Below are 52,897 nucleotides of genomic sequence, written 5' to 3'. Positions count from 1 at the left end.
CGTGGGGGATCGCGGAGGCGCTGGCCTCGCTCAGGGCGGAGCACCGCGAGGTGCTCCTGGAGACGTACTACCGGGGGAGATCGGTGAAGGAGGCGTCGGAGATCCTCGGCATCCCGCCGGGAACGGTGAAGTCGCGGACCTACTACGCCCTCCGGGCGCTGAAGCTCGCCCTGGAGGAACGGGGGCTGGCGCCATGACCTGCGAGGAGGTGCGGATCTCGCTCGGCTCGTACGTGCTGGGGGCGCTCGACGACGCAGAGACCGCCGAGGTCGAGGCCCACCTGGACACGTGCGCGGCCTGCCGGGCGGAGCTGTCCGAGCTGTCCGGGCTGCCGCCGCTGCTGGCCCGCGTGTCGGCCGAGGACATCGAGCGCGCCGCCGCGCCGCCGCGTGCCGTGCTCGACGGCGTCTTCGCGGGTGCGACGACGAGCGCGCCCCAAGCCGCGCAGTCCGTGCCCGAAGCCGTGTCCTTGGCGCTGGACGCGGTGGACGCCCCGCCCGCGCGTCGCGGGCGCCGATCCCGGGTGCTGCTGGCGCTCGCCGCGTCCGTCGTCGTCGCGGCCGCGGGTGGTACGGCGTGGGTGTCGGCGACGCTGCGGGGGACGGAGACGACGACGGCGGCGGGGTCGGCCGCGGCGGCCCCCGCCCAGGCGGACCAGGCAGGTCAGGGAGAGATGGCCCAGGACCAGTCGGCCCAGGACCAGTCGGCGAAGGATCAGAGGGCACAGGATCAGCGGGTGCAGGCCGACAGGTCGGCGGAGGCGCTCGTGGAGCCCTTCGCCGCCAAGGAGCCCCCGACGCCCATGCACTCGGCCGCGTCGTCGTCCGTGCCCTCGGCCGAGTCCTCCGCCGGGGGGGTGGCGCGAAAGGTCCAGCCGCCGCCCGCCGAGACGCCCGTGGCCGCGTCGCCCGTGCCGTCCGAGGTGCGCGGGAGCAGCGGCGACGTACGGATCGTCGTACGGCTCGTGCCGCACGACGGCGGCACGCAGGTCGTCGCCAGGGTCGCCGGCGTCCCGGCGGGCACGGTCTGCACGTTGCGCGCGGTGTCCAAGGACGGCGAGGTATCGACCCTCGGCAGCTGGACCGTGGGCAGGGGCGAGCTCCGCGGCCAGAACATGGTCCTCGAAGGCTCGACCGCGCTGCGCCCCGGCCAGATCGACCGGATCGAGCTCACCGACTCGGCCGGCCGCGTCCTGGTGACCGTCAGTCTGTGACCCTGCCGTTATCCGGCGCGGGAATCGGCCGCACCGGGCGTACGGTTGCAGACGGTGATGGCAGGAATCGCGACCCTCGCGGCCACGCTCGTGCTGGGCGTGGTCGTCGGGCTGCTCCTGAGACGGCGCGACGGAAGGATGCGGGTCGTGGGACACGCCGCGGTGACGAGTGTAGATCTCGGTGCCGACCTCGGCGAGCGCGCCACGCTCGTGCAGTTCTCGACCGCGTTCTGCCAGCCCTGCCGCGCGACCCGCCGCGTGCTGGACGAGGTGGCCGGCATGGTCCCCGGCGTCCGGCACGTGGAGATCGACGCGGAGTCGCGCCTCGATCTGGTGAGGCGCTTCGACGTGCTGCGCACCCCGACCGTGCTCGTCCTCGACGGGGCGGGCAACGTGGTGAAGAGGGCGTCCGGCCAGCCGCGGAAGGCCGACGTCATCGCCGCGCTCGGGGCGGCCGTGGACGGCGCGTCTCACGGGCCGTCTCAGCCATCGGACAAGGTGTGACAGATGCCGAGACGGAAGGTACTGTCGTGGTCATGACTCCCACGACAGAGCTGCTCACGAAGCGGCGCGCGGTGGACTTCTGCCGCGTGGCGACATCGCTCTGTCGCATGGCCTGAGGGTGATTCCTGCGGCTTCGTGCCGCGTTCCAAGAATCCTTCAGGAGCATCCCCACGATGCAGATCGACCCTCGTGGCCCGCGTTTCGGCGCGGCCGTGACCAGTGTGGTCCTCGCGGTCGTACTGGTCACTCAGAATCCCTGGCTGCTCGCCGCGCAGGCGATCGTCTTCGCGCTCGGCGCCGCTGACGCGTCGCCGTACGGGCTGGTCTTCCGCCGGTTCGTACGGCCGAGGTTGAGGCCGCCGGCCGAGATGGAGAACGCGGCGCCACCGCGGTTCGCGCAGGCCGTCGGGCTGGGGTTCGCGGTCGTGGGACTGATCGGATTCGCGGCGGGGATCACCGCCCTGGCCTTGGGTGCGACAGCAGCGGCACTGCTGGCCGCCTTCCTCAACGCAGCGTTCGGCTTCTGCCTGGGCTGCGAAATGTACCTGCTCATTCGCCGTCTACAACCTGGGAGAATCCAATGAGCCGCTCCGCCGTTCTGGTGGACGCCGACTGGGTCGAGGCCAACCTCGACACGCCGGGTGTCGTGCTCGTCGAGGTCGACGAAGACACCAGCGCCTACGACAAGGGTCACATCCGCGGTGCCGTGAAGATCGACTGGCGGGCCGACCTGCAGGACCCGGTCCGCCGTGACTTCGTCGACAAGGCCGGTTTCGAGGCGCTGCTGTCGTCGCGCGGCATCGCCAACGACGACACCGTGATCCTCTACGGCGGCAACAACAACTGGTTCGCCGCCTACGCCTACTGGTACTTCAAGGTCTACGGCCACGAGAACGTCAAGCTGCTCGACGGCGGGCGCAAGAAGTGGGAGCTGGAGTCCCGCGAGCTGGTGACGGACGTCGTCGAGCGCCCGGCCACGCAGTACGTCGCCAAGGAGCCCAACAACGACATCCGCGCCTTCCGCGACGACGTCGTGGCGGCGATCGGCAAGCAGAACCTGGTCGACGTCCGCTCGCCCGACGAGTTCACCGGCAAGCTGCTCGCCCCGGCCCACCTGCCGCAGGAGCAGGCGCAGCGCGGCGGCCACGTGCCCACCGCCCGCAACATCCCGTGGTCGAAGGCGGCCAACGACGACGGCACCTTCCGCTCCGACGACGAACTCCGCGAGCTCTACTCCGGCGCCGGCGTGGACCTCTCCAAGGACACCATCGCCTACTGCCGCATCGGCGAGCGCTCCGCGCACACCTGGTTCGTGCTGCACGAGCTGCTCGACCAGCCCAACGTCAAGAACTACGACGGTTCGTGGACCGAGTACGGCTCGCTCGTGGGCGTGCCGATCGAGCTAGGGGAGGCCCGCTGATGACCACCATCCAGGGTTGCGCTGCTCCTGAGCAGACCGTCGCGCTGCCGGCCGGCATCGACCTGTCCAACCAGGCCGTGATCCAGGGCGTCGTCTCCGGCGCCGGCACGGCGTACGCCCGCCTGCTGGACCACAGCGGCGAGTTCACCGGCGAGGTCGTCGTCTCCGACGAGGGCATCTTCCGCTTCTTCGCCGCGCCCGGCCAGTGGACCGTCCGCATCATCGCCGGCGGTGGCGTCACCAAGGACGTCCCCGTCGAGGCCAAGCTCGGCGAGGTCGCCCAGCTCTCGGTCACCGTCTGATCCACCGCTTCACCAGAAGGCCGGTGCGTTCCCACGAACGCACCGGCCTTCTGCGTTTCCTGCCGACGACTAGTATTACGTGCTACGTGTAATACGTGATGGGGACGAGCGCGATGCGACTGAACAGCAAGGGACAGGTGACCATTCCCGCCGAGATCCGGGAGAAGTACGGCCTGCACCCCGGCGACGAGGTCGACGTGATCGAAGTGGGGAACACCCTGCAGATCGTGCGCCGGGAGAGCAGCAGCACGCGGGGCAGCCGGGCCGCGCAGCGACTTCGGGGCAGTGCGACGACGTCCATGACCACGGACGAGATCATGGGGCTGCTGCGTGACGAGTAGCCCCCTGCGCGTCGTCCGCGAGCAGGTCACCCTCGTGGATTCCTGCGTCCTGCTCGACGTCGCCACCGATGACCCCAAGTGGGGGGCCTGGTCTGCCGATGCCCTGGCCCGGACGCTGGACGAGGGACGTCTGGTTCTCAATCCGGTCGTCTACTCCGAGGTGTCGGTCGGCTTCTCGAGCATCGAGCGCCTTGACGAGGCGTTGCCGCCCGAGGACTACGAGCGTGAGGACGTGCCCTTCGAGGCGGCCTTCCTCGCGGGCAAGGCGTTTCTCGCCTATCGCAGACGCGGGGGCGAGAAGAGGTCGCCGCTGCCCGACTTCTTCATCGGCGCGCACGCCGCGGTGCGGAAATACCGGCTACTCACCCGTGACACCACCCGATATCGGACCTACTTCCCCACAGTCGAGCTCATCGCTCCGTAGGGGGGACCGAGAGCCGATAGCATGCGGCAGGTGTCCGGAACGTCCGCACTTGCCGCCCCTCGCCAGGATGCCGCGCCGCGCCGGGCCTCCTGGACGATTTCGCCGTACGCGTTGCCGCTGAACGCCCTGCGGATCCTCGCCAGATGCGCCCTGCCGCTGATCCTCTGGTTCTCGGCCGGACGGCTGGTGCGGTGGGCGCTGCTCCTGCTGGCCGCCACCATCTCGCACGGCTCGTGGTATCAGGCCCGGCTGGTCCTGACGATGTTCCTGTTCACGCTCGTCGTGATGACGTCGCTCGCCACGACCGTCGGCATGCTGTACGTCGTCCGCGAGGCGTTGATGGAGACCCAGGCCCGGCGCGCGGGTGGCGAGGCCAAGGAGAGCCTGCTCAACGCGCTGAACCGGACCGCGCTCGTCTTCGCCGGCATCTACACGACCTGGGGGTTCGTCGCCGACGACGCCCGGGAGTTCGCCGACATCGACATGATGCGGCAGCCGGACCGCTACGTGCTCGACGCGGGAAGCGGCAACGACAGCGGGGTGGCGGCCGGGCTGCTCAACCTCGATCCGAAGGTCTCCCTGGCGACGATGATCGTCGCGTACGTGGTCAAGTGGTACTTCGGCCGTCGCCACGAGGCGGGGGAGGGCCGTTTCTCCGGCATCCTCGCCACGTTCGGGGAGCTCGCGTTCGCGTTCTACGGGCTCAACGCGATCGCCGCCGCCGTCGGGGCGCGCTCCGACTGGATCGGTCAGCGGTCCGCCGTCGCCGCCTGGCACGACTTCGCGGCCAACGCCGAGGAGAGCGTCCCGGGATGGAAGCCGGCCGCGGAGTGGCTGGGCGGCGTGTGGCCGCACGTCGTCGACGCCCTCGCCATCCCGCTCACATGGCTGACGATCGGCATCCTGGTCTACGGCGCGTACGCGGAGGACACCCGCACCACGATCAGGGGGACGCGCCTGGAGCAGGCGGCGGTCCACCTGGAGCGCACCCACAACTGGACGCGTCTCGCCCTCGCGAAGCTGAGCGCCGGCTGGACCGCGCGATGGATCCCGCTGCTCAACTCACTGCGCCTGACGGTGAGCGGGGGCGCCCCGCTGTTCGGGCTGTTCGCCCTCTGCTACGTCGGCCTGGACATCGGCGGCGACTATCTCCTCAGGGCCGGCCGCTATCTCACCGCAAGCGAGCAGCCGTACCTGTGGTTCGCGACCGGTGAGCCGGTCGTCTACGTCGTGGACCTGATCGTGCCCCTGACGACGATGTGCCTGATCGCCGCCACGTTCGACCTCGCCGCGACCCGCCGCAGGCTCATCGCCGGAACCGGAGAACGTGATCGTCCCGCTCCGTCGAGCTGAAGGCGGCCTTCACGAAGTCTTCGGCGGACTGATCGGGCACGTCGCGGTAACTGCTCGGCCGTAGGACGACCTCGACCTCGTCGGCCACGGGCGGCGGCACCACGCCCATCATCTCCAGCCGATAGGGCGTGCCGATCTTGTTGTCCTTGACGTCGGGCGGCGTCTCGTCGTTCACCTTCTCCACCTGCCACGTGCGCCCGGCCCGGTCGGTGAACTTGACCTCCGCCGGTGCTCCGTGGCGAATGGCGCCCTCGGCGTCGAGCGCGGTCCTGGTGATCAGGATCTTCAGCCACTGGCGATCGGACCGCTCCGGCTTGCCGGTGGGATCCTTGATCTTCTCCACGGTGGCCCGCCATGACACGTGCTGCCAGACTCCCGCCTGGCCGGGCTGCACGGTTTGGACGATGTCGGCGGGCCGGCCGTACCTGTACGCCTGGTAGCCGAACGCCGTGGGGGCGCCGACGGCGAGCACGACGGACAGCACGGTTCCCCCCACGAGCAGGCTCGTACGCCGCTTGGGCGCGGCCGGCTCCTCCGGGGAAACCTCCGCGGGAACCTCCACGGGCGCTGCCGCGGGCGGCACCCTGGGCGGCATCCTGGGCGGCTCCGCGGGAGGCTCAGCGGACGACGGAGCGGGCGCGAGCGCCCCGGGCGGCGGCTGCCGGTTCGTCCGCAGCGCGGGGAAGGGCTGGGTGGACCTGTCCTCCCCCTCGGGCTCCTCGGGTTCAAGGGGCGGCCACACCCGCAGGTCGGTCGGCGGCTTCAGCGTGCCGGGGATGGGTATGGAGGGCGGCGCCGTCGGTACGGGCGGGGGAAGTGCCCCGCTGTAGGTGATGTCGGAGGGCTGCTCGGCCGGGGGCGCGAACCAGTCGCGGGCGTCGGGGCCGTTCCTCGGCGGGGTTCCGTCCATGGGCGTCTTGGTCATCGGCTCGCGCTCACGAGAGAGTGGTAGTCCTCCGCCTGTGAGATCAGCCGGCCGGCGGCGGCACCGGACAGCCCCAGGTCGATCTGCGCCTCGGGCGCGTAGTTGTCTCGCACCAGCGGGCTGACCGGAGGGATGAAGACGAGGTTCGCGCCCGGCACCGCGTCTTCGGGCACCTCGAAGACGAGCAGCCCGCTCGACCAGAACCCGGGCTGGATGTACTTGTTGAACAGCGTCAGGGAGTCGCTGACCTTGTCCGTCGGGTCATAGCGCCGGCCGTCCGCGGTCAGGAGGACCGGGGGGCTGAGCCTGCTCAGCTTGAAGGGCTCGCGCGCGCTCGTCGCCGAGACGTCGACCAGCAGGAACAGGTTGCTCGTGGCCACCTTGGACACCTTGTTGGAGTAGTCCGTGGTGTCCACGGCGTGAGCGGCCGTGACCGACAGGGCCTTGACGGTGAAGCGCTTGGTCTCCACCGTCTCGCCGATCCGGCCCTTGTAGGTCAGATAGGAGGTGCGCTGCTCGAAGGACACCGAGAAGTTCTGCTGTGCGTAGACCGCCGCCGCCGCGAGCACGATTCCCGCCACTCCGGCGGCGATCCGCCGCCCCACACCGCGCCGTGGCGGCTTCTTCCGCGCCGCGCGCCGTGCCGTGCGGCTCTCCACCTGGGTGATCGTCATCAGGTGCTCTCCTTCCGCACGGGAAGGGTGATCCGCGCGGCGACGTCGGGCTCGAAGTCGCCTTCGCCGTCTTCGTTCTCGCCGACGAGGAACCAGTAATGGGTCTGGTCGCGCATGCCGACCGTTTCGTACGCGAACGAGCCCACGTCGAGGCTGATCTCCGAGGGTGCGATCGCGGTGGGCTCGAGTTCGTACTTCACCACGACCGTGGTGGTGATCCCGGGTTGCAGCTGGTGGCTCTCGACGCCGAGACTGAGCACGGCGACGTCGGGGCCGTACTTGGTCTTGATCTCCGGGCGGGTCCGCAGCAGGGAGCTGGCGAAGGTCGTGCTCTGGTGGAAGCCCTTGCCGGGCTCGGGCATGACGCCGACCGAGGCGGTCTCCGTGCCCATGTTGGTGACCTTGAGGACGAGCTCCAGATAGCGCCTCTCGGTGTCGAAGTCGCCCTTCTCGGTGGTGTCGATCGCCTTGATGAACTGGGTGTGGAACTGCCCCTGGTCGATCACGTCCCCGGGCGAGACCGTGGGCGGCGGCTTCTCCGGGGCCTCCTCGAAACCGCCGAGTGCGGCGGTGACGCCGATGCCCACCACGGCCAGCGCGGTGGCGACCGGGACGAGGACCGGGCGTCGTCGGCGGGCGCCATTGGGGGATGACGTCATGGCAAGCGATCGTAGTACGACCACAGTTGCCCCATTGGTCGCATTGGTGCGGTCCCTCGCGCGGAAATACGTCCGAATGGCGAGAAGCGCGCCCTGACAGGGCTTCCAGCTCCTACGCTGAGACCGAGGCGGACATGGAGGGCCCGTGGGCGACCCGCACCCCGAGCATGCCCAGTTGCAGGCGGACCGGATCTACCTGGGCTGGCAGTACGCACTGCTGTACCCGGATCCCGGACCGCCGCCGAAGCGACCGGCGAGGGAGGACGTCACCGAGCCTCCGGTGGACACCGAGTGGGTCCACCGGGAGCGGCTGCAGAAGGATCTGCTCAACCGCCCGGTCAAGATCTTCCGTACGTTCATGGCCGTCGTGGCCGCCGGGATCCTGGTCCTCGGCGTGACCGGCCTGCTCACCTGGTCGTTCGTGCTGCTCGGCCTGGTCGCCGCCGGAGGCGTGGCCGCCATCTGCACCTACGCCATCCGGCAGGGCGACCGTACGGTCAACGAGCGGCTCGACGAGCGCCGGCGCAAGGCGCTGCGCGAGCAGGAACGCCGCCAGCGCGAGATCGTCATGGCCCAGGAGGAGCACGCCGCGAAATACCGCGACTGGGCCGAGAAGAAGAACCGCTTCGATCGGCAGATCACCTGGTATGCCGTGGCGGTGCCCGACGACATCGACCGGGTCGACGTGGCCGGGGGCACGCTGACCGGCTGGTCGGCGCTGGTCACGTTGATCGGCGCGACCCGGCTCTACAGCGGCGGCCACCTGACCGTGCTCGACCTGTCGGAGGGCGCGATCGCCAAGGACCTGATCGAGCTGGCGCGCAGGGGCGGGGACGACCCGCTCGTCTGGGTCCTCCCGGTGGACCTGCCCCGGCTCGACCTGGGCGCGACGCTCAAGCCCGAGGCGTTCGCCGACGTGCTCGCCCACGTGGTGAGCGTCAGCGAGGAGACCAGCAGGGACATCGGCTTCGACAACGCGATCCTGGAGCGCGTGCTGGAGGTCCTGGGCGAGAACGCGACGATCAGCCAGGTCACCGCCGCCCTGCGGGCGCTGGCCCAGGTGGGCGACCCGCGAGACGACATGAAGGACGGCCTGCTCACGGCGTCGCAGCTCGAACGCATCGGCACGCTGTTCGGCCGGGGCGTGGCCGACCGGGTGGTCATCGAGCGGGCCTGGGCGCTGGAGTCACAGCTGCGCAAGCTGGAGACGCTGGGCTCCCAGGCCGTACGGCTGCCGCCCGCGCGGCTGCGGGTCGTCAGCATGGACCGGCAGGCGGGGGTCTTCGGCAACCGGGTGCTCGGGACCTACGTCGCGACCGCGCTCACGCACATCCTGCGGCAGTCGCCGGCCAGCGAGCGGCCCTGGTATCACACGATCATCGTGGCGGGCGCGGACAAGCTGCGCGGCGACGTGCTCGACCGGCTCATGGACGCCTGCGAGACCTCGCGCACCGGGCTCGTGCTCACCTACCGCAGCCTCACCCCGACCGTGCGGGAACGGCTCGGCCGGGGACACGCGGCGGTCGCGTTCATGCGCCTGGGCAACGCCGAGGACGCCCGGGTGGCCAGCGAGCACGTCGGCACCGAGCACCGCCTGGAGCTCGCCCAGCTCACCGAGACGTTCAGCACGGCGGTGAACGGCCCGAGCGGCTACTACACCTCCACCGTCGGCGAGAGCCGTACGGAGGGGGAGGAGAAGGGCGAGGGCGACCTGCGCGAGGACATCACCGAGTCGACCGAGTGGGGGCGGCGCGCGCCCACGGTGGCCGACGGGGTCCTCCAGCGGTCGCGGGAGTTCCTGGTCGAGCCGCACCAGCTCCAGCAGCTCCCGACGACCTCCGTGATCGTCACCTATTCGACGGCGGAGGGACGCCAGGTGCGCCTCGCGGACGCGAACCCGGCGATACTCACCTTCCCCAAAACGACGCTGGGCGAGTTCGAGGAGATCCGGCGGGCCGCCCTCGCGCCCCCGGAGCCCGAGCCGGAGCCGGAGGAGCCCGTGCTGCCCGACGTTCCCCCGAACCTGGGCCCCCCGCCGCCTCGCCTCGACTGGCGCAAGCGGTCATGAGGGGGCCCGCGTCAGATGTCCGTGCCGCCCGTGCCGCCCGTGCTGCCCGTGCTGCCCGACGTTCCCCCGCTGCGCTTCCCCACGGTCGGGCCCCCGCCGCCCCGGCTCGACTGGCGCAAGCGGTCATGAGGGGGCCCGCGTCAGATGTCCGTGCCGCCCGTGCCGCCCGTGCTGCCCGTGCTGCCCGACGTTCCCCCGCTGCGCTTCCCCACGGTCGGGCCCCCGCCGCCTCGCCTCGACTGGCGCAAGCGGTCATGACCGCCTCCGAAACGTCGTACGCGCCCATGACACCGTCCGCTCTCGGTAAGGGCATCGTCAACAGGGGTGTGCGGCCGTGATCGTTCGAGGAGTCTCTCCCCTGTTCGTCGTCACCTGAGGGGTCTGATGCAGCCGTTTCCCCTGAGCGGGCCGTGGTACCGGATTCAGGCGATCACCGCCCCATCGCGTAGTTCGTCCGCGGAGTGGGACTTCGTCACGGTGCTCCCCGCGGTCCTGTCCGCCGCGCAGCGCAACCGGCCGTTCGTCATCGGCTGGCTGTCGCGGGGTTCGGGTGCGCCGCTGGAGCTCATCACCAACGCGGGACCGCTCACACCGCCCAAGCCGCCCAAGCGCGCGGCGACCACGCCGGAGCCGCCGGTCACCGGCCCGCAGCCGCTGCTGTTCCCCGGCGGCGCGCGCGGCGTGGAGATCGGCGACGAGTGGCTGGCCGACCTTGCCGACCTCGTCTGGACGCCGTGCCCCGGCCGGCAGGCCCCGCCGCTGTACGGCAGGCGCGAGCCGGAGCCCGACGAGACCAAGCGGCCCACGCTGTTCGAGTCGACGCTGGTCACGCTCATGTCCCGGCCGTTCGCGTGGGTGGTGGTCGCCGAGCCGACCGACCTGCTCGACGCCGAGGTGGCCCACCTGCGCACCCAGCTCAACGTGCTGCGCCAGTATGGCGACGCCTCGGAGCGGTCGCGGTTCGACGCCGAGCGGGCCGAGCGCAGGATGCAGGAGCTCGACGCCTTCCGCGAGGCCGGGCTGTGGAACGTCCGGGTGCTGGCCGGCGCGGCCGGCCCCGACGAGCTGCGCCAGATCGCGCCGGTGCTGGTCGGCTCGGTGGAGATGAGCCATCACCCCTATCGGCTGCGCAGCGCGATGTCGCTGCCCGCCCTGTCGGGCGACGGCGCCTGCGAGTCCGTGTACGGCTTCGGCGAGGCGCTGGCCGTCAACCTCCAGGACTCGGCCGACGGCGCGGCGGCGCCGTTCGCGGCGACGGCCGGGGCACTCGCCGCGCTCGCCGGGCTGCCGCGCCGCGAGGTGCCGGGGGTACGGGTGCTCGACGCGGGCTTCTTCGACGTGACGAGCGAGGCCGAGATCGAGGGGTCGGCGGAGACCGTCGATCTCGGCGCGATCGTCGACGGGCAGGACCGTGCGGTCGGGACGTTCCGGGTGCCGCTGGCCACGCTGAACCGCCACGCCTTCGTCACCGGCGCCACCGGCTCGGGCAAGTCGCAGACCGTACGCCACCTGCTGGAGCAGCTCACCAAGGCGGGCATCCCGTGGCTGGCGATCGAGCCGGCCAAGTCGGAGTACGCCGCGATGGCCGGCCGGGTGGAGCACCTGGCACCGCTGACCGTCATCAACCCCTCGGCGCCCGACAACGTGCCGATCAGCGTCAACCCGCTCGCGCCCGAGCCCGGCTATCCCGTGCAGGCCCACATCGACATGGTCAGGGCGCTGTTCATGGCGGCGTTCGACGCCGAGGAGCCGTTCCCGCAGATCATGTCGCTGGCGCTGCAGCGCGTCTACGAGGCCAACGGCTGGGACGTGGTCACCGGCGGCGGCATCCCGGGGGCCGCCGTGCAGCCGGCCGTGCCCACCCTGGAGCAGCTCCAGCAGCAGGCGCTGGAGGTCATCCAGGAGATCGGCTACGGCAACGAGGTCCAGGCCGACGTCGAGGGCTTCATCAGTCTGCGCCTGCGCAGCCTGCGCGTCGGCAGCGCGGGCCGGTTCTTCGAGGGAGGCCACCCGGCCGACATCGGCGGCCTGCTCCAGCGCAACGTCGTGCTCGCCATCGAGGACGTGGCCAACGACGAGGACAAGGCGTTCCTCATGGGCACGCTGATCATCCGCATCGTGGAGCACCTGCGCATGCGCGCCCGCTCCGAACCGCGGGGCGAGGACGGCGCGGGCGGCCTGCGGCACGTCATCGTCATCGAGGAGGCCCACCGGCTGCTGCGCGACCGGGGCTCCCAGCGGGCCTCCACCCACGCCGTCGAGCTGCTGGCCGGGATGCTCGCCGAGATCAGGGCGTACGGCGAGGGCATCATCGTGGCCGAGCAGATCCCCACCAAGCTCGTCTCCGACGTGGTGAAGAACACCGCGCTCAAGGTCGTGCACCGGCTTCCGGCCGAGGACGACCGCGCGCTCGTCGGGGCGGCGATGAACCTGAGCGAGGACCAGTCGCGTCAGGTGGTGTCGCTCCAGCCGGGCTTCGCCGCGGTGTTCGCCGACGGCATGGACCGCCCGTTGCGCGTCCAGGTGCCGCTGGGCGAGGACCGCGAACGCGAGACGCTCGGCCCGGTGCCGCCCATCTGCGGGCGCCGTTCGGCCGCCTGCGGGCGCGAGTGCCGTACGGGGAAGGCGTGCACGCTGGTCGAGCTGCGCGAGGCCGACCTGCTCGCGGTGGCCCCGGAGTGGGCGTGGCTGCGGATCTGGACCGACACGGTCGTGCTCGCGTTCGTGACGAACCGGTCGCTGCCGGGCGTGCCGCGCGTGCTCGCCGACATCTGGGCGGAGCTGCCGGCCAAGCGGCGCGAGTGCCTGCTGGCCACGCTGGTCGAGCGGTCGGTCGCGCGCCGCGCCTGGTCGCTGCGCACGTGGTTCGACCCCGCGCTGCTCACCGAGAAGGCCGCCGAGGTCGCCGCCGGGCTGCTGGCGGCGGGCCAGGCGGACGGCGGGGAGAGCGAGCCGCCGATGCGGGCGGGCGAGCGGCCGGGCGCGGCCTGGGTGATTCCCCAGGTCCGCTGGCTGCACGAGGTGGACCGGCTGTTCCCGTTCGGGCATCCGGCGCCCAACCTGCGCAGCCCGGCCCCGGCGATGGAGTATCCGCTGTTCGGCACCGACCCCGCCGGCCGGCCGTACCCGCACCAGGGGGTCAACGGCGCCGAGCCGGCCGAGGGCGGGGTCGCCGTCGGCGTGCGCACCGAGCTGCTCGGCCACCGCGCCAAGGCGCTGCGCCACCACCCGCTGTCGATGGAGGTCGACCGCAACCGGGCCCTGGCCTGGCGGGTCATCCTGGGCGACGACGAGCACGAGGGCATCCAGCGCGACGTGACGACGGTCGCCATCGGGGTGGAGCCGCGCGAACGGGTCAAATACGTGGCCCAGACGATGAGCGCGGGCTGGCTGGAGACCGTGCTGTCCTGGCCGCGCCGGTTCGTCCTGCCGTTCGACGGCGACACCCCCGCGGAGCTGTCCTTCGGATCGTGATCCCCCCAGCTCCGTAAGGAGTCCCGAGAGCCCATGCCCTCACCTCGCCTGCGGCGACTCGCGTCCCCGCTCACCTGGCACTGGGAGAACCAGCTCCGGCCACGCATGTCCGGCCTCACCGACACCGAGTGATCTTGCATGTGAACCGGGAGATCATCCACCACGGGGCCGAGATCGCGCTGCTCCGCGACCTCCTATCGGGCCACGCGGCCGGGTGACCGCGGGACGCCGTAGAGCGGCGCAGGCGTCGGGCGGGCGGCGTGCGGGCGGCGTGCGGGCGGCGTGCGGGCGTCGGGCAGGCGCCGGGCGCGGTTAGGATCTCGGCATGAGTCAGCTTCCGTTGCGGGCGCAGCTCGCCAGCGCCCTGGGCCGCACGGCCGCGACGCTGTCCAGGGCCACCGGGCGTGGCGACGGCTCGGTGATCGGCGGCAGGGTCGGCCTCATGCTGGAGCCCGACCTGCTGCGCAAGCTCGCGGCCGACCGCAAGCTCGTCCTGGTCAGCGCCACGAACGGCAAGACCACGACGACGCGTCTGATCACCTCGGCGCTGCAGGAGCTCGGCGACGTCGCGACCAACGCCTTCGGCGCCAACATGCCCGCCGGCCACGTGTCGGCGCTCGCCTCCAACAAGGACGCGCCGTACGGCGTGCTGGAGGTCGACGAGAAATACCTCCCCGAGGTCCTCGACACGACCCACGCCGGCATCGTCTGCCTCATGAACCTGAGCCGCGACCAGATGGACCGGGCGGCCGAGATCTGGCTGCTGGCCCAGAAGTGGCGCCGCGCCCTCGCCGGCAGGCCCGTGCACGTGATCGCCAACTGCGACGACCCGCTGGTCACCTGGAGCGCGTCCACCGCCGCCCGGGTCACCTGGGTGTCGGCGGGGCAGCGCTGGCGTGAGGACTCGTGGTGCTGCCCCGAGTGTGGCGGCCCGCTCGACCGCTCCGGCTTCGGTAACGGCGGCCAGGGCCTCACCGCGGCGCAGATGGCCGAGACCAACTGGGCGTGCCGTGAGTGCGCCTTCCGCCGGCCCGAGCCGAGCTGGGTGCTCGACGGGGAGTACGTGACCGATCCCCGGGGCCAGCACTGGCGCCTGGACCTCCAGCTTCCCGGCCAGGCCAACCGGGCGAACGCCGCCGTGGCGCTGGCGGTCGCCGAGACCCTCGGCCTCGACCCCGCCCGGGCGCTGCCCCGGCTGCGTACGGTCACCTCCGTCGCCGGGCGCTACACGACCGTGGAGCGGGACGGCCGTTCGCTGCGGCTGCTGCTGGCGAAGAACCCGGCCGGGTGGCTGGAGGCGTTCGACGTCGCCGACCCGGCGCTGCCGATCATCCTGTCGGTCAACGCGCAGGGGCCCGACGGCCGCGACACCTCCTGGCTGTGGGACGTCGACTACCGCATCCTGCGGGGCAGGCCCGTCCTCGTCACCGGCGAGCGCCGCCGCGACCTCGCGCTGCGGCTTGCCGTGGCCGAGGTCCCGTTCCAGCTCTGCGACTCGTTCGAGCAGGCGGTGGGCCTCCTCGCGCCCGGCAAGATCGACGTGATCGCCAACTACACCGCGTTCCAGCAGATCCGAGCGGAGTTCGGCCGTGCAGTCTGAATTGTCCATCGTCTGGATCTATCCCGACCTTCTCAGCACGTACGGGGACCAGGGCAACGTCCTGGTGCTGGAGCAGCGGGCCAGGGCCCGTGGCATCCGGACCAGGACCATCCACGTGCGGTCGTCCGACCCCGTGCCGCAGCAGGGCGACGTCTACCTGATCGGCGGCGGCGAGGACCGGCCGCAGATCCTCGGGGCCGAGCGGCTGCGCCGTGACGGCGGCCTGCACGCCGCGATCCAGCGCGGCGCCGCCCTGCTGGCGGTCTGCGCCGGTTACCAGATCATGGGCACGGTGTTCGGCGGCGAGGAAGGGCAGCCGGTGCCCGGCATCGGCCTGCTGGACATCAGCTCGGGGCGGGGAGAGCGGCGTTCCGTCGGCGAGCTGGCCGCCGAGGGGGACCCCGCGCTGGGGCTGCCCACGCTGACGGGCTTCGAGAACCACATGGGCGTGACCAGGCTCGGCCCCGGCGTGCGCCCGCTGTCGCGCACCATCGTCGGCACCGGCAACGGGGACGGCACCGAGGGCTGCTACGCGGGCCGCATCATCGGCACCTACCTGCACGGGCCGGCGCTCGCCCGCAACCCCGCGCTTGCCGACCTGCTGTTGAGCTGGGTGGCCGGGCCGCTGCCGCCGATCGACGACCGCTGGTATCAGGCGCTGCGCGACGAACGCCTGCGCGCGGTGCTGCCGAGCTGACCCGCCGGTGAACCCCGGCTCGCCGGCAGAGCCAGGTCAGTAGACCAGCGCCTGCACGCCCTCGCCCAGGGCCTCCTCGACGAACGTGGAGGCCCCTGCGATGCGCACGCCGTCGATCACATCGTCAACGGTGATGCCCCTGCGGGCCGCGCACTGGGTGCACAGCGTGACCCTGCCCGCGGCGAGCACGGCGTCGAGCAGGTCCTCCAGCGGGGCGGCCTCGGCCAGGGTGAACTCCTTGGCCCGGCCCGGCAGCGCGAACCACGCGGATTCACCGGTCAGCCACAGCGAGACCGGGACACCGCTCGCCAGCGCGGCCGCCGCGATCGTGAACGCCTGGTTGCACCGCTCCGGGGCGTCCGCCCCCGCCGTCACCTTTATCACCAGTGATCTCGCCATGGTGTTGAGCCTAGTCCGCCGGGGGTGGGTGGTGTGTCGGCGCATGCCGTACAAGTTGGGCAATCGGCGCATGCCGCGCATGGTGTGAGGGGTTGCTCGCGCGCCTCTAAGCTCGTGTCTATGGACGTACATCCCGACCTCGAGCCGATCGCCTTCCTCCTGGGCCGCTGGGAGGGGGCCGGGGTGATCGGATATCCCACCATGGAGAGCGCCAACTTCGGCCAGGAGATCGTCTTCGGGCACACCGGGAAGCCGTTCCTGACCTACGAGAGCCGCACGTGGCTGCTCGACGCCGAGGGCGACAAGGTCCGGCCCCTGTCCACCGAGACGGGGTTCTGGCGGATCCAGCCCGAGCGCCAGATCGAGGTGTGCCTCGCGCACCCGACCGGCATCGTGGAGATCTACGTGGGAGAGGTCGTCTTCCACAAGATCGAGTTGCGTACGGACGTGGTCGCGCGGACCACGACGGCCAAGGAGTACAACGCGGGTCACCGGCTCTACGGCCTGGTCAACGGCAACCTCATGTACGCCTACGACATGGCGGCGATGGGGCACCCGCTGCAGTCGCACGCCTCGGCGGAGCTCAAGCGGGTCGGCGACTTCGAGTCCGAATAGCGAAAAAAAAGAACCCCGGGCGCGCTCCGCCTCGTTTGAGGCGGGCCGGCTGGACCATGGCCGGGACGGTAGTCGTCCGCGGCCGCCGGCTGCCCGGGGTTCCGGTGTCTGTCGAGGATTCGCCAGGATGTCGTCCGACATCCAGACGGAAGGTCCAGATGGACGAGTCCTAGCGGACAGCCACCTCGCTAGCCCAAGAATGATCAACCATTGTTTGGACCACCTCCCTTCTGCGTGCCTTCACGCTATGCGATCGTCCCGCGGGCGGGCAAACAATTTATGTGGTGACGTTCCCGCCCTCCCGCCGCAGCCGAGAAGACGCCCCCCGGGGCACGACTTACACTCTGGGCATGGCCGAGACTTGGCACGAGGAGCTGCGGGCTCGCGGCTACCGGATCACCCCCCAGCGTCAGCTCGTGCTGGAAGCGGTCACCGAGCTGGGACACGCCACGCCCGAGGACATCTGCTGCCGGGTGCAGCAGACGGCCAGGGGCGTCAACATCTCGACCGTCTATCGGACCCTCGAACTCCTGGAGGAGCTCGGGCTGGTCACCCACACCCACCTCGGTCACGGCGCCCCCACCTATCACCTCGCCTCCGAGGCCGACCACGTCCACCTCGTCTGCCGGGGGTGCGGCGAGGTCACCGAGGTGGCCCCCGAGATGGTGGACGGCCTCGTCTCGGCCCTGGACAAGGAACTGGGCTTCGCGACCGACGTCCGCCATCTAACGGTTTTCGGGTATTGCAGCAAATGTCGCCTATGAGTATTCTGGTCCGTTTTGGGGGCAATGCTCGAGTGCCGGTAGCGTGACGAGTGGCGCATACGCCGATCGTCAGGAGATGAGGGTGACCGTTCCCGCGGAGGCCGCCAGGCGGCGCATAGTCGAGCTTTTTCTGTCCAGCGAGGAGTCGTTGCTCCGGCGGTGGACCCAATTGTCCGGAGCGTCTCCCGATGACCTTCGTGACCTCTACCAGGCATTGCGCACCGCTCTGAGCAGCGACGCCGGGGACTTCGCCGACGTACGCGGGCTGCTCGCCGAGCTCTCCCGCGCCCGCGTCCGGCAGGGGCACACCCCCTCCGACACCGCGCGGCTCGTCTTCTCGCTCAAGGAGGCGTTGTACGAGGCGGCCGAGGCCGACGGCGGCCCGGAGGCGCTGCGCGGGTTCGTGTGGTTCTCCCGGCTCGTCGACGACCTGGGCCTGTTCACCTTCGAGACCTACACCGCCGCCCGGGAGAGGATCATCCTCGACCAGGCCGAGCAACTGCTCGAACTCTCCACGCCCGTGGTCAAGCTGTGGGAGGGCATCGTCGCAGTGCCGCTCGTCGGCACGCTCGACTCGGCCCGCACCCAGGTCGTCATGGAGAAGCTGCTCCAGACCCTGGTCGACACCGGCTCGGAGCACGCGGTCATCGACATCACCGGCGTGCCCGCCGTCGACACGCAGGTCGCCCAGCACCTGCTCAAGACCGTCGTCGCCGCCCGCCTCATGGGCGCGGAATGCGTGATCTCCGGCATCCGCCCGCAGATCGCGCACACGATCGTCACGCTGGGCATCGAGTTCGGCGACATCGTCACCAAGGCCTCGCTGGCCGACGCGCTGTCGTACGCGCTGAAGCGGAGCGGCGTGGAGATCACGGGCGCGGCGAAGACGCGGGTCGCGGTCAGGGCGGAGCGCGCCTGATGGAACGCGTGCCGATTCTCAAGCTCGGCGACATCCTGATCGTCTCGATCCAGATCGACCTCGACGACCAGAGCGTGCTGGCCCTGCAGGAGGACCTGGCGGACACGGTGGTCTCCACGGGTGCGCGCGGGGTCATCATCGACATCACGGCCGTCGAGATCGTCGACTCGTTCATCGGCCGCATGTTCTCCACGATCGCCGCGATCACCCGCATGCTCGACGCGGAGACCGTCGTGGTCGGCATGCGTCCCGCGGTGGCGATCACACTGGTCGAGCTGGGACTGTCGCTCGGCGGCGTGCGCACGGCCCTCAACCTGGAGAAGGGCGTCGCGATGCTGGAGCACGTCAGGGACGGCGCGGGGTGAGCGCGACCCGGGAGCTGCCCATCGCCACCAACGGCGACGTCGTCGTCGTGCGTCAGCAGACCAGGATCCTGGCGGCGGAGATCGGGCTCTCCCTGGTCGACCAGACGAAGATCGTGACCGCCGCCAGCGAACTGGCCAGGAACGCCCTTGTGCACGCCGGCGGGGGCCGGGTGCTGATCGAGATGCTGGAAGGCGGGCGGCGGCCGGGCCTGCGGCTCGTCTTCACCGACGAGGGGCCGGGCATCCCGGACATCGCGCAGGCGCTGACCGAGGGCTGGAGCACCGCAGGGGGGCTGGGACTCGGGCTGAGCGGCTCGCGGCGGCTCGTGGACGAGTTCGACCTCGTCTCCGCGCCCGGTGAGGGCACCCGCGTCACGGTCACCAAGTGGGGCCGGTGACATGACGATGCCGCACCGGTATGAGGACGTCTGGGTCTCCACCGCCGATCCGAGCGTGATCGGCGCGGTGCGCCGGACGGCGGTCGCCCTGGCCACGGCCTCGGGGTTCGACCAGAACCGCACCGGCCAGGTCGCGGTGGCGGTGACCGAGGCGGTCTCGAACCTGGTCAAGCACGCGGTGGACGGCTCCGTGCTCGTACGCCCCCACCTGGAGCGGCCGGGCGCGGTCGAGCTCGTGGCCGTCGACAGGGGCCCCGGAATCGCCGACCTCGGCCGCGCCCTGCGCGACGGCTACTCCACCTCGGGCACGCTCGGCATCGGCCTCGGGGCGATCGCCCGCATGGCCACCGGCTGGGACGTCTACTCGGTGCCCGGCAGAGGCACCGTGCTGGTCATGCACTTCACCCCGGACGGGCAGCCCGGCCCGCCGCTGCGGGTGAGCGGGCTGCGCCGCCCCATCGGCGAGGAGAGCGTGTGCGGCGACGCCTTCGCCTTCGCCGACGACGGCGACACGGTCAGCGTGCTGGTCTGCGACGGCCTCGGCCACGGCGACCCCGCCGCGCACGCCTCCCGCGAGGCCGTACGGATCTTCATGGAGGAGCCGCACGCTCTTCCGGCCGCCGCCCTCGAACGCCTCCATCAGGGGCTGGGCCACACCCGGGGTGGAGCGGTCGCGGTCGTGCGGGTGGGCCGGGAGAGCGTCACGTTCGCCGGGCTGGGCAACGTCTCGGGCTGGATCGCGCACGCCGAGGGCCGTCAGGGGATGATCTCGCTGCCCGGCATCGCCGGGCACAAGGGCAGGCGTCCCCGGCAGTACGAGTACGCGCTGCCGCCGCACGCCACGGTGGTGCTGCACTCCGACGGCCTCACCGATCGCTGGGACCCCGCCTCCTTCCCCGGCTTGTTCGCCCACTCCCCGGCCGTGGTGGGCGCGACCCTGCTGCGCGACGCCGGCAGCCGCAGGGACGACGCCTGCGTCGTCACGGTCAAACAGGGGCAGTGATGGGCGAGGTACTCACCCGCGTGGAGATCCGCAGGGAGCAGGACGTCTTCGCCGTACGGCAACTCGGCCGTTGGATCGCCGAACTCGTCGGGCTGGAATCCCAGGACCAGATCCGGGTGGCGACGGCGCTCAGCGAGATCGGCCGTGAGGCGCTGACCCGGGGCGCCGGGAGCGTCGTCGTCTTCGACCTGCGCGAGGACAGGCTGGTCATCACCGTGGACTATCCCGGCGGCGCCGGCGTGGGGCAGACCGAGGGTGTGAAGCTGGCCGGTCGCATGGTCGACGAAGTCACGCTCTCGGCCGAGGAGGGACGCGTCACGCTGGTGAAGCGGGTGCCCGGGCACCACAGCCGCCGTACGCTCGACGGCATCCGCGCGGAGCTGGCCCGCCGCTCACCGTCCACGGCGGCCCTCGACGTGCTGCGGGAGCAGAACAGGGAGCTGGCCGCCACCCTGGAGGAGGTGCTCCGGCTCAACGCGGAGCTGACCGAGACCAACCAGGGCGTCCTGGCGCTCTACAACCAGCTGTCGGCCGAGCTGGAGGAGACCAACCGCGGCGTCGTGGCGCTCTATGCCGAGCTGGACGAGAAGTCGTCGCAGCTCCGGCAGGCGGCCGAGGCCAGGCAGCGGTTCTGGGCCAGCGTGAGCCACGAGCTGCGGCTGCCGCTCAACTCGATCATCGGGCTGGTGCGGCTGCTGCTCGGCTCGGGCGGCGATCCGCTCAGCGAGGAGCAGGAGCACCAGATCACGCTCATCGGCACGTCCGCGGAGACCCTGCTGGCGCTGGTGGGGGAGCTGCTCGACCTGGCCAAGGCCGAATCGGGGCGGCTGGACCCGCATCCGTCGATGGTGGACGTGGTCGCCCTGGCCGAGGAGCTGCGCATGACGCTCCAGCCCACCGGACCGGCCGACAGGGTCACGCTGTCGGTCGACGTGCCGGGCGAGATCGGCGAGATGCTCGTCGACGAGGGCATGCTGACCACCATCCTGCGCAACCTGCTGTCGAACGCGCTGAAGTTCACCGAATATGGGGAGGTGCGGCTGGCGGCCGTCGTGGACACCGCCATGGCGGAGGTCGTCTTCACCGTCACCGACACCGGCGTGGGCCTTTCCTCCGAGCACCTGGAGCGCGTCTTCGAGGAGTTCTACCAGGTGCCCGGGTCGCTGCAGCTCAGGGCGAAGGGCACCGGTCTCGGCCTGCCGTACGCGCGGAGGCTGGCGGAGGCCCTCGGCGGCACGCTGGAACTGGCGAGCACGCCGGGAGAGGGCACCACGGCCACGCTGCGGGTGCCGCACCGGACGTCCGGTCCGGAGGTGGGCCGGGTGCTCGTGGCCGACGACGACGCGGGCTTCCGCGCGGCGGCCCGGCGGATGCTCTTCGGGTTCGCGGCCGCGGTGGACGAGGCGGCCGACGGCGTCGAGGCCCTGGAGCTGATGCGTGAGCGGCCTCCGGAGGTGGTCCTGATCGACCTGCTCATGCCGCGCCTCGACGGCACGGCGCTGCTGCACCGGATGGCCGAGGACGACGCCCTGCGCGGCATTCCCGTGGTCGTCGTGTCGGTGGCGTCCGAGCAGCCGGGACCGCCGCACGTGTCGTCCGAGCAGCCGGGACCGCTCGAGCAGCGGGGGCCGCTGCATCCTGTGCTGCTGCCGAAGCACGGGCTGCGCAGGGACCGGCTTCTGGAGGCGATCCGGGAGGCCGTACGCGACAGCGCTGGGAACGTGAGCGCCGGGAACGTGAAGGGGGACGGGCATGGCACCCGAGATTGACATCGCGGCGACGGTGCTGGTCGTCGACGACGTCCCCACCAAGCGCTACATCCTGGCGAGCTGGCTGCGCCGCGGCGGGCACCGGGTCATCGAGGCCGGCGGCGGCGAGGAGGCGCTGGCCCTCGTCGGCGAGCTCAAGCCCGACCTCGTCATCCTCGACGTACGGATGCCCGACGTGGACGGCATCGAGGTGTGCGAGAAGATCAAGGCCGACCCGGAGACCTCCTCGATCCCGGTGATCCAGGTGTCCGGCAACGCCGTCACTCCGGCCGACCGCGCCGAGGGGCTGGAACGCGGAGCCGACGCGTACCTGTCGGAGCCGATCCAGCCCGACGAGTTCGCCGCGACCGTGCGGGCCACCCTGCGCTACTACCGGGCGCGGCAGCGTGCCGAGCGGATGGCGGCCAGGCTGAGCGAGCTGGCCGAGATCACGCTGGAGATGAACCAGGCGGAGGACTTCGAGTCGCTCCTGTCGGTGGCCGCCGAGGGCTGCTCCCGCCTGCTGGAGCGCTACTCGCGGGTGCTGGCGATCCCGCCGGACGGCAGGGTGCGCAGGTTCTCCGCCCGGCCGGGGGAGCACGCGGCGCCGCGGCTGGTCCATCCCGACACCCTGGAACGGCTGAGCACGATCTCCATCGGGGAGTCCCCCGGCGTGCAGACGTTCGAGGTCGACAACGCGACCTGGGCCCGCCTCGTGCCCGACAGCGACATCGTCGCCCGTGTGGCGGGCGTGCTGTGCCGTACGAAGACGGGCCGGTCACCGGTGTTCCTCGGGGTGGAGACGGACGCGCCGCTCGACGGCGAGGAGCTGAGCCTGCTGCGGCAGCTCGGCCAGGCGCTGGCACTGGCGGTCGACGCGGCACGCGCCTACGCGGAGGAGCACATGATCTCGCTCACGTTGCAGCGCAGCCTGCTGCCCGCCGCGATCCCCCGGGTGCCCGGCCTGCGGATCAGCGTGCGCTATCAGCCCGCGGTGGACAACGTGGAGGTGGGCGGCGACTTCTACGAGGTCCTGCCCCTCGGCGACCGGGTGCTGGTCGCGCTCGGCGACGTGCAGGGCCACTCGCTGCACGCCGCCACCGTGATGGCCGAGCTGCGCTACGCGCTGCGGGCGTCGGTGATCGACGCCGTCGATCCCGCCCGGTCGATGAGCCTGCTCAACGCCGTCCTGCGGCGCTATCACCCCGGCATGACGGCGACCGTCTGCCTGATGCTGATCGATCCCGCGACGGGGGAGACCGAGATCGTCAACGCCGGGCACATCCCGCCGCTGGTGGCCGGCGCGGGAGCGGCCTATCACCGGTTCGGCAACCTGCTGCTCGGCGTGGCCCACGAGCAGTATCGGGTGGACCGGGTGCGGCTGCCCGACGACGCCACCGTTCTGCTGTTCACCGACGGGCTGATCGAGGACCGCGACAAGCTGCTCGACGAGAGCCTGGAGATCGCCCGCCAGCAGGCCGAGGACGTGGGCGACGACCTGGAGGGCTTCTGCGACCGGCTGATCGCCACCTTCGGCGCCCGTGAGGACGACGTCGCGCTGGTCGCCCTCCGGCGGGTGCCGCTCTGACGGTCGTCCACAGGCAGGGGGTCGTCCACAGGCGAGCCGTCCGTCGCCGCGACCGCTGTGGGGGACCGAATAGCCTTGGACACATGCGGAGCCCTTTGCTTGACACACCCGGTGCGGTCGCCGCGCAGGCGCCGGACGAGACGGTCGCGGCCCATTACGGCGATCCCTACGCCGAGCAGCGCGCACTGGCCGCCGGGCGGGCGCTGGTCGACCGGAGCAACCGCGAGGTCGTGCGGGTCAGCGGGCCCGACCGGCTGAGCTGGCTCAACAGCCTCAGCTCGCAGAAGCTCGACACGCTCCAGCCGGGCACGCCCGCCCAGGCGCTGCTGCTCGACCCGCAGGGCCGCGTCGAGCACCACCTCACGCTCGTGGACGACGGCGAGGCAGTGTGGGCCCACGTCGAGCCGGGCACCTCGGCCGAGCTGGTCGGTTTCCTGGAGAAGATGCGGTTCATGCTGCGGGTCGAGGTCGCCGACGTCACCTCGGACTACGCGGTGGTCTCGCTCGCCCCGCCGTCTCCGGACGCGAACGCCGGAACATCCGTGGAAGGGGCCGTCGCCATCGGCGGCGACCTGCTCGTGCCGCGCGAGCGGCTGGGCGGCCTCCCCGAGGCGCTGGGCCTGCGCCCCGCCGGCCTGTGGGCCTACGAGGCGCTGCGCATCGCCGCCCACGTGCCCAGGCTCGGATTCGAGACCGACCACAAGACGATCCCCCACGAGGTCGGCTGGATCGACGTGGCCGTGCACCTGAGCAAGGGGTGCTACCGGGGTCAGGAGACGGTCGCCCGCGTGCACAACCTCGGCCACCCGCCCCGCCGTCTGGTGTTCCTGCATCTCGACGGCAGCGTGGACGAGCTGCCGCCGCACGGCGCACCGGTGACCCTCGGCGTCGGCGCGCCGGCCGAGGCCGAGCCGGATGCCGCCGTGGAGGGCTCGGCCGCGCCGGGCCAGATCGGTTTCGTGGGCTCGTCGGCCCGCCACTACGAGCTCGGCCCGATCGCCCTCGCGGTCGTGAAGCGTACGGTGCCGGTGGACGTCGACCTGCTGGCCGGCGGCGTGGCGGCGAGCCAGGAGGTCGTGGTGCCGCCGGACGCCGGGCGCAACGTGACGATCGACCCCGCCCTGCGCCGCCGGATCCGATAACCCCCGTTCAACCGGGCCTGTTTACCTGGTCCCCGTCCGGCGGGCCCACCACCGCCGGGTGCAGAGCGCGGCGAGCACCGCGCCCGCCGCGTTGAGGAGCACGTCGTCCACGGAGCTCACCCGGCCGAGCCGCAGGCCGAACTGGAGGAGCTCGACGGTGAGCGAAGCGGTGGCCGCGACGGCGGCCACCGCCGCGGGAGAGCCGAAGCGCGCGGAGCGGACCGGGAGCATCGCGCCGAGCGCGGCGAAGACCAGGAGGTTGCCGCCGATCTGCACGACCGCCGCACCCGGTGACAGGAGCGCGAGCTGGCCCGCCAGGTCCACCAGGGGGACGACGTGCACGCCCTCCTCCACCCCCGGGGTGAGGATCATCCAGATCCAGGGTGCGGTCCCGGCCACCATGACCACATCCGCGACGGACGTCCGGAGCGGAGCGGGATGCCCCCGGCGGGCGCGGCGGCGAGTGAGCAGCAGGACGGCGAGAGCGGCCACGGGAACGGCGCACACGGTCGCGACGACGACATGTCCCCAGGTGCTCCACGCATCCCGCATCCGATCATGATGACAGGCCGGGAAGGCCGCGGCGCTCAGACGTCCAGGACGAGGGTGATCGGGCCGTCGTTGGTGAGGCCGACCTTCATGTCGGCGCCGAAGACGCCCGTCTCCACCCGCGCGCCGAGCGTCCGGAGCTCGGCCACCACGGCGTCCACCAGGGGCTCGGCCACCGGGCCGGGCGCGGCGGCCTGCCAGGTGGGCCTGCGGCCCCTGCGCGCGTCGCCGTACAGCGTGAACTGGCTGATCACCAGCAGCGGCGCGCCGATGTCGGAGCAGGACTTCTCGCCGTGCAGGATGCGCAGCCCCCACAGCTTGGCGGCGAGCCGGGCCGCCTCGGCGCGCCCGTCGGTGTGGGTGACGCCCACGAGCACGAGCAGACCGGGTTCGTCGATGGCGCCGACGACCTGACCATCCACCACAACGGACGCGGAGCTGACCCGCTGTACGACCGCACGCATGGCCCCGAATTCTGCCATGTCCGAGGGCTCCATAGACTGCCCGTCATGTCGGAGATGGTGGTCGAGGTCGTGCGGTCGGGGTTCGTCGAGTCGGTGCATCGCGCACGCGTGCATGTGATCGGGGCGGACGGCGACCCGGTTCTGGTGTGCGGGGACACCTCCAGCCTCGCGTCGCCGCGTTCGTCCATGAAGCCGCTGCAGGCGCTCGCGATGGTGCGGGCGGGCCTGCCGCTGGAGAACGAGCTGCTCGCGCTCGCGGCCGCGAGCCACAGCGGCGAGCCCTTCCATATCGACGGCGTACGGAAGATCCTCGCGGGCGCGGGGCTGGACGAGACCTTCCTGCGGTGCCCGGAGGACCTGCCTCTCGACGAGGAGGCGCGCCGCCAGGTGCTGCGGGAGCACGGCGCGCCCGGCCGGATCCTGATGAACTGCTCCGGCAAGCACGCGGCGATGCTCGCCACCTGTGTGGTCAACGGCTGGCCGACCGACGACTACCGCCATCCCGGTCACCCGTTGCAGCGGGCCATCCGCGCCACGGTCGAGGAGTTCACCGGGGAGCGGGTCGCGGCGACCGGCGTGGACGGCTGCGGCGCGCCGCTGTTCTTCGTCTCGATGGCGGGCGTGGCGCGTGCCTTCCGCGCCCTCACGCTCGCCCCGGCCGGCTCGCCGGAGCGGCGCGTCGCCGACGCGATGCGCGCGCACCCCGAGTGGACGAGCGGCACGACCCGGGCCGAGAACCTGCTGATGCGGGCCGTTCCCGGGTTGCTGGTGAAGTCGGGCGCGGAGGCGTTCGACGCCTTCGCCGACGCCGAGGGCCGGGCCGGGGCCGTGAAGATCGTGGACGGTGGCAGCCGGGCCCGCGTGCCGGTCACCGTCGCCGCGCTGCGCGCCGCCGGGATCGACGCCACCGAGCTGGCCGGGCTGGCCACCTCCCCGCTGTTCGGCGGCGGGGCCCCGGTCGGCGAGGTCCGCGTCCGCCCCGCCTGACGCGCGTCACTTCCACACGCGGTCGAGGAACGCCGCGATCAGCGGAGCGATCTCGGGGAGCCGGTCCTCCAGCGCGAAGTGACCGGTGTCGATGACGTGCAGCTCGGCGTCGGGCACGTCGCGCAGGTAGGCGTGCGCCCCGGGCTCGGGGAAGAACATGTCGTCGCGGCCCCACGTGATCAGCGTCGGCGGCCGGTGCTCGCGCAGCCAGGCCTGCCACCGCGGATAGAGCGCCACGTTGGTGTGGTAGTCGAAGGCCAGCGCCACCTGGGCCTCCTTGCGCCCCGGCAGGTCGAGGAAGTGCTGGTCGAGCGTCCATCCGTCCGGGGCCACGAGCCGCGGATCGGCCGTGCCGCTCTCGTACTGGCCGCGGGTCATCTCCAGCGTCAGCAGCGCCCGCACCCTCTCCTCGTCGCCCTCCACGTCGGGGCGCAGCGCGATGAAGTCCCGTGCGCCGTCCGACAGGCCCTCCTCGTACGCGTTGCCGTTCTGCACGACGAGACCGGCGATCCACTCGGGGTGCCGGGTCGCCAGCCGGAATCCCACCGGGGCGCCGAAGTCGAAGACGTACATGACGAACCGGGTCAGCCCGAGCCGTTCGACGAAGCCCTCCATCACATCGGCGAGGGCGTCGAAGCCGTACGCGAAGCCAGGGGGTGTCTCGGTGTGCCCGAACCCGGGGTAGTCGGGCGCGATCAGCCGATAGCGGGATCCGAGCACGTCGATGAGCCGGCGGAACTGGTGGGACGCGGACGGGAACCCGTGCAGCAGCAGCATCACGGGGGCGTCCTCGCCGCCCTCGTCGGGCACCGACTCACGGTAGAAGACCCGCACGTCCCCGACCTCGACATGCCGGTGGAGCGTGTGCGGAACAGTGAACGGCGTCATGACTAATGCCTCCTTGTGTCGGTGATGCATTAGTTCTAGCGATCGCCTGCCTAATGTGTCAATCGTTTGTATTAGCATTAGCCGCATGACCGACCTGGTCCCCTTCACCGGGGAGCCGCTCGCCCTCGACCTGGTCAACACCCGGCCGCGCACGCCGGACGGCCAGGCCGACCTGATCGCCACCGCCGAGGGGCTGCGCGCCTGGCTGAGCCTGCAGGCGGACCGGCTGGCCGGCGCGCTCCCGGAGGACGGGCAGGCGCGGCTGACCGGCGACGATCTGGCTTTGGTGCATGAGGTGCGTGAGCATGCGGCGGCCGCGATCGATCAGGTGAGGCGGGGCCTGCGGCCGCCGGAAGGCGCGCTGCGCGGTCTGAACAGGGCGCAGCGCGCGGCGCCCGCCGTCCGTGAGCTGGCCTGGGACGGCGCCGCCGTGACCGCCGTGCCGCACCGGGAGGGCCCGTGGGGTGCCCGGCTGGCGGCGGTGCTCGCCGAGGCGGTCGCCGACCTGCTGACCGACCCGGCGGTCACGACCGTGCGGAAATGCGAGGCCGACGACTGCGTGATGCTGTTCCTGCCCGCCCACCCACGCCGGCGCTGGTGCTCGGCGGCGCGGTGCGGCAACCGGGCCAGGGTCGCCCGGCACTACCGGCGTCGCCGGGGCCTCGACCCGGGCTCGCAGGGGCCCGGCCCCGAGGGAGAGGGCCCCGAGGGAGAGGGCCCCGAGGGAGAGGGCTCAGAGGGAGCGGAACTGGCGGGAGGTCGAGATCGCCCCTGAGGTGGTCATGACGAACGTCCGCATCGAGTCGGCGAACCGGGACAGGTCCCACTCGGCGGGGCCCTGATACCAGTACAGGTGGTCGGTCTGCCGTCCGTTGCCGTCGAACGCGCTGACCACCCGCGCCCACCGGTCCACGCTGTCGAAGATCACCGCGTAGGGCAGGTAGCGGGAGAACAGCTCCACGCGCTGGCCCGGGGGGATGTCGTCGACGGCCGCCCCGGCCAGGTAGTCGCGGAACCCGAGCGTGTGCGCCAGGGCCGCCGCTCCCTTGGCCGTCTTGGCCGGCATGTACTGGGCGCCGAAGGCCAGTGCGGCTCCGGCGATGATCAGGGCCAGCCCCAGCAGGCCGTACGTCGTGAGCCAGGCGAGCACGACGGTGGCGATCACCCCGAGCGCGACGACCACCAGGCCGAGGGTCGTCCAGCGCGACCGGGTGGAGTCGGGCCGCCGGGCGAACCAGCCCTGCGTCACGACGTCCTGATAGAGCGCGTCGCGCACCGTGGCCAGGCGGGCGGCGAACGACCCGTGCAGCTCCGACAGCAGCACCCGGTCACGCCCGTCGAAGATCGCGTCGTGGAGGGCCCGCTCGTACGGCAGCAGGTCGCCGAGCCGGGCGCCGGGCAGCTTGACCAGGCACCAGTCGGGGGTGTCGTAGGTCTGGCGCGGCTGCTCGTCGATGCGCAGGAAGTTGCGCACGGCGAGGTCCACGATGGTCGCGGTCACGTCGACCACGTCGGCCTGCTCGTCGAACAGCGTGCCGATCTGCCCGGGACGCACGTCGTCGGGCGGGCTGAAGCGGCCGTCGCGGTGGCCGCTGACCGGGCCGGACTCGCTGCCGACCACGCGGGCGTCGCGGCCCCGCGTCCAGTAGAGCAGCCCGATGCCGCCCAGCAGCAGCACCAGCAGCGCGGCCAGCGAGCCGCCGGTCACCGCGTTCAGCGTGAACGCGGTGGACAGCTCGAACCTGCGCTCCAGGATCGGCCCGGCCCCCGTGGCGCCCTTCGGGTAGCCGACGACGACCGTGAGCGCCTGGCCCTCGCCGAGGCCCTGCTGCTCGAAGGTCGAGGTGGTGCCGGTCTCCTCGACCGAGGCGCTGGTGCAGGCGATGGCCGAGCTCGGCTCGCCGGCGAAGCAGGACAGGTTCTGCACCCGGCCCGGGCCGGTCACGGTGACGACCGCGTCCTGCACGGGGCCGGACACCGCGAACCAGCGCAGCTCCTCGCCCGAGGCCGTGGGCGTCACGGCGCCGGTCACGTCGTACTCCACCGTGCCCTTGAACGTCAGGGTCTCCCCGTCGTACGAGCCGCCCTTGACGTTGGAGATGCGATAGACGCGGTCGTGGCCGTCGTCGTAGCGGATCCGGGTGAGCGGCGTGCGCCGCACCGTCTCGCCGGCGGGGGTGACCGCCTCCTTCACGTGGAGCACGCCGTTCTTGCGGAGCTCCATCGTCACCTCGTCCTTCGCCGGAGCCGCGGCCTCCGCTGGGGTGACGGCATGTGCGGCGACGGCGTGCGCGGGGGATGCGGCGAGGACGGCGAGCAGTGCCGCCAGTCCGAGCCGGCGCGCGAGATCCACCATGAGCCGCAACCCTACCGGTCCCGGTGCTCCAACCGAGGATCGGATGCGAACCGGCCAACCGGTCAGGAATCGAGAAGCCCCGGGAACACCCCCGGCCATAGCGTCGTGGGCATGGAACTCACCTTGCACTACTGCTACATCACGGTCGACGACGGCGACGCGGCGCTCGCCTTCTATCGGGACGTGCTCGGCCTCGAACTCCGCAACGACGTCGGATACGCGGGCGCCCGCTGGCTCACCATGGGCCCGGTGTCCCAGCCCGACGTCAACATCGTCCTCGAAACCGTCAACGCCGACCCGACCGCCTCCCCGGAGGAGCGCGCGGCGCTGAGCGACCTGCTCGCGAAGGGCAGGCTGCGCGCCGTCGTCTTCGCCCCCCCCGACTGCGACGCGACGTTCGAGAAGATCCGCCAGTCCGGCGCCGAGGTCCTGCAGGAGCCGATCGACCAGCCGTACGGCGTCCGCGACTGCGCCTTCCGCGACCCGGCCGGCAACATGGTCCGCTTCCAGCAGCTCGCCAAGGGCTGACCCGGCGCCGCCCGGACACCGCCGCCGTGCCCCGCGCGACCCCCAGCCCCGGCTCCGCCGCCGGGATTCCGGTGCCTCCTGCCGGGGGCGCCGGATCGGTAGGGTTACCGTCCATGGGACACACCCGGGTCTACCGGAACGGAACCCTGGAGGCCGAGGGCTTTCCGGTCGCCGACGTCTCCGAGAAGGTCAGGGACCCGTCGGCGGTGGTGTGGTTCGACATGTGCGCCCCCACCGAGGAGGACCTCCACGCCATCAGCGAGGAGCTGGGACTGCACGCCCTGGCCGTGGAGGACGCGCTGCAGCACCGGCAGCGGCCCAAGCTCGACGTCTACGACAGCCACATGTTCCTCAGCGTCTACGCGGCGGCCTTCGACAGCGCGTCGGGCCGGGTGCGCGTCGCCCCCGCCGCCGCCTTCATCACGAAGAACGCGCTGGTCACCGTGCGCCAGTCGGACGACTTCTCCATCGAGGAGGTGATGCGGCGCTGGGACGAGGGGGCGTACCTGGCCCGGCACGGCGTCGCGTTCCTGGTGCACGGCCTGCTCGACTACGTGGTGGACAGCCACTTCGAGGCAGTCGAGGCGATGGACGAGCAGGTCGAAGACCTGGAGGGCACGGTGTTCGGCGACCGGCCCGTCAGCTCCGAGGACCAGCGGCGCACGTTCGAGCTGCGCAAGAGCCTGGTCACGCTGCGCCGGATCGTGATGCCCATGCGGGAGGCCGTGAACACGCTGCTGCGCCGCAACGGCCTGATCGGCGACGGCGAGATGACGCCGTACTTCCAGGACGTGTACGACCAGGTGCTGCGGGCCACGGAGTGGACGGAGTCGCTGCGCGACCTGGTCAGCAACATCCGCGAGACGCACCTGACCATGCAGGGCAACCGGATGAACCTCATCATGAAGCGGGTGACGAGCTGGGCCGCGATCATCGCGGTGCCCACGCTGATCACCGGCTTCTACGGCCAGAACATCCCGTTTCCCGGCTTCGGGCACGCGTTGGGGTTCTGGACGTCCACCACGCTGATCGTCGTCGCCTCGGCGGCGCTCTATCGGGTGTTCCGGGCCCGAGACTGGCTCTGAGCCCGGCGCCTCGGCCGGCCTGTCACCCGGTGTCTGTCACCCGGCCTGTCACCCGGTCTGTCACCAGGGTCCGTACGGCCCCTGGTTGCCGCTGCCGCCCCGGTAGCCGTTGACCGCGGGCTTCACGTCGGCGAGGTAGATGCCCGCCGCGATGACGGCGGCGATCGTGAAGATGTTGGGCAGCCCCATGCCCATGCCGAGGTAATTGATCGCGGCGGCGAAGGTGAACAGCGTCGCAAGGCCGAGGATGATCAGCCAGAGGGGCTTGGTCTGCTTGCCGGCCGCGGGGAAGGCGTTCGCGGGGATCCGCAGGGCGTGCACCAGTGCCCAGCCGGACAACACGAAGGCCCCGACGGACAGCAGCCAGAAGATGATGTCGAGGATGCCGTACAGCCCGAACATGGACGCTCCCACACGGTCACAGTCACTGACGCCCCCAGACTAGTGGGCGGCGCCGACACGTGGCGCGGGCGCGAAGGACCGGTTCCCGTGGGAAGCGAAACGGCGGCGGCCCGCCTCCCCCGGAGGGAAGGCGGGCCGCCGCCGTGTGGTTCGCGTTGGCCGCGGATCAGCTCCGGGCAGTGGCGCGGGCGCGACCGGTGCGCTTGGTGGTGCTCTTGGCGGCGATCGCCGGCTCGGCGGTCTCGGAGACCTCCGTCAGCTCCAGCGCGGCCTCGCCGCTCACGCGGCTGACGACCTTGCGGCCACGGCTGGCCAGGTCGTCGTACAGCCGGGTGACCCGGGGGGCGGCGTCGGCGGCGTAGCCCTTGGCCTTCTCGGGCAGCTCACGGGCGACGGTCTCGGCCTTGTCCTGCACGGTGGAGGCGTAGCCCTTGGCCTTCTCGGGCAGCTCGCGCGCGACGGTCTCCGCCTTGTCCTGCACGGTGGAGGCGTAGGCGCGGGCCTTCTCCACGGCGAAGTCGCCGGCGCCGGTGAGCGCGTAGAACGGCTTCGACTCCGTGATCTTCTTGGCCTGGGTTGTGATGGTCATGGGTTATCCTTCCCTCGAATCCGGTGTAATGCCGTCGCGTGGGAGAACCGGGTCGTCCCCGAGATGCTCAGCCGATTGCGGCGGCTGGGCGGAGTCGGCCCGGTTCTCCTTGCGAAACGACTCGTAGATGTCGATCAGCACCTGGCGTTGCCGCCCGGTGAGCGTGACGTCGGCCCGGATCGCGGCCAGCACGTCGCTGTGCGGCTCGCGGTCCTCGATGAGACCGGCCTGGACGTAGAGCGCCTGGGCGGAGATGTGCAGACCCTTCGCGATCTGGTTCAGGATCTCCGCGCTCGGCTTGCGCAGGCCCCGTTCCACCTGGCTCAGGTAAGGATTGGACACACCTGCCTGCGCGGCGAGCTGACGAAGCGAGATCTTCGCCTGCTGCCGCTGCTGGCGGATGTACTCACCGAGCGAGGCGACCTTGGGCAGTTCCATGCCCCCAGTCTGCCTCGCGCTGCTTGCAATTGCAAACACGATGGATAGTTCCAGCTAGCACCCATGGCCGGGCAAGAGCCGGGTCAACCGGGAAGCAGCCAGAGCAGCGGGGCGCTGATGGCGAGCACCACCGAGATGGCCAGGATCAGGAAGCGGTGGGCGGCCGGAAGCGTGACCTCGGGCCGTACGAGCCGGTCGACCCTGGCCATCACGCTGGACGGCGCGGACACGCCGAGCGCGCCCTGCGGCGTGGGCAGCGCCGCCGACGCGCCGAAGCGCAGCAGGGCGGTGGCCAGCCTGCGCGGGCAGCACCGCTGCCGGGCGCGGTCGTCGGCGGCCATCTCGACCAGCAGCTCCACCGACGCCTGCGCGTCGCGGACCAGCCTCGACCACGGCAGCGCGCGGCGCAGCGCGGCGAACGGCAGGAGCACCAGGTCGTGGCGCTCGCGCACATGGGCGGCCTCGTGCGCGAGCACGGCCTCCAGCTCCGCGGACGACAGCAGGTGCAGCGTCCCGTCGCTGATGACGACCTCCGACTTGAGCCCCGGCAGGCAGTAGGCGGCGGCCCCGGGAAAGTCGACCACCCGCACGCCGGGCACGGCCGGCTCGTCCCTGGCGACCAGCGAGAGCAGGAGCCGGTGGCGGCGGCGGGCCCGCAGCGTCTGCGCGCCTGCGGCGAGAGGCAGGGTCACCAGCACCGCGAGCAGCGCCAGGCCGGCGATCAGCGCGGCCAGCCGCAGGTAGTCGTACGGCTGTCGCGCGCCGAACTCCACGCTCAGCAGGAACTCCGCGAACCCGTGCACGATGCCCTTGCGGTAGGGGTCGAGCGCGAAGGCGAGCAGGGCGCCGATGGAGGCGAGCCCCCACGTCAGCCCGAGCGACTGCCACAGCAGGATCGCCGTGCGCGGTGCGCGCCAGGTCCAGCGCGCGAACGTCAGCCGCCACGCGGCGACCGCGCAGATCATCGCGAGCGCCGCGAGGACCGCCGCCGCGATCACTCTTCCTCCAGCTCCGTGAGGGCTTTCAGCAGGATCTCGGCCTCGGACCCGGAGACGGCGCGGGCGAAGCGGGTCAGCGCCGCGTCGCGGTCGCCGGTGAGGTCCAGGGCTTCGAGCATCAGCTCGGCGACGTACGCGTCACGGCTCGCGGCCGGCTGGTAGCGCCAGGCGCGGCCGTCGCGGGTGCGGTTGAGGAAGCCCTTGCGGGCCAGCCGGTCGAGCACGGTCATCACGGTCGTCGGCGCGAGGTCGCGGTCTTCGATGAGGCGCCCCACCTCGCGGGCGGTGAGCGGGGTGTTCTCCGCCCAGAGGATGTCCATGATGCTGCGTTCGAGCTCTCCCAGTCCCTTCACGTGATTCAGCCTACCCGGGGTAGTACTACGTCCTGTAGAGAGGTGGGTGGCATGAAAATCGTTCTGGTCGAAGGTGACATCACCGAGCAGCGGGTGGACGCGATCGTCAACGCGGCCAACTCCTCGCTCATGGGCGGCGGAGGGGTGGACGGAGCCATACACCGGCGCGGCGGCCCCGAGATCCTCGAGGAGTGCCGGGCGCTGCGCGCCTCCCGCTACGGGAGAGGGCTGCCGACCGGGCAGGCGGTCGCGACCACCGCCGGGCGTCTGCCCGCGCGATGGGTGATCCACACGGTCGGGCCCGTGCACTCGCGGAGCGAGGACCGATCCCATCTGCTCGCCTCCTGCTATCGGGAGTCGCTCGTCGTCGCCGACGCGCTGGGCGCCGGCACGGTGGCGTTCCCCGCGATCTCCACGGGGATCTACCGGTGGCCGGTCGAGGACGCCGCCCGCATCGCGATCACCGCGGTACGGCAGGCGGCCCCGGCCGTGGTGGAAGAGGTGCGCTTCGTACTGTTCAACACCGCAGCTTATGCCGTGTTCGAATCGGCTCTACAGGACATTGGCTAAGCATTAGGCCAAAACTTTCACAGCCACTTGAGCATGTAGATCTCGTCGCGGTCGTCGCCGGGGGTCACCCGGATCGAGCGGGGCACCCGCCCGACCTCCTGGTAGCCCACGCTCGCGTAGAAGCGGTCGACCCCGGTGCCGCCGCGGCAGGTGAGCTGCAACGCCTCCAGGCCGAGCGACCTGGCGGCGTCGTCGGCGGCGAGCAGCAGCGCCCGGCCATACCCCTTGCCCTGGTGCTTGGGGTGGACCTGCACGCGCAGCAGCCACCGCCAGTGCGCCCGCAGGCCCGAGCCGTTGTCGCCCAGGATGAGCCACGCGCCGGGGGCGCCGTCGTCGCCGAAGCCGACGAGGAGGCTGTCGGGGGCCTGCGGCCCGGCGGCGGCGCGCGTGCGGGCGAACGCCCGGTCCGCCGTCGGCCTGATGTCCTCCGGCGTCACGGGAGGCACGAAGCCCACCGCGCCGCCCGCGTTGGTGACCTCCGCCCAGCAGCTCAGGAGCTCCTCGAAGAGCTCGGGGGTCATCTCCGGGTCGAGGACGAAACGCATGGGCCGGACGTTATCAACCGCCTCGTACGTCAACCGCGGGGGGAGACGCTGCTCCAGGGCAGGGTCAGCTCGCCGAGCCGCCAGCGGCCGGGACCGCCGGTCGGCGGGGTCGTCTCCACCGGCCAGTCGCGCGCCAGCAGCTCGGCCGCCTTGATCCAGCGCTGGCGCGTGCCGTACGCGCCGAAGGAGGCGCAGGTCGCCCAGGCGCGGTCCCAGTCGGCGAGGAACGCGTGGATCCGCTCGCCGGGCACGTTGCGGTGGATCAGCGTCTTGGGCAGGCGTTCGGCCAGGTCGGAGGGGCGTCCGAAGCCGGTGAACCGGGCCGCGAGGGTGAGCGTGCGCGGCCCCTCCGCGCCGAGCGCCACCCAGGTCGCCCGGTGGCCGACCTCAGAGCAGGTGCCCTCCACGAGCACGCCCGAGGGATGCAGGCCGGCCCGCAGCCGGTGCCAGTGCTCCCACGCCTCGGCCTCGCCGTACTGCCGCAGCACGTTGAAGGCGCGCACGATCATCGGCGGCCGGGGGACCGGCAGCTCGAAGCCGCCCCTGACGAACGACAACCCCTCCCGCTCGTACGGCTTGGCCGCCGCGACCCGCTCGGGGGCGATCTCCACGCCCACCACCTCGACCGTCGGGCAGACCCGGCGCAGCCGGGTGAACAGCTCCGTCGTCGTGGTGTGGGACGCGCCGTAGCCGAGGTCCACGACCAGCGGCGCCGCCCCCGCCCTGGCCGAGCGCAGCAGCGGGCCGTACACGGCGGCGATCCAGCGGTCGCAGCGGCGCAGCCGGTTGTGCCCGGTGGTGCCCCGCGTGACCGCGCCGACGGGCCGGCCCGGGCGCGCCGGCCTCATGTCCCCGCTGCGACCCGGTGCACCTTGTGCTGGGCGGCCTGCGCGCGGGGCCGGACGACCAGCCTGTCGATGTTCACGTGCGACGGGCGGGTCACGGCGAAGGCGATCACGTCGGCGACGTCGTCCGCGGTCAGCGGGTCGGGGACGCCCTCGTAGACCTTGGCGGCCCGCTCGGCGTCGCCGCGGAAGCGGGTCAGCGCGAACTCGTCGGTCTTCACCATGCCCGGCGCGATCTCGACGACCCGCACCGGGTCGCCGCACAGCTCCAGGCGGAGGGTCTCGGTCATCGAGGTCTGCGCGTGCTTGGCCGCGCAGTAGCCGCCGCCCCCCTCGTACGACACCAGCCCGGCCGTCGAGGTGAGCATCACGAGCACGCCGTCGCCCGACGCGATGAGCTTCGGCAGCAGGGCCCTGGTCATGCGCAGGCTCCCGAGCACGTTCACGTCGTACATGCGCTGCCAGTCGTCCACCCGGCCCTCGGCCACCGGTTCGAGCCCGAACGCGCCGCCCGCGTTGTTGACCAGGACGTCGCAGCGGTCCAGCGAGGAGGCCAGCGCGTCCACCGACGCCTGGTCGGTCACGTCCAGCGTCACCGGGCGGATGCCGGGCACCTCGGCCGCGAGCTCGTCGAGACGGTCGCGCCGTCGCGCCGCCGCCACAACCCGGTATCCCTCCGCGGCGAGCCGGCGGGCCGTCGCCTCGCCGATGCCGCTGCTCGCGCCGGTCACCACCGCGGTCCTGACCACGGTCTCGGTCGCCCCGGGACCGGTCGCGGGACCGGTCGCGGGATTGGTCATCGTCACCGCCATCGTCCTTCCATATCGCCTCAATCGGCAGGCGACATCCTCTCAGGACCCCCGGCGCTCACAGATGTCGGGGAATCCGGTGATGATTTTGGTGGTTATAACGCTCTCGGAGGTGGTTCGGGTGTCGGTGTTACGGCGTCGGGTCAACCGCGTCGCGACCATCAGCGTGCACACGTCCCCGCTGGACCAGCCAGGCACGGGGGACGCGGGCGGCATGAATGTCTACATTCTCGAGGTCGCCAAACGGCTCGCGGCGCTGGGCATCGAGGTGGAGATCTTCACCCGCCGCACGGCCCGTGACCTGCCGCCGGTCGCCGAGCTGACCCCGGGCGTGCTCGTCCGCCACGTCACCGCCGGGCCGTACGAGGAGCTCGACCGGGCCGATCTGCCCGGGCAGCTGTGCGGCTTCCTGTCCGGCGTGCTGCGCACCGAGGCGATGTACGACCCCGGCCGCTACGACGTGATCCACTCGCACTACTGGCTGTCGGGCCAGGTGGGCTGGCTGGCCAAGGAGCGCTGGGGCGTGCCGCTCGTGCACACCATGCACACGATGGCCAAGGTGAAGAACCTCCTGCTCGCCGAGGGCGACAAGCCCGAGCCGGCGGTGCGCGTGCTCGGCGAGGAGCAGGTCGTGGAGGTCGCCGACCGCCTGGTCGCCAACACCGCCGCCGAGGCCGAGGAGCTGATCAGCCTGTACGGCGCGCCGCGCGAGCGCGTGGCGGTCGTCAACCCCGGCGTGAACCTCGCCGTCTTCCAGCCCGCGTCAAAGGGTGCGGCACGCCGCCGTCTCGGCCTGCCGCAGGACGCCCACGTGCTGCTCTTCGTGGGCCGCATCCAGCCGCTCAAGGCCCCCGACGTGCTGCTCAGGGCCGCCGCCCGGATGCTCGTGGAGGACCCCTCGCTGCGCTCGCGGCTCCTGGTGGCCTGCGTGGGCGGGCCCAGCGGCAACGGCCTCGCCCGCCCCTCCCTGCTCAGCGACCTCGCGGCCGAGCTGGGCATCACCGACGTCGTACGGCTCGCGCCGCCCGCGCCGCAGCCGGAGCTGGCCGACTGGTATCGGGCCGCCGACGTGACCGTCGTGCCCTCCTACAACGAGTCGTTCGGGCTGGTCGCGCTGGAGTCGCAGGCGTGCGGCACGCCGGTCGTCGCCGCGGCGGTCGGCGGCCTGCGCACGGCCGTCAAGGACGGCGTGTCCGGGGTGCTGGTGGCGGGCCACAATCCGCACGACTGGGCGCGGGAGCTCGCCGTGCTGGCCCGGCGTCCGGACCGGCTCGCCGAGCTGGCCGCCAACGCCGTGCACCACGCCACGGGCTTCGGCTGGTCGGCGACGGCCGCCCGGCTGGCCGACGTCTACGCCGGCGCCATGGCCCAGCTCCACCAGACCCCTGTCGCGGTCAGCTCGTAGTGTGGGGCGTATGAGACCGGATCTGGAAGCGGTCATCGCGTCGGCGCTGGAGTCCGCCGAGCTGTCCTACGAGCGGCCGAAGCCGGGCGCGTTCCTGGTCAGGCTGCCGGGCCAGCACAAGCTCGCCACGCTGACCTGGCTCGTCATCGGCGACCAGGCGCTCAACATCGAGGCGTTCTTCTGCCGGCAGCCCGACGAGAACCACGCCGAGTTCTACCGCTGGCTGCTGCACAAGAACGGCTCGATGTACGGTGTCCACTTCGCCGTCGACGCCACCGGCGACGTGCACCTGGTCGGCCGGCTGCCGCTCGACGCGGTGACCGAGGAGGAGATCGACCGGGTGCTCGGCTGCGTCCTCACCTACTCGGACGAGTCGTTCGACCGCGCGCTGGAGCTGGGCTTCGCGTCGTCCATCAAGCGCGAGTGGGAGTGGCGGGTCAAGCGCGGCGAGTCGCTGGCCAACCTGCGGGCCTTCGCGCGGGTGGTCGAGTCCTGACCAACGGGGCCTCTGCCGCACGCCGATAGGATTGGCCGTATGGCGACTTTGGTGCTGCTGCGGCACGGCGAGAGCGAATGGAATGTCAAAGGCCTGTTCACCGGCTGGGTGGACGTCACACTCTCGCCGACCGGCGAGGAGGAGGCGAGGCGCGGCGGTCAGCTGCTGCTTGAGGCCGGCATCCGGCCCGACGTGGTGCACACCTCGGTGCTCACCCGGGCCATCAAGACCGCCGACCTCGCGCTTGAGGCGGCCGACCTGCTGTGGCTGCCGGTCAAGCGTTCCTGGCGGCTGAACGAGCGCCACTACGGTGCGCTCCAGGGCAAGGACAAGGCCCAGACCCGCGCGGAGTTCGGCGACGAGCAGTTCATGCTGTGGCGCCGGTCCTACGACGTGCCGCCGCCGCCGATCGCCGACGACGACGAGTACTCCCAGCTCGGCGACGGCCGCTACTCCCTGCTGCCCTCCGAGCTGGTGCCGCGCACGGAGTGCCTCAAGGACGTCGTCGCGCGCATGCTGCCGTACTGGTATGACGAGATCGTGCCCGACCTGGCGGCCGGCCGCGACGTGCTGGTGGTGGCGCACGGCAACTCGCTGCGCGCGCTCGTCAAGCACCTGGAGGGCATCAGCGACGCCGACATCGCGGGCCTGAACATCCCCACCGGCATCCCGCTGCGCTACGAGCTGGACGCCGACTTCCGCCCGGTCGGCAAGGGCGAATACCTCGACCCGGAGGCCGCCAAGGCCGCCATCGAGGCCGTCGCCAACCAGGGCAAGAAGTAACCTCTCACGTCTGTCACGAAGGCCGCGTCCCGCTGTGGGGCGCGGCCTTCTGTCACTTGCAGACGACCGCTGTCACTTGTGGACGACCGGCTTCTTCGCCTTACCGGGGAACACCTGGACCAGGAGCTCCACCGCGCCGTCCGGGGGATAGGCCACCTGGTAGACCAGCTCGCGGCCGCGCAGGTGGACCCGGACCCGGTAGGAACCCGGGCCGCGCGTGGTGAGCCCCCTCAGCCTCGTCCCGTAGCCGTCCGACAGCGCCAGGGCTCCGGTGGGGCTCTCGTACCCGACCTCGACCACCGCGATCCGGCGATTCGCCGGATACGCGAAAGCCCCGGCCCCCCGAGGACCGGAGCTTTCGCGCCCCCGTACGCGGCTGAGTCAGCCGGCGGGGGCGTCCAGGTCGCGCGTACCCGTGACCAGGTACACGACGTCGGCGGCGACGCGTACGGCGTGGTCGGCGTACCGCTCGTAGTAGCGGCCGGCCAGCGTGATGTCGATGGCGGCCTCGACGCCGTGCTCCCAGTCCTTGGAGAGCAGGACGCGGAAGAGACGGCGGTGACGGCGGTCCATCGCGTCGTCGTCCTCCTCCAGCTCCTTGGCGAGCTCGATGTCGCGGGAGGCGATGCAGCTGCCCGCCTTGGTGATCAGGTTCTCGGCGATGGCGCCCATCTCCACGAACGTGTCACGCAGCTCGGCCGGGATGGCGGATTCGGGGTGGCGCATGCGGGCGAGCTTGGCGATGTGCTCGGCGAGGTCGCCCATACGCTCCAGATCGGCGGCCATCCGCAGGGCGGTGATGACGTTACGCAGGTCGACCGCCACCGGCTGCTGCGTGGCCATCAGCTCGAAGATCGAGGCTTCGAGTTCCTGGTGCAGCCGGTCGACCTCGTTGTCCTGGGAGATGACGCTCTCCGCCAGCTGGAGGTCGGCGTCGAGCAGGGCGGTCGTCCCCCTCGACATGGCCGACCGCACCAGGCGGGTCATCTCCACCAGGCGGTCGGTCAGGGCCGCAAGCTCTTCGTGATAGGCGTCGCGCATGGCCGCCACGCTACGCGCGCGTCTGTGAACGAATTCCGACCGCCGGATGAACTTTTCCGGAAACAGGGCGTAGTGCCAGGTCGGGCAGGTGGAACAACCAGAAATGCCGCCTAGGCTGCTGAATGTGAACGAGTTGCTGGCGAGCTTGGCGGCGATGGGCGGATTCGTCCTCGGCTCCTTCGTCATGCTCGCGATCCGACGGCAGGCGGACAAGCCCCGCACACCGGAACCGGTGGACGACGGCCTGCCTCCGGGGGTGGCGTCGGTGCTCGCCGTGCTGCCCTCCTCGGCGGTCGTCCTCGACCGCGAAGACCGCGTGCTGCGCGCCAGTTCGGCCGCGCGGGCCTTCGGTCTCGTACGCGGTGAGTCGCTCATGGCGGCCGAGTTACTCGCACTGGCCAGGAAGGTCCGCAGGGACGGCGAGATCCGCGAGAGCGAGATCGAGACCGCCGGCCGCAAGTTCGGGCAGGAGTCCACGTCGTTCGCGGTGCGGGTCGCTCCGCTGGGCACCCACGGGCAGGTGCTCGTGCTCGCTGAGGACCAGACCGAGCGGCAGCGGGTCGAGGCGGTGCGCAGGGACTTCGTGGCGAACGTCAGCCACGAGCTCAAGACGCCGGTCGGCGCGCTGAGCCTGCTCGCCGAGACCGTCGAGGACGCGGCCGACGACCCCGAGGCCGTACGGCGGTTCGCCGGCCGGATGCAGCACGAGGCCGCCCGCCTCACCTACCTGGTGCAGGACCTGATCACGCTGTCGCGGATCCAGGGCGGGGAGCCCATCCCGGCGCCCGAGCAGGTGTCCGTGGACGAGGCCGTGCACGAGGCCATCGACCGGTGCAACACGAAGGCGTCGGCCAAGGACATCGCGCTCGTCGCGGGCGGCACCGAGGGCCTCAAGGTCTGGGGCGACGACGAGCTGCTCGTCACCGCGCTGCGCAACCTCATCGACAACGCCGTCGCCTACAGCCCCGAGCACACCCGCGTCGTGATCAGCGCGAGGCCGGCCGGGGACACGGTCGAGGTGAGCGTGAGCGACCAGGGCATCGGCATCCCGGAAAGCGCGCAGGAGCGCATCTTCGAGCGGTTCTTCCGCGTCGACGCGGCCAGGTCCCGGGCCACCGGCGGCACCGGGCTCGGTCTCGCGATCGTCAAACACGTGGCCGTCGCCCACGGCGGCGAGGTCACGGTGTGGAGCAAAGAGGGCTCCGGCTCGACCTTCACTCTTCGCCTTCCCGCGTTCGGCGGTCAGGCGGTCCCCGTACCAAGCACGACCATTCCCCAGGAGGCCGCTCAGTGACTCGGGTACTCGTCGTCGAGGACGAGGAGTCGTTCTCGGACGCCTTGTCGTACATGCTGAGGAAAGAGGGGTACGAGGTCGCGGTGGCGGCCACCGGCCCCGACGCGCTGGACGCGTTCGACCGCAACGGCGCCGATCTCGTCCTGCTCGACCTGATGCTCCCGGGCCTGCCCGGCACCGAGGTGTGCCGCTCGCTCAGGCAGCGGTCGAAGGTGCCGGTCATCATGCTGACCGCCAAGGACAGCGAGATCGACAAGGTCGTCGGCCTCGAACTCGGCGCCGACGACTACGTGACCAAGCCGTTCTCGTCCCGCGAGCTGGTGGCGCGCATCCGCGCGGTGCTGCGCCGGCAGGGCGACGTCGAGGAGGTGGAGTCGGCCGTCCTGACCGGGGGACCGGTCCGCATGGACGTCGACCGGCACATCGTGGCCGTGCGCGGCCGGCAGGTGCAGCTCCCGCTGAAGGAGTTCGAGCTGCTGGAGGTGCTGCTGCGCAACGCCGGGCGGGTGCTCACCCGCGGTCAGCTCATCGACCGGGTCTGGGGCGCCGACTACGTGGGCGACACCAAGACCCTCGACGTGCACGTGAAGCGGCTGCGGGCCAAGGTCGAGGCCGACCCGTCCAACCCCCGCTGCATCCTCACCGTGCGTGGTCTGGGCTACAAGTTCGACCCCGCCGACGAGTGAGCCTGTAAGGGCTCGTACGGCTCACGCGGCCCCTCGGACGGAAAGGAGCCCCTGTCCGGCCGGACAGGGGCTCCTGCGCGTCTACAGGACGTCCAGATGGACGTCCGCACGGCCGTCAGCCGGCGTTCTCGGCGGGCGTACCAGTGGAGGTGCCCTCGGTGGTCTCCGGGGGGGCGGCGTCCGACGGCACCGGGCTCCCGGTGGCGGGCGGGGCCGTGGGCGTGGCCGTCAGCGCCGGAGGCAGCGTCGCGTACTCGCGGCTGCGGGCGATGACCGGCACGGTGAGCGAGATGTCGCCGGCGTTCTTGAACTGGAGCGAGAGCTTGATGCTCTCGCCGCCGCGCAGCGCCGTCTTCAGGCCGTCGACCGTGACCCCGGGGGTCTTGACGAGCACGCCCGGCTGGAGGTCGATGGGGCTCTGCACGTTGACCGAGGTGGCCTTCTGTTCCTCGGGGACGATGCTGGTGAGCTGGTCGTCCGTTCCCGTGCTGTTCAGGAGAGTCAGGTAGAGCGGCGCCGACCCGCCCTCGGCGAGCTGCTGGCCGGAGTCGGGCCCGAGGATGAACGCCTGCGGGATCATGACGCCGTTCTTGCCGTATGCCTTGTCGGGGCCGTCGCCGTCATAGAGGACACCCGCCTCATTCGGGGCGTACGGCGCGTTGGTGTTGGCGTCGAAACCGGCGCCACACGCGGCCAGTGCAGGGATGGCGGCGGCGAGGAGCGCGGCAACGGCGATCGCCCTGCGACGGCTGCTGCTGGTCACGGTTCGAGGTCTCCTTGGTACGCACGTGTATGGGCAGCAATCACCTTATCCGCGCCGGTCACCGGTCCGGCGTCGGCTCCCGGTCCACAGGCCGCAGCAGTGCAGGTCACCCGGTATGTCCTGTATGCCGATTCACAGAGTGGATGGCTTGTCAAGCCCCAAAACGAGGCTTTGACCTGCAGTTATGTTCCTTTCACTGTTCCGGGAGGCGGTAACCGCGTGGTACCCTGGAGTACAGCGGAAGGGGTACTCGTCACATGACTTTCCAGGTCGGCGACACTGTCGTCTACCCCCACCATGGGGCTGCTCGGATCGAGGCCATCACGACCCGAACCATCAAGGGTGAGGAAAAGACCTACCTGGTGCTGAAGGTCGACAAGGGCGACCTGACCGTACAGGTACCAGCGGAAAATGCCGAGCTCGTCGGTGTGCGCGACGTCGTCGGCCAAGAGGGACTCGAGCGGGTCTTCGACGTGCTGCGCATGCCGCACACGGAGGAGCCCACCAACTGGTCCCGCCGCTACAAGGCCAACCTTGAGAAGCTGGCGTCGGGGGACGTCAACAAGGTGGCCGAGGTGGTGCGTGACCTGTGGCGGCGCGACAAGGAGCGCGGCCTGTCCGCCGGTGAGAAGCGCATGCTCGCCAAGGCCCGCCAGATCCTCGTCAGCGAGCTCGCGCTGGCCGAGAAGACCAACGAGGACAAGGCGGAGGCCCTGCTCGACGAGGTGCTGAACTCCTGAACATCACATCGCCAAGGGTGGGCGTCGGAGTCGACGTCCACCCTTTCGCATCAGGTAGGGAGCTTCACCTCGCCGGCCTTTTCTGGCCGGGGGAGACCGGGCTTGCCGGTCACTCCGACGGCGACGCCGCGGCGCACGCCTGCTGCGACGCGCTGCTGTCGGCGGCCGGGCTCGGAGACGTGGGCGCGCTCTTCGGCACCTCCGATCCCCGCTGGGCGGGTGCCGCCGGTGTGACCCTCCTGGAGGAGGCGGCCCGCCAGGTGCGGGCGGCGGGATTCGAGATCGGCAACGTGGCCGTCCAGATCATCGGGAACCGCCCGAAGGTCGCACCTCGCCGTGCGGAGGCGGAGAAGGCCCTCGGGGCCGCCGCAGGGGCGCCGGTGAGCGTCAGCGCGACCACGACCGACGGCCTCGGGCTCACCGGTCGCGGCGAGGGCGTCGCGGCCATCGCGACCGCTCTGATCATCCCGGTCTGAAGGTCCTCTCGGCATGAATGTTCCGTTCCAATCGGACATGCCAACCAGAATGAGACCCGGAGCGTCTCACTAACGCGTGGGCGGCGGCTCGAACCAAGGCGCGGAATCGAGCCGCCGCCCTCTTTTTTCTTTCATGGGACGCATATTTCCCTTCCATGGGGTAGCCCACTGTCCGAGGATGAAAGGGTCACCCTTATCGGGAGGTCGATATGACAATCGAGTCCATTCTCGGCGCCATCGTCATCGGTGCGGTCATCGGCGCTCTGGGCCGACTGCTCCTGCCGGGCCGCCAGCCGATCGGCTGGATCCTGACGATCGTCGTCGGTATCGTCGCGGCGCTCATCGGCACCGCGATCGCCCAGGTCCTGGGCGTGGCGACGACGGATGGCATCGACTGGATCGAACTGGTCATGCAGGTCGTACTGGCCGTCGTGGGCGTCGGCATCGTCGCCGGCCTCAAGCGAGGGTCGCGGGTGTAAGGCATTCACTCGGTGGGGCGGCCCCCCGCCCTCACCCCCTAGCGCGCAGGCCCGTCCGGCTGGTTCTCCAGCCGGGCGGGCCTACGCGCTTCAGCAGATGGAGCGCTGCTGTCCAGGTGGGTGTCGTTCAGGTGGGCGCTGTGCGGCGGGGTGCTGTAGCCGGGGCGGTCAGGCGGGCGGGCGGGGCGTGCTGCGCATCCGACCGGACGGAGGCGCCATCGGGACATCGCTGTTTCCGTCGGTGTCTTTCCCGGTGTCCCCGGCTTCCGGCGCGTCCTGGCCGCCTTGCGCGGCGTACGGCTCGCGCCCGCCGTCCTGCTCGCCGGGATCGGCGCAGTCGGACGCGTGGGCGGGATCCGGCACGTCCCTGATCTGGCGGAGCGGCTGGGTGTCGACGCCCGCCTCGTCTTCGGCCCGCTCCGGTTCGGCGTCGGCGGGCTCGTCCGGTTTGGGGCGGGGGTGCACGAGGACGTCACCGGTGTGCGGCCGTACGAGGTCGCCCCAGCGCACGGGACGGTTGCGGCGGGGCTGCGCCGGGCTGCCACCCGTCTCGGCGGGGGCGGGTGCCTCCGGAGCGGGCTGGGCGGCCGTCTCGGCGCCGGGCTCCGTCACGGCCGGCTCCGTCACGGCCGGCTCTGCGGCGGCCGGTTCTGTTACGACGGGCTCCGTGATGGCAGGTTCTGCGGCGGCCGGTTCGGCCTGTTCAGTGACGGGCGGGGTGTGGGGCGCCGCCGTCGGAGGTACGACCGGCAGGGCATCGGGCTCGTCATCCGCCTGGTCCGCGACCGTCTCGGATGCGGTTTCCTGCGCGGGTTCGGAGACGTCTTCCCTGATCGCCTCGGATGGCAGCCGTACGCCGTCCTCATCCTCGGCCTGCGGATCCTCGGCCTGCGGAGGGGCGACGGGCAGCGGCGGGGCGAGCTCGGGCGGCGCGACGGTCTCCGAGACCGGGCTGACCGGCAGCGGAGGGACGTAGCCGGGGGGTGCCACGGCCTCGGGAACCGGCTGCAGGGGCGGCGCGCCGTGCTCCTCAGTGACGGCGTGCACGGCAGCGGTGTGCGGGTGCGCGGGGGCAGGGCGCGGGTGCGCGGGAGCGGGGTGTGCGGTGTGCGGGTTTTCGGGGCCGGAGGGGGCGGTGACGTCGGGCGCGGATGTGGGGCGCTCTCGCGCGGCCACCGGATAGGGAGAGGTGACGGCGGTCCGGCGCTCGCGCGCGCCGTCGAAGGGCACCAGGTCGTCATCGGAGTCGTCGTCGGACTCGTCATCAAGGTCGTCGTCCAGATCGGCCCGGTTGGTGCGCACGTGCTTCAGCAGGAGCAGCAGCAGCCACAGTCCGACGGCGAGCATCACCCAGGGCGCCAACGCGACGACGAGCGCGGAGGCGTCGGGGTCGAAGGAGATGCCGACGGCGGTCGCGGCGTTCGCGGCGGCGGCCGACGCCAGGAGCAGGATCAGGACGAAGCCCGCCTGGAAGCGGACCAGGAAGCGCGCGCCCCGCAGCAACGGCACGCTGACCAGGGCGACGACCAGCAGAACGTCGAACGCCGAGGGGTACAGGTAGGCGAGCTGCGGCTCGGCACGCCCGGAGACGGCCAGAGCCCGCAGGTCGTCGAAGGACAGCGCGCAGGCGATCCCCGCGAGAACCGCGATGGCGGCGCCTGCGAGGCCGATGGCCAGGCGGCGCAGCACCAGCGGGAATCCGGAGGGGGTGTTTCGGGACGGGCGGGAGGCCGTGCCTGCCGCGCCGGGGGGAGTCACGTCCATGGCGTTTCGAGCCTACAGAATCGGAGTGACGATCGATCGCAATCGCGTGATCACCCGCTTCGTGTCGGTAATCGTGATCATCGGCTTCGTGACGGTAATCAACGACCGCGCCGGGAACCTTCGACGCGCTCTCGTTGCGCCCGGCCCCGCCCGGCTCGGCCCTGCCTTGGCCCGGCTCGCTTCGGGTCCTGGCCCCCGGCTGCCCCCGATCTGGTTCCCGCGCGGCTCGGTTTGGCACCCCCGGGTCCGGTTAGGTTCCGGCCCGCCCTGGCGCGGTCCGGCTCGGTTCGGCCCCAGCTCAGGGCAACCGGCTCCGATCCGGCTCCGGCTCCGGGTCCGGCTCCGGTCCGGCGCGGTATTGGCGACGCTGCGTGTCCGGCCGGGCTTCGTGCCGGTCCGATGAAGCCCGCGCGGCCGGCCGTACAGATCGTGACGGGTTTTGTTTCGGGTTATATCGGGACTTATGTGTCGGAAGTTTCCATGATCGGCCGCATCAAGCCGTTCACGGACGCCCAACTAGCCCTGTGCTGTGCTGCCAGGCGTTAGCCTTGCCTTCGTGAGCCTGCACTTCTACGACACCAGCACGCGTACGGTCCGTGAATTCGTACCGGTCGAGCCCGGCCGGGTCTCGATGTATCTGTGTGGTGCGACCGTTCAGGCTCCGCCGCACATCGGGCACATCAGGTCCGGCGTGAACTTCGACGTGCTTCGCCGGTGGCTGACGCGGCAGGGCTACGACGTGACCTTCTGCCGCAACGTCACGGATCTCGACGACAAGATCATCAGGGTGGCCGCCGAGGAAGGCGTGCCCTGGTTCGTCGTCGCCGAGCGCAACCAGCGCGCCTTCACCTGGGCGTACGACCAGCTCGGTTGCCTGCCGCCGACTGTCGAGCCCCGGGCCATGGGTCACGTGCCCGAGATGATCGAGCTGATGCGGCGACTGATCGACAAGGGTCACGCGTACGCGGCGGGTGGCGACGTCTACTTCGACGTGATGTCCTACGCCGACCGATACGGCAAGCTCTCCAACCAGAAGCTGGAGAACATGTGGGCGGCGGGGGACACCGACACCGACTCGCTCAAGCGTGACCCGCGCGACTTCGCGCTGTGGAAGGGTGCCAAGCCCGGTGAGCCCACGTGGCCGACGCCGTGGGGCAAGGGCCGTCCCGGCTGGCACCTGGAGTGCTCGGCCATGGCGACCAAATATCTCGGGAGCACGTTCGACATCCACGGCGGCGGGGTCGACCTGATCTTCCCGCACCACGAGAACGAGATCGCCCAGTCGCAGGCGGCGGGCGACGGCTTCGCGCGCTACTGGCTGCACAACGGGCTGCTCACGCTCGGCGGCGAGAAGATGAGCAAGTCGCTCGGCAACTCGCTGTTGATCCCCGACATGCTCCGCAAGGTGCGCGCGGTCGAGCTCCGCTACTACCTGGTCGCGGCGCACTACCGCTCGCCGATCGACTACTCCGACGAGGCGCTCCAGGAGGCGGCGGCCGGCTACCGCCGGATCGAGGGGTTCGTCACACGGGCGGCCGAGGTGATCCACGACGTGGACGCCGCCGCGCCGCTGCCCCAGGCGTTCGTGGACGCCATGGATGACGACCTGAACGTCTCGCAGGCGCTCGCCGTGATCCACGAGGTCGTCCGCGAGGGCAACGTCGCGCTGGCCCAGGGCAACAAGGAGCAGGTCGCCCGGCTTCTCGCCGAGACGCAGAACATGCTCGACGTGCTCGGCCTCGACCCCAGGTCGGCGCAGTGGCGTACGACCGGCGACTCGGGGCTCCGGGAGGTCGTTGACGCGCTCGTGGCCGTGGCGCTGGAGCAGCGACAGGCCGCGCGAGCCCGCAAGGACTACGCGGCGGCCGACGCGATCCGCGACCAGCTCGCGGCGGCAGGGATCGTGGTCGAGGACACCCCGCAGGGCCCGCGGTGGGAGCTGGCACAGTAGGCGTGGCCCTACGCTAGAGACCATGGCGGGAAGGGCTTCAGGGAAGCCGTCGAAGAAGCAGGGGCCGGCAAAGGGCTCGGGTGGCAAGGTCAGGCGCTCCCTTGAGGGCAAGGGAGCGACGCCGCCCGCGCACATGCGGCACTGGTACAAGGACAAGGCCCGCGCCGAGCGGATCGAGCGCGAGGCCCGGGGCGGCGGGAGTTCGTCCTCGCGTACGCCGAGCCGTACGCGCCGGGAGGACGCCCCCGAGATCATCGGTGGGCGCAACCCCGTGCTCGAGGCGCTGCGTGCGCACGTGCCCGCCAACGCGCTGTACGTGGCGCAGCGGATCGACAACGACGATCGCGTGCGTGAGGCCATCAAGCTCGCGGCCGACCGCGGCATCGCGCTGCTGGAGGTCACGAGGGACAAGCTCGACCGGCTGACCGAGAGCACCGTCCACCAGGGCATCGGCCTGCAGGTCCCGCCGTACGACTACGCGCATCCTGAGCAGCTCGTGGAGCGGGCGAGGGACGCCGCCGAGGTGCCGTTGATCGTCGCCCTGGACGGCGTGACCGACCCGCGCAACCTCGGCGCCATCGCGCGCTCGGCGACCGCCTTCGGCGCGCACGGGCTGCTCGTCCCGTCCCGGCGTTCGGCGGGCGTCACCGCCGGGGCGTGGAAGACCTCGGCCGGCACCCTCGCGACCCTCCCCGTCGCCCGCGCGTCGAACCTCACCCAGACGCTCCAGGCGTACCGGGAGGAGGGCCTGTTCGTGATCGGGCTCGACGGCACCGCCACAGTGGACATCGCCGATGTCGAGCTCGCGACCGAGCCGCTCGTCGTGGTCGTCGGCTCGGAGGGCAAGGGCCTGTCCCGCCTGGTCAGGGAGGCGTGCGACCAGATCGCCCGCATCCCCATGAACGCCGCCGCCGAGTCGCTGAACGCCGGTGTGGCCGCCGGGATCGCCCTCTACGAGGTCGCCCAGCATCGTCGCCGGTGATTTCATCGTGACGGTACGGCCCCGGGCCCATTAAACTCGTCTGGGTAGCAGGCCGCCTTAGCTCAATCGGCAGAGCATCTGTCTTGTAAACAGAAGGTCTGGGGTTCGATTCCCCAAGGCGGCTCTCGTACGACAGGCCCCTGATCAGCAGTTTCGCTGTCAGGGGCCTTGTGCTGTCGCGGCTCATCCAGTCTCTTCCGTGCCTTTGGGAGCCACTTCGCGAGGGGTTGTTCAGCCAAGTCGGCGACGTCAGCCATATTGGGTGTGGTGCCGCAGGCGCGTGCTCGAGGGCAATTTTGAGGTGCCGGCCACCGCCCGCGCGCAACGCTGGGACCTCGCCGAAGTCGTTCGTGTCCTGCTGAATGAGGAGGTCGTCGGCCGCGACAGCGCCACCCGACGCAACCGGCGCAAGAGCGCGGGCTTCCCCTCCGGCAACACCTTCTCCTCCTGGTGCAGCCAGGACTCCACGATCAGCGAGGCCACCCAGAACGGCGTGTCCGCCAGGGTTACCGGCGGCATCGGTCAGGTTTGAAGAAGCGCCGGTCGGGCCGCCGCTTCTATCGTCGAGTGACACACGCGCCGGGGTGGCGTCCGGGACCTGCCTGGATGCCTGGCCGGGCACATGATCACCCATGCACCACGTAACCATCTCTTCTAGTGGAGTAAGACATGAAAGCGCACGTCAGCTCGATCCTTCTTGGCGTCCGGGACATGGAGCGGGCCAAGAGGTTTCACGTCGAGGGGCTCGGCTGGAAGATCCAGAAAGACTTCGGCATCTCGGTGTTCTTCGAATCGGACGGAGCCTCGCCTGTCGGCTTCTACAGTCGTGACGGCCTGGCCGCTCAGGTGGGCACGGACAAGGAAGGCAGTGGCTTCAGCGGACTGGTCCTGACCTACGTCGTTCGCAGCCAGGCGCGGGTCGACGAGGTCATGGCGGAGGCCGAGAAGGCCGGTGCAACGATCCTCAAGCCCGCCAGCGCTCTGCCGTGGGGCGGGTACGGCGGCACCTTCGCCGACCCGGACGGCTACATCTGGAGCCTCGGCTACAGCGACCAGGGAACCGACCAGCCGTACGCGGAGTAGTCGCGAACTTTGCCACACAGCCGTCCGAGACGGCGGGGGCGTGTTGCCGCCGCCGTCCCGGACGGCTGTGACCCCGAGTGCCGGTGAACCGGCAGGACGAACAGGAGAAGATCATGAAGTTCCGGACCCACGTTGAGCCACCTGAGCCCATGCGGGGCCTGGAAGTTCCGTCCGAGGTGGTGGCGGCGCTCGGCGGGGGCCCGCGGCCGCCCGTGACGATCACAGTCAACGGGCACTCCTGGAAGAGCCGGGTCGCCCTCCTACGCGGCCGCCACCTGCTCGGTCTCAGCAATGCCAACCGGCAGGCCGCAGGTGTCGCGATCGGCGACGAGGTCGAGGTCGAACTGGAGCTCGACACCGAGCCGCGCGTCGTCGTCGAGCCAGAGGACTTCGCACAGGCTCTGGACGCCGACCCCGTCGCCCGTGCCGCGTACGACGAACTCGCGTACAGCCGCAAGCGTGAGCATGTACGCGCCGTCGAGAGCGCGAAGAAGCCCGAGACGCGTCAGCGGCGTATCGAGAAGGTCATCACCACCCTGCGGGGCTGACCCGAAGGTAAGACTCCGGCGGCGATGCAATCACCGTGCGGAGGCATCACATTGTGTGGCACGGCGGGGAACCGCTCACCATCGGCGTCAGCCGGTTCACCGCGATGCCGGCCCCGTTCGAGGAGTCGTGCGAGCAGCGCCGCATCCGCCACCACCTGCAGACCAACGCCACCCTGATTTCCGCGGAGGTCAGCACGAGGGCGGGGCCGTCCGGCGTCGGGAGAGCGCGGTTGTGCCCCGAGCCTACGGTCCGGGGCCTCCCGGCGGCCTGCGGAGCCGGCTCGCCTACGCTCGTCGTGAGCGGCAACACCGCCGCCGACGGGCTGTTTCCCGTCTTCGAGCAGGTCTTCATCTCTAGGTGGGAGCGGAGCACACCCGTATGACCGTTGACGCCCGCGCGCTGCTGCCGATAGCCGAGCAGGCCGTCACCATCGCCGGCCACATCATCACGACCAAGCTCCCCGGAGTGGTCACCGCCAAAGGCGACCGCGACATGGTCACCGAAGTGGACTACGCCATCGAGCACGCCGTACGCGACTTCCTGTCACGGGAAACCCCGGAGATCGGGTTCCTGGGAGAGGAGGAAGGCATCACCAATGCCGGCGATGGCATCATGTGGGCGCTCGATCCCCTCGACGGCACCGCCAACTTCACCCACGGCATCCCGCTGTGCGGGACCTCGCTTGGCCTGATCGACCACGACCGCTCCATCCTCGGCGTGATCGACCTCCCCTTCCTGAGCACGCGTTACGCGGCAGCGGAAGCCGCCGGAGCCACCGCCAACGGCCGGCCGATCAGCGCGAGCATCACCGACGCCCTGGAGGCCGCCATCGTCTCCGTCGGCGACTACGCCGTAGGTGAGGACGCCGAGGCCAGGAACCGCGTCCGGCTTCCGCTCAACTACCAGCTCGCCGCCCGGGTGCAGCGCGTGCGCATGTTCGGCTCCGCCGCCGTCGATCTCGCCTGGGTCGCGGACGGCAAGACCGACGCCTGCATCATGCTGTCCAACAACCCCTGGGACACCGCCGCAGGCGTCGCCATCGCCCGCGAAGCCGGAGCAATCGTCACCGACATCGACGGCACCCCGCACACGATGAGGTCCCGAGTAACCATCGCCGCGACCCCGAAGATCCTGGCCGACCTGGTCGAACTCGTCGCAGAAGCCGAAAAGGACGCGGACCGTAAGGTCTAGCCGGCTCTGTTGGGGGTCGCCCCGGGCCGACGAGGCGTGCGCTGGGTGTGTCACTGTGAACGTTTTTCATCCGCCGGGCGGCTAAGCCGGTCACAGCATGATCGCGATGCTCGGGTTTTCCTCATGATGTGGCGAAGCTCCTGGTAGACGGGTTGATCACCACAACCATCACCGTCATCGCCAGGAGCTTCGGGTGCTGTTCTATCGTGCTGC

Annotated in this window: 62 protein-coding genes and 1 tRNA gene (1 of these 63 cut by a window edge); 43 read left to right on the top strand and 20 right to left on the bottom strand. The window is 71.2% G+C overall.

What is annotated here, in order from left to right:
• From FLV34_RS32205 to FLV34_RS32165, 9 genes are all read left to right on the top strand, one after another.
• A protein-coding gene (locus FLV34_RS32205) for a sigma-70 family RNA polymerase sigma factor (protein ID WP_244313069.1) crosses the window boundary here: on the top strand, window positions 1-197 show its end. 316 nt of this gene lie to the left of the window's left edge; the window shows 197 of its 513 coding nt (coding positions 317-513); its start codon lies off the left edge, out of view; it ends in the stop codon at window positions 195-197.
• On the top strand, window positions 194-1,213 hold the full coding sequence (locus FLV34_RS41870) for an anti-sigma factor (RefSeq protein ID WP_222709695.1): 1,020 nt from the start codon (window positions 194-196) through the stop codon (window positions 1,211-1,213). The genes FLV34_RS32205 and FLV34_RS41870 overlap by 4 nt, the downstream gene beginning before the upstream one ends.
• 138 nt (window positions 1,214-1,351) lie before the next feature.
• On the top strand, window positions 1,352-1,717 hold the full coding sequence (locus FLV34_RS32195) for a thioredoxin family protein (RefSeq protein WP_261985979.1): 366 nt from the start codon (window positions 1,352-1,354) through the stop codon (window positions 1,715-1,717).
• Between the two features lie 173 nt (window positions 1,718-1,890).
• On the top strand, window positions 1,891-2,301 hold the full coding sequence (locus FLV34_RS32190) for a DUF4395 domain-containing protein (RefSeq protein WP_147944882.1): 411 nt from the start codon (window positions 1,891-1,893) through the stop codon (window positions 2,299-2,301).
• A complete protein-coding gene (locus tag FLV34_RS32185; protein WP_142651507.1) occupies window positions 2,298-3,137 on the top strand; it encodes a sulfurtransferase in 840 nt (279 codons plus the stop codon). Before FLV34_RS32190 ends, FLV34_RS32185 begins: the two co-directional genes overlap by 4 nt.
• Entirely contained in the window at window positions 3,137-3,439 is a 303-nt protein-coding gene (locus tag FLV34_RS32180) for a DUF1416 domain-containing protein (RefSeq protein ID WP_142651506.1), read from the top strand. The genes FLV34_RS32185 and FLV34_RS32180 overlap by 1 nt, the downstream gene beginning before the upstream one ends.
• A 113-nt stretch (window positions 3,440-3,552) precedes the next feature.
• Complete coding sequence (locus FLV34_RS32175) at window positions 3,553-3,780, top strand: AbrB/MazE/SpoVT family DNA-binding domain-containing protein (protein ID WP_142651505.1); 228 nt, start codon at window positions 3,553-3,555, stop codon at window positions 3,778-3,780.
• On the top strand, window positions 3,770-4,204 hold the full coding sequence (locus FLV34_RS32170) for a type II toxin-antitoxin system VapC family toxin (protein WP_142651504.1): 435 nt from the start codon (window positions 3,770-3,772) through the stop codon (window positions 4,202-4,204). The genes FLV34_RS32175 and FLV34_RS32170 overlap by 11 nt, the downstream gene beginning before the upstream one ends.
• Before the next feature lie 30 nt (window positions 4,205-4,234).
• Window positions 4,235-5,557, top strand: a complete 1,323-nt coding sequence (locus FLV34_RS32165; RefSeq protein ID WP_147944881.1) for a hypothetical protein — start codon at window positions 4,235-4,237, stop codon at window positions 5,555-5,557.
• Here the strand turns inward: FLV34_RS32165 and FLV34_RS32160 are convergent.
• From FLV34_RS32160 to FLV34_RS32150, 3 genes are read right to left on the bottom strand one after another with little or no spacing between them, the layout of a single operon-like run.
• Window positions 5,511-6,482 carry a hypothetical protein gene (locus FLV34_RS32160; protein ID WP_147944880.1) on the bottom strand — a complete coding sequence of 324 codons (972 nt, stop codon included), beginning with the start codon at window positions 6,480-6,482 and terminating at the stop codon, window positions 5,511-5,513. The genes FLV34_RS32165 and FLV34_RS32160 overlap by 47 nt on opposite strands.
• Window positions 6,479-7,156, bottom strand: coding sequence for a DUF4352 domain-containing protein (locus FLV34_RS32155; protein ID WP_147944879.1), 678 nt, complete (start codon window positions 7,154-7,156; stop codon window positions 6,479-6,481). Before FLV34_RS32155 ends, FLV34_RS32160 begins: the two co-directional genes overlap by 4 nt.
• Window positions 7,156-7,815: a hypothetical protein gene (locus FLV34_RS32150; protein ID WP_142651500.1), complete on the bottom strand. Its 660-nt coding sequence runs from the start codon at window positions 7,813-7,815 to the stop codon at window positions 7,156-7,158. The genes FLV34_RS32155 and FLV34_RS32150 overlap by 1 nt, the downstream gene beginning before the upstream one ends.
• Before the next feature lie 145 nt (window positions 7,816-7,960).
• On the opposite strand from FLV34_RS32150, the gene FLV34_RS32145 reads away from it, so the two are divergent.
• The 4 genes from FLV34_RS32145 (at window position 7,961) to FLV34_RS32130 (ending at window position 15,654) form a co-directional block, all read left to right on the top strand.
• Window positions 7,961-9,883, top strand: a complete 1,923-nt coding sequence (locus FLV34_RS32145) for a hypothetical protein (protein ID WP_142651499.1) — start codon at window positions 7,961-7,963, stop codon at window positions 9,881-9,883.
• Window positions 9,884-10,267: 384 nt separating this feature from the next.
• Window positions 10,268-13,357, top strand: a complete 3,090-nt coding sequence (locus FLV34_RS32140; protein WP_142651498.1) for an ATP-binding protein — start codon at window positions 10,268-10,270, stop codon at window positions 13,355-13,357.
• 325 nt (window positions 13,358-13,682) lie between these two features.
• Complete coding sequence (locus tag FLV34_RS32135; RefSeq protein ID WP_142651497.1) at window positions 13,683-14,957, top strand: MurT ligase domain-containing protein; 1,275 nt, start codon at window positions 13,683-13,685, stop codon at window positions 14,955-14,957.
• Window positions 14,947-15,654: a type 1 glutamine amidotransferase gene (locus FLV34_RS32130; RefSeq protein ID WP_147944878.1), complete on the top strand. Its 708-nt coding sequence runs from the start codon at window positions 14,947-14,949 to the stop codon at window positions 15,652-15,654. Before FLV34_RS32135 ends, FLV34_RS32130 begins: the two co-directional genes overlap by 11 nt.
• Before the next feature lie 36 nt (window positions 15,655-15,690).
• Here the strand turns inward: FLV34_RS32130 and FLV34_RS32125 are convergent, their stop codons facing one another.
• Window positions 15,691-16,053 (bottom strand): DsrE family protein, encoded by a 363-nt coding sequence (locus FLV34_RS32125; protein ID WP_142651495.1) that lies wholly within the window; start codon window positions 16,051-16,053, stop codon window positions 15,691-15,693.
• 120 nt (window positions 16,054-16,173) lie between these two features.
• Between FLV34_RS32125 and FLV34_RS32120 the strand changes: the two genes are divergently transcribed.
• The 9 genes from FLV34_RS32120 to FLV34_RS32080 all read left to right on the top strand — a co-directional run bounded on the left by FLV34_RS32120 (window position 16,174) and on the right by FLV34_RS32080 (window position 24,595).
• Complete coding sequence (locus FLV34_RS32120; protein WP_142651494.1) at window positions 16,174-16,668, top strand: FABP family protein; 495 nt, start codon at window positions 16,174-16,176, stop codon at window positions 16,666-16,668.
• A gap of 350 nt (window positions 16,669-17,018) precedes the next feature.
• Entirely contained in the window at window positions 17,019-17,432 is a 414-nt protein-coding gene (locus FLV34_RS32115; protein ID WP_142624056.1) for a Fur family transcriptional regulator, read from the top strand.
• A gap of 82 nt (window positions 17,433-17,514) precedes the next feature.
• Complete coding sequence (locus tag FLV34_RS32110; RefSeq protein WP_260617508.1) at window positions 17,515-18,351, top strand: STAS domain-containing protein; 837 nt, start codon at window positions 17,515-17,517, stop codon at window positions 18,349-18,351.
• Window positions 18,351-18,716, top strand: coding sequence for an STAS domain-containing protein (locus FLV34_RS32105; RefSeq protein WP_185949086.1), 366 nt, complete (start codon window positions 18,351-18,353; stop codon window positions 18,714-18,716). Before FLV34_RS32110 ends, FLV34_RS32105 begins: the two co-directional genes overlap by 1 nt.
• The gene (locus tag FLV34_RS32100; protein ID WP_142651492.1) at window positions 18,713-19,114 is read left to right on the top strand and encodes an anti-sigma regulatory factor; all 402 of its coding nucleotides are present in this window, start codon (window positions 18,713-18,715) and stop codon (window positions 19,112-19,114) included. Before FLV34_RS32105 ends, FLV34_RS32100 begins: the two co-directional genes overlap by 4 nt.
• A 1-nt stretch (window position 19,115) precedes the next feature.
• Entirely contained in the window at window positions 19,116-20,117 is a 1,002-nt protein-coding gene (locus FLV34_RS32095) for an ATP-binding SpoIIE family protein phosphatase (protein ID WP_222709694.1), read from the top strand.
• Window positions 20,117-21,886, top strand: coding sequence for an ATP-binding protein (locus FLV34_RS32090; protein ID WP_142651491.1), 1,770 nt, complete (start codon window positions 20,117-20,119; stop codon window positions 21,884-21,886). The genes FLV34_RS32095 and FLV34_RS32090 overlap by 1 nt, the downstream gene beginning before the upstream one ends.
• Window positions 21,870-23,453, top strand: coding sequence for a fused response regulator/phosphatase (locus FLV34_RS32085; protein ID WP_147944877.1), 1,584 nt, complete (start codon window positions 21,870-21,872; stop codon window positions 23,451-23,453). Before FLV34_RS32090 ends, FLV34_RS32085 begins: the two co-directional genes overlap by 17 nt.
• Before the next feature lie 83 nt (window positions 23,454-23,536).
• Entirely contained in the window at window positions 23,537-24,595 is a 1,059-nt protein-coding gene (locus FLV34_RS32080) for a folate-binding protein YgfZ (RefSeq protein ID WP_142651489.1), read from the top strand.
• 21 nt (window positions 24,596-24,616) lie between these two features.
• Here FLV34_RS32080 and FLV34_RS32075 read toward each other — a convergent pair whose 3' ends face one another.
• Entirely contained in the window at window positions 24,617-25,147 is a 531-nt protein-coding gene (locus FLV34_RS32075) for a VanZ family protein (protein ID WP_142651488.1), read from the bottom strand.
• A 35-nt stretch (window positions 25,148-25,182) separates the two neighbouring features.
• Window positions 25,183-25,608, bottom strand: a complete 426-nt coding sequence (gene dtd, locus FLV34_RS32070; RefSeq protein WP_142651520.1) for a D-aminoacyl-tRNA deacylase — start codon at window positions 25,606-25,608, stop codon at window positions 25,183-25,185.
• A 45-nt stretch (window positions 25,609-25,653) separates the two neighbouring features.
• Here dtd and FLV34_RS32065 point away from each other — a divergent pair, with 45 nt between their 5' ends.
• Entirely contained in the window at window positions 25,654-26,595 is a 942-nt protein-coding gene (locus FLV34_RS32065) for an asparaginase (RefSeq protein WP_142651487.1), read from the top strand.
• A gap of 6 nt (window positions 26,596-26,601) precedes the next feature.
• Here the strand turns inward: FLV34_RS32065 and FLV34_RS32060 are convergent, their stop codons facing one another.
• Complete coding sequence (locus FLV34_RS32060; RefSeq protein ID WP_261985978.1) at window positions 26,602-27,483, bottom strand: alpha/beta fold hydrolase; 882 nt, start codon at window positions 27,481-27,483, stop codon at window positions 26,602-26,604.
• Window positions 27,484-27,568: 85 nt separating this feature from the next.
• Here FLV34_RS32060 and FLV34_RS32055 point away from each other — a divergent pair, with 85 nt between their 5' ends.
• Window positions 27,569-28,258 carry an ABATE domain-containing protein gene (locus tag FLV34_RS32055; protein ID WP_147944875.1) on the top strand — a complete coding sequence of 230 codons (690 nt, stop codon included), beginning with the start codon at window positions 27,569-27,571 and terminating at the stop codon, window positions 28,256-28,258.
• Here the strand turns inward: FLV34_RS32055 and FLV34_RS32050 are convergent.
• Entirely contained in the window at window positions 28,217-29,839 is a 1,623-nt protein-coding gene (locus FLV34_RS32050; protein ID WP_205831060.1) for a DUF2207 domain-containing protein, read from the bottom strand. The two genes, FLV34_RS32055 and FLV34_RS32050, sit on opposite strands and share 42 nt — an antisense overlap.
• A 111-nt stretch (window positions 29,840-29,950) precedes the next feature.
• Here FLV34_RS32050 and FLV34_RS32045 point away from each other — a divergent pair, with 111 nt between their 5' ends.
• Window positions 29,951-30,367, top strand: a complete 417-nt coding sequence (locus FLV34_RS32045) for a VOC family protein (protein ID WP_147944874.1) — start codon at window positions 29,951-29,953, stop codon at window positions 30,365-30,367.
• 113 nt (window positions 30,368-30,480) lie between these two features.
• Window positions 30,481-31,452: a magnesium transporter CorA family protein gene (locus FLV34_RS32040; RefSeq protein ID WP_147944873.1), complete on the top strand. Its 972-nt coding sequence runs from the start codon at window positions 30,481-30,483 to the stop codon at window positions 31,450-31,452.
• Between the two features lie 60 nt (window positions 31,453-31,512).
• Here FLV34_RS32040 and FLV34_RS32035 read toward each other — a convergent pair whose 3' ends face one another.
• The 5 genes from FLV34_RS32035 to FLV34_RS32015 form a co-directional block, all read right to left on the bottom strand.
• Entirely contained in the window at window positions 31,513-31,854 is a 342-nt protein-coding gene (locus tag FLV34_RS32035; protein ID WP_142651482.1) for a DUF2516 family protein, read from the bottom strand.
• A 166-nt stretch (window positions 31,855-32,020) separates the two neighbouring features.
• Window positions 32,021-32,443 (bottom strand): hypothetical protein, encoded by a 423-nt coding sequence (locus FLV34_RS32030; protein ID WP_147944872.1) that lies wholly within the window; start codon window positions 32,441-32,443, stop codon window positions 32,021-32,023.
• Between the two features lie 3 nt (window positions 32,444-32,446).
• Entirely contained in the window at window positions 32,447-32,881 is a 435-nt protein-coding gene (locus tag FLV34_RS32025) for a helix-turn-helix domain-containing protein (RefSeq protein WP_142651480.1), read from the bottom strand.
• 83 nt (window positions 32,882-32,964) lie between these two features.
• Window positions 32,965-33,879 carry a M56 family metallopeptidase gene (locus FLV34_RS32020; RefSeq protein WP_142651479.1) on the bottom strand — a complete coding sequence of 305 codons (915 nt, stop codon included), beginning with the start codon at window positions 33,877-33,879 and terminating at the stop codon, window positions 32,965-32,967.
• Window positions 33,876-34,232: a BlaI/MecI/CopY family transcriptional regulator gene (locus tag FLV34_RS32015; protein WP_079316189.1), complete on the bottom strand. Its 357-nt coding sequence runs from the start codon at window positions 34,230-34,232 to the stop codon at window positions 33,876-33,878. Before FLV34_RS32015 ends, FLV34_RS32020 begins: the two co-directional genes overlap by 4 nt.
• Before the next feature lie 51 nt (window positions 34,233-34,283).
• On the opposite strand from FLV34_RS32015, the gene FLV34_RS32010 reads away from it, so the two are divergent.
• Window positions 34,284-34,802 carry an O-acetyl-ADP-ribose deacetylase gene (locus FLV34_RS32010; RefSeq protein WP_147944871.1) on the top strand — a complete coding sequence of 173 codons (519 nt, stop codon included), beginning with the start codon at window positions 34,284-34,286 and terminating at the stop codon, window positions 34,800-34,802.
• 17 nt (window positions 34,803-34,819) lie between these two features.
• On the opposite strand, the gene FLV34_RS32005 is transcribed toward FLV34_RS32010, so the two are convergent.
• The 3 genes from FLV34_RS32005 to FLV34_RS31995 are packed head-to-tail and all read right to left on the bottom strand — an operon-like array spanning window position 34,820 to window position 36,941.
• Window positions 34,820-35,347, bottom strand: coding sequence for a GNAT family N-acetyltransferase (locus tag FLV34_RS32005; protein ID WP_142651477.1), 528 nt, complete (start codon window positions 35,345-35,347; stop codon window positions 34,820-34,822).
• Between the two features lie 29 nt (window positions 35,348-35,376).
• On the bottom strand, window positions 35,377-36,195 hold the full coding sequence (locus FLV34_RS32000) for a class I SAM-dependent methyltransferase (protein WP_142651476.1): 819 nt from the start codon (window positions 36,193-36,195) through the stop codon (window positions 35,377-35,379).
• Window positions 36,192-36,941: an SDR family NAD(P)-dependent oxidoreductase gene (locus tag FLV34_RS31995; RefSeq protein ID WP_221890018.1), complete on the bottom strand. Its 750-nt coding sequence runs from the start codon at window positions 36,939-36,941 to the stop codon at window positions 36,192-36,194. The genes FLV34_RS32000 and FLV34_RS31995 overlap by 4 nt, the downstream gene beginning before the upstream one ends.
• 181 nt (window positions 36,942-37,122) lie before the next feature.
• On the opposite strand from FLV34_RS31995, the gene mshA reads away from it, so the two are divergent.
• The 3 genes from mshA to FLV34_RS31980 are packed head-to-tail and all read left to right on the top strand — an operon-like array spanning window position 37,123 to window position 39,685.
• Window positions 37,123-38,406 carry a D-inositol-3-phosphate glycosyltransferase gene (mshA, locus tag FLV34_RS31990; RefSeq protein WP_260617507.1) on the top strand — a complete coding sequence of 428 codons (1,284 nt, stop codon included), beginning with the start codon at window positions 37,123-37,125 and terminating at the stop codon, window positions 38,404-38,406.
• 10 nt (window positions 38,407-38,416) lie between these two features.
• Window positions 38,417-38,902 (top strand): YbjN domain-containing protein, encoded by a 486-nt coding sequence (locus tag FLV34_RS31985; protein WP_142651474.1) that lies wholly within the window; start codon window positions 38,417-38,419, stop codon window positions 38,900-38,902.
• Window positions 38,903-38,941: 39 nt separating this feature from the next.
• The gene (locus FLV34_RS31980; RefSeq protein WP_142651473.1) at window positions 38,942-39,685 is read left to right on the top strand and encodes a phosphoglyceromutase; all 744 of its coding nucleotides are present in this window, start codon (window positions 38,942-38,944) and stop codon (window positions 39,683-39,685) included.
• A gap of 72 nt (window positions 39,686-39,757) precedes the next feature.
• On the opposite strand, the gene FLV34_RS31975 is transcribed toward FLV34_RS31980, so the two are convergent.
• Window positions 39,758-39,985, bottom strand: a complete 228-nt coding sequence (locus FLV34_RS31975) for a hypothetical protein (RefSeq protein ID WP_142651472.1) — start codon at window positions 39,983-39,985, stop codon at window positions 39,758-39,760.
• Between the two features lie 81 nt (window positions 39,986-40,066).
• Window positions 40,067-40,726 carry a phosphate signaling complex protein PhoU gene (gene phoU, locus FLV34_RS31970; protein ID WP_142651471.1) on the bottom strand — a complete coding sequence of 220 codons (660 nt, stop codon included), beginning with the start codon at window positions 40,724-40,726 and terminating at the stop codon, window positions 40,067-40,069.
• Between the two features lie 184 nt (window positions 40,727-40,910).
• On the opposite strand from phoU, the gene FLV34_RS31965 reads away from it, so the two are divergent.
• Window positions 40,911-42,020 (top strand): cell wall metabolism sensor histidine kinase WalK, encoded by a 1,110-nt coding sequence (locus tag FLV34_RS31965; RefSeq protein ID WP_240972085.1) that lies wholly within the window; start codon window positions 40,911-40,913, stop codon window positions 42,018-42,020.
• Entirely contained in the window at window positions 42,017-42,706 is a 690-nt protein-coding gene (locus tag FLV34_RS31960) for a response regulator transcription factor (protein ID WP_142651470.1), read from the top strand. Before FLV34_RS31965 ends, FLV34_RS31960 begins: the two co-directional genes overlap by 4 nt.
• A gap of 115 nt (window positions 42,707-42,821) precedes the next feature.
• Here the strand turns inward: FLV34_RS31960 and FLV34_RS31955 are convergent, their stop codons facing one another.
• The gene (locus tag FLV34_RS31955) at window positions 42,822-43,469 is read right to left on the bottom strand and encodes a copper chaperone PCu(A)C (RefSeq protein WP_261985977.1); all 648 of its coding nucleotides are present in this window, start codon (window positions 43,467-43,469) and stop codon (window positions 42,822-42,824) included.
• Between the two features lie 257 nt (window positions 43,470-43,726).
• Between FLV34_RS31955 and FLV34_RS31950 the strand changes: the two genes are divergently transcribed.
• The 3 genes from FLV34_RS31950 to FLV34_RS31940 all read left to right on the top strand — a co-directional run bounded on the left by FLV34_RS31950 (window position 43,727) and on the right by FLV34_RS31940 (window position 45,164).
• Window positions 43,727-44,209, top strand: a complete 483-nt coding sequence (locus FLV34_RS31950) for a CarD family transcriptional regulator (RefSeq protein WP_030510364.1) — start codon at window positions 43,727-43,729, stop codon at window positions 44,207-44,209.
• A 17-nt stretch (window positions 44,210-44,226) separates the two neighbouring features.
• The gene (ispF, locus tag FLV34_RS31945) at window positions 44,227-44,685 is read left to right on the top strand and encodes a 2-C-methyl-D-erythritol 2,4-cyclodiphosphate synthase (RefSeq protein ID WP_142651468.1); all 459 of its coding nucleotides are present in this window, start codon (window positions 44,227-44,229) and stop codon (window positions 44,683-44,685) included.
• A 209-nt stretch (window positions 44,686-44,894) separates the two neighbouring features.
• A complete protein-coding gene (locus tag FLV34_RS31940; protein ID WP_142651467.1) occupies window positions 44,895-45,164 on the top strand; it encodes a GlsB/YeaQ/YmgE family stress response membrane protein in 270 nt (89 codons plus the stop codon).
• Window positions 45,165-45,332: 168 nt separating this feature from the next.
• On the opposite strand, the gene FLV34_RS31935 is transcribed toward FLV34_RS31940, so the two are convergent.
• On the bottom strand, window positions 45,333-46,928 hold the full coding sequence (locus FLV34_RS31935; protein WP_147944870.1) for a DUF2637 domain-containing protein: 1,596 nt from the start codon (window positions 46,926-46,928) through the stop codon (window positions 45,333-45,335).
• 556 nt (window positions 46,929-47,484) lie between these two features.
• Here FLV34_RS31935 and cysS point away from each other — a divergent pair.
• The 8 genes from cysS to FLV34_RS31895 all read left to right on the top strand — a co-directional run bounded on the left by cysS (window position 47,485) and on the right by FLV34_RS31895 (window position 52,684).
• Window positions 47,485-48,879, top strand: a complete 1,395-nt coding sequence (cysS, locus tag FLV34_RS31930; RefSeq protein ID WP_142651465.1) for a cysteine--tRNA ligase — start codon at window positions 47,485-47,487, stop codon at window positions 48,877-48,879.
• A 22-nt stretch (window positions 48,880-48,901) separates the two neighbouring features.
• Entirely contained in the window at window positions 48,902-49,861 is a 960-nt protein-coding gene (gene rlmB, locus FLV34_RS31925; protein WP_142651464.1) for a 23S rRNA (guanosine(2251)-2'-O)-methyltransferase RlmB, read from the top strand.
• 51 nt (window positions 49,862-49,912) lie between these two features.
• Window positions 49,913-49,985: transfer RNA gene (locus FLV34_RS31920), tRNA-Thr, on the top strand.
• A gap of 156 nt (window positions 49,986-50,141) precedes the next feature.
• Window positions 50,142-50,393 (top strand): hypothetical protein, encoded by a 252-nt coding sequence (locus FLV34_RS31915; protein WP_222709693.1) that lies wholly within the window; start codon window positions 50,142-50,144, stop codon window positions 50,391-50,393.
• Window positions 50,394-50,530: 137 nt separating this feature from the next.
• Complete coding sequence (locus FLV34_RS31910; RefSeq protein ID WP_147944869.1) at window positions 50,531-50,944, top strand: VOC family protein; 414 nt, start codon at window positions 50,531-50,533, stop codon at window positions 50,942-50,944.
• A gap of 113 nt (window positions 50,945-51,057) precedes the next feature.
• Entirely contained in the window at window positions 51,058-51,492 is a 435-nt protein-coding gene (locus tag FLV34_RS31905; RefSeq protein ID WP_142651462.1) for a YdeI/OmpD-associated family protein, read from the top strand.
• Window positions 51,493-51,527: 35 nt separating this feature from the next.
• On the top strand, window positions 51,528-51,875 hold the full coding sequence (locus tag FLV34_RS31900) for a hypothetical protein (protein WP_142651461.1): 348 nt from the start codon (window positions 51,528-51,530) through the stop codon (window positions 51,873-51,875).
• On the top strand, window positions 51,872-52,684 hold the full coding sequence (locus FLV34_RS31895) for an inositol monophosphatase family protein (protein WP_147944868.1): 813 nt from the start codon (window positions 51,872-51,874) through the stop codon (window positions 52,682-52,684). The genes FLV34_RS31900 and FLV34_RS31895 overlap by 4 nt, the downstream gene beginning before the upstream one ends.
• Window positions 52,685-52,897 lie beyond the last annotated feature (213 nt).

Origin of the sequence: Microbispora sp. CSR-4 (assembly GCF_008033685.1) — a bacterium.
Classification (GTDB): Bacteria; Actinomycetota; Actinomycetes; order Streptosporangiales; family Streptosporangiaceae; genus Microbispora.
The sequence above is the reverse complement of the archived record's forward strand: the minus strand, read 5'-3'. Positions and strand labels throughout refer to the sequence as shown.

What these genes read in the sequence shown, in the direction of transcription:
- FLV34_RS32025 (WP_142651480.1), bottom strand. Translation starts at nt 32,881, where the DNA reads ATGGAACTGCCCAAGGTCGCCTCGCTCGGTGAGTACATCCGCCAGCAG.
- FLV34_RS31985 (WP_142651474.1), top strand. Translation starts at nt 38,417, where the DNA reads ATGAGACCGGATCTGGAAGCGGTCATCGCGTCGGCGCTGGAGTCCGCC.
- FLV34_RS32190 (WP_147944882.1), top strand. Translation starts at nt 1,891, where the DNA reads ATGCAGATCGACCCTCGTGGCCCGCGTTTCGGCGCGGCCGTGACCAGT.
- FLV34_RS31905 (WP_142651462.1), top strand. Translation starts at nt 51,058, where the DNA reads ATGAAGTTCCGGACCCACGTTGAGCCACCTGAGCCCATGCGGGGCCTG.
- FLV34_RS32090 (WP_142651491.1), top strand. Translation starts at nt 20,117, where the DNA reads ATGGGCGAGGTACTCACCCGCGTGGAGATCCGCAGGGAGCAGGACGTC.
- FLV34_RS31895 (WP_147944868.1), top strand. Translation starts at nt 51,872, where the DNA reads ATGACCGTTGACGCCCGCGCGCTGCTGCCGATAGCCGAGCAGGCCGTC.
- FLV34_RS32140 (WP_142651498.1), top strand. Translation starts at nt 10,268, where the DNA reads ATGCAGCCGTTTCCCCTGAGCGGGCCGTGGTACCGGATTCAGGCGATC.
- FLV34_RS31935 (WP_147944870.1), bottom strand. Translation starts at nt 46,928, where the DNA reads ATGGACGTGACTCCCCCCGGCGCGGCAGGCACGGCCTCCCGCCCGTCC.
- FLV34_RS32135 (WP_142651497.1), top strand. Translation starts at nt 13,683, where the DNA reads ATGAGTCAGCTTCCGTTGCGGGCGCAGCTCGCCAGCGCCCTGGGCCGC.
- FLV34_RS32185 (WP_142651507.1), top strand. Translation starts at nt 2,298, where the DNA reads ATGAGCCGCTCCGCCGTTCTGGTGGACGCCGACTGGGTCGAGGCCAAC.
- FLV34_RS32155 (WP_147944879.1), bottom strand. Translation starts at nt 7,156, where the DNA reads ATGACGATCACCCAGGTGGAGAGCCGCACGGCACGGCGCGCGGCGCGG.
- FLV34_RS41870 (WP_222709695.1), top strand. Translation starts at nt 194, where the DNA reads ATGACCTGCGAGGAGGTGCGGATCTCGCTCGGCTCGTACGTGCTGGGG.
- FLV34_RS31940 (WP_142651467.1), top strand. Translation starts at nt 44,895, where the DNA reads ATGACAATCGAGTCCATTCTCGGCGCCATCGTCATCGGTGCGGTCATC.
- rlmB (WP_142651464.1), top strand. Translation starts at nt 48,902, where the DNA reads ATGGCGGGAAGGGCTTCAGGGAAGCCGTCGAAGAAGCAGGGGCCGGCA.
- FLV34_RS32120 (WP_142651494.1), top strand. Translation starts at nt 16,174, where the DNA reads ATGGACGTACATCCCGACCTCGAGCCGATCGCCTTCCTCCTGGGCCGC.
- FLV34_RS32045 (WP_147944874.1), top strand. Translation starts at nt 29,951, where the DNA reads ATGGAACTCACCTTGCACTACTGCTACATCACGGTCGACGACGGCGAC.
- FLV34_RS31910 (WP_147944869.1), top strand. Translation starts at nt 50,531, where the DNA reads ATGAAAGCGCACGTCAGCTCGATCCTTCTTGGCGTCCGGGACATGGAG.
- FLV34_RS32180 (WP_142651506.1), top strand. Translation starts at nt 3,137, where the DNA reads ATGACCACCATCCAGGGTTGCGCTGCTCCTGAGCAGACCGTCGCGCTG.
- FLV34_RS32065 (WP_142651487.1), top strand. Translation starts at nt 25,654, where the DNA reads ATGTCGGAGATGGTGGTCGAGGTCGTGCGGTCGGGGTTCGTCGAGTCG.
- FLV34_RS32105 (WP_185949086.1), top strand. Translation starts at nt 18,351, where the DNA reads ATGGAACGCGTGCCGATTCTCAAGCTCGGCGACATCCTGATCGTCTCG.
- dtd (WP_142651520.1), bottom strand. Translation starts at nt 25,608, where the DNA reads ATGCGTGCGGTCGTACAGCGGGTCAGCTCCGCGTCCGTTGTGGTGGAT.
- FLV34_RS32175 (WP_142651505.1), top strand. Translation starts at nt 3,553, where the DNA reads ATGCGACTGAACAGCAAGGGACAGGTGACCATTCCCGCCGAGATCCGG.
- FLV34_RS32040 (WP_147944873.1), top strand. Translation starts at nt 30,481, where the DNA reads ATGGGACACACCCGGGTCTACCGGAACGGAACCCTGGAGGCCGAGGGC.
- FLV34_RS32080 (WP_142651489.1), top strand. Translation starts at nt 23,537, where the DNA reads ATGCGGAGCCCTTTGCTTGACACACCCGGTGCGGTCGCCGCGCAGGCG.
- FLV34_RS32000 (WP_142651476.1), bottom strand. Translation starts at nt 36,195, where the DNA reads ATGAGGCCGGCGCGCCCGGGCCGGCCCGTCGGCGCGGTCACGCGGGGC.
- FLV34_RS32055 (WP_147944875.1), top strand. Translation starts at nt 27,569, where the DNA reads ATGACCGACCTGGTCCCCTTCACCGGGGAGCCGCTCGCCCTCGACCTG.
- FLV34_RS31950 (WP_030510364.1), top strand. Translation starts at nt 43,727, where the DNA reads ATGACTTTCCAGGTCGGCGACACTGTCGTCTACCCCCACCATGGGGCT.
- FLV34_RS32085 (WP_147944877.1), top strand. Translation starts at nt 21,870, where the DNA reads ATGGCACCCGAGATTGACATCGCGGCGACGGTGCTGGTCGTCGACGAC.
- FLV34_RS32010 (WP_147944871.1), top strand. Translation starts at nt 34,284, where the DNA reads ATGAAAATCGTTCTGGTCGAAGGTGACATCACCGAGCAGCGGGTGGAC.
- FLV34_RS32095 (WP_222709694.1), top strand. Translation starts at nt 19,116, where the DNA reads ATGACGATGCCGCACCGGTATGAGGACGTCTGGGTCTCCACCGCCGAT.
- FLV34_RS32195 (WP_261985979.1), top strand. Translation starts at nt 1,352, where the DNA reads ATGCGGGTCGTGGGACACGCCGCGGTGACGAGTGTAGATCTCGGTGCC.
- FLV34_RS32075 (WP_142651488.1), bottom strand. Translation starts at nt 25,147, where the DNA reads ATGCGGGATGCGTGGAGCACCTGGGGACATGTCGTCGTCGCGACCGTG.
- phoU (WP_142651471.1), bottom strand. Translation starts at nt 40,726, where the DNA reads ATGCGCGACGCCTATCACGAAGAGCTTGCGGCCCTGACCGACCGCCTG.
- FLV34_RS32050 (WP_205831060.1), bottom strand. Translation starts at nt 29,839, where the DNA reads ATGGTGGATCTCGCGCGCCGGCTCGGACTGGCGGCACTGCTCGCCGTC.
- FLV34_RS32150 (WP_142651500.1), bottom strand. Translation starts at nt 7,815, where the DNA reads ATGACGTCATCCCCCAATGGCGCCCGCCGACGACGCCCGGTCCTCGTC.
- FLV34_RS32035 (WP_142651482.1), bottom strand. Translation starts at nt 31,854, where the DNA reads ATGTTCGGGCTGTACGGCATCCTCGACATCATCTTCTGGCTGCTGTCC.
- FLV34_RS32005 (WP_142651477.1), bottom strand. Translation starts at nt 35,347, where the DNA reads ATGCGTTTCGTCCTCGACCCGGAGATGACCCCCGAGCTCTTCGAGGAG.
- FLV34_RS32115 (WP_142624056.1), top strand. Translation starts at nt 17,019, where the DNA reads ATGGCCGAGACTTGGCACGAGGAGCTGCGGGCTCGCGGCTACCGGATC.
- FLV34_RS32030 (WP_147944872.1), bottom strand. Translation starts at nt 32,443, where the DNA reads ATGACCATCACAACCCAGGCCAAGAAGATCACGGAGTCGAAGCCGTTC.
- FLV34_RS31980 (WP_142651473.1), top strand. Translation starts at nt 38,942, where the DNA reads ATGGCGACTTTGGTGCTGCTGCGGCACGGCGAGAGCGAATGGAATGTC.
- FLV34_RS32125 (WP_142651495.1), bottom strand. Translation starts at nt 16,053, where the DNA reads ATGGCGAGATCACTGGTGATAAAGGTGACGGCGGGGGCGGACGCCCCG.
- FLV34_RS32060 (WP_261985978.1), bottom strand. Translation starts at nt 27,483, where the DNA reads ATGACGCCGTTCACTGTTCCGCACACGCTCCACCGGCATGTCGAGGTC.
- FLV34_RS31965 (WP_240972085.1), top strand. Translation starts at nt 40,911, where the DNA reads ATGCTCGCGATCCGACGGCAGGCGGACAAGCCCCGCACACCGGAACCG.
- FLV34_RS32160 (WP_147944880.1), bottom strand. Translation starts at nt 6,482, where the DNA reads ATGACCAAGACGCCCATGGACGGAACCCCGCCGAGGAACGGCCCCGAC.